The organism is Cohnella soli, from assembly GCF_042655525.1.
Classification (GTDB): domain Bacteria; phylum Bacillota; class Bacilli; order Paenibacillales; family Paenibacillaceae; genus Cohnella; species Cohnella soli.
Window position 1 is genome coordinate 57672 of sequence record NZ_JBHSMI010000003.1, and the last position, 57671, is coordinate 115342.

47 protein-coding genes and 1 pseudogene (2 of these 48 cut by a window edge) are annotated in these 57671 nt (G+C 53.2%); 46 read left to right on the plus strand and 2 right to left on the minus strand.

Going from position 1 to position 57671, the window contains the following annotated elements:
* From ACFPOF_RS02140 to ACFPOF_RS02330, 39 genes and pseudogenes are all read left to right on the plus strand, one after another.
* Positions 1-205, plus strand: partial view of a glycoside hydrolase domain-containing protein gene (locus ACFPOF_RS02140; RefSeq protein ID WP_378129158.1) — the final stretch only. It extends 1487 nt beyond the left edge of the window; 205 of the gene's 1692 nt are visible here — the last part of the coding sequence; its start codon lies off the left edge, out of view; the stop codon is at positions 203-205.
* Between the two features lie 180 nt (positions 206-385).
* Complete coding sequence (locus ACFPOF_RS02145) at positions 386-1315, plus strand: aldo/keto reductase (RefSeq protein ID WP_378129160.1); 930 nt, start codon at positions 386-388, stop codon at positions 1313-1315.
* A complete protein-coding gene (locus ACFPOF_RS02150) occupies positions 1312-2076 on the plus strand; it encodes a sugar phosphate isomerase/epimerase family protein (protein WP_378129162.1) in 765 nt (254 codons plus the stop codon). The genes ACFPOF_RS02145 and ACFPOF_RS02150 overlap by 4 nt, the downstream gene beginning before the upstream one ends.
* 5 nt (positions 2077-2081) lie before the next feature.
* Positions 2082-2810 carry an MgtC/SapB family protein gene (locus ACFPOF_RS02155; RefSeq protein WP_378129164.1) on the plus strand — a complete coding sequence of 243 codons (729 nt, stop codon included), beginning with the start codon at positions 2082-2084 and terminating at the stop codon, positions 2808-2810.
* Between the two features lie 17 nt (positions 2811-2827).
* Positions 2828-5974 carry an alpha-mannosidase gene (locus ACFPOF_RS02160; protein ID WP_378129166.1) on the plus strand — a complete coding sequence of 1049 codons (3147 nt, stop codon included), beginning with the start codon at positions 2828-2830 and terminating at the stop codon, positions 5972-5974.
* A complete protein-coding gene (locus ACFPOF_RS02165; RefSeq protein ID WP_378129168.1) occupies positions 5971-7266 on the plus strand; it encodes a glycoside hydrolase family 125 protein in 1296 nt (431 codons plus the stop codon). The genes ACFPOF_RS02160 and ACFPOF_RS02165 overlap by 4 nt, the downstream gene beginning before the upstream one ends.
* 26 nt (positions 7267-7292) lie before the next feature.
* Complete coding sequence (locus ACFPOF_RS02170; protein ID WP_378129170.1) at positions 7293-8006, plus strand: glycerophosphodiester phosphodiesterase; 714 nt, start codon at positions 7293-7295, stop codon at positions 8004-8006.
* 199 nt (positions 8007-8205) lie between these two features.
* Entirely contained in the window at positions 8206-9156 is a 951-nt protein-coding gene (locus ACFPOF_RS02175) for an ABC transporter permease (RefSeq protein ID WP_378129172.1), read from the plus strand.
* A gap of 94 nt (positions 9157-9250) precedes the next feature.
* The gene (locus tag ACFPOF_RS02180) at positions 9251-10993 is read left to right on the plus strand and encodes an extracellular solute-binding protein (protein ID WP_378129174.1); all 1743 of its coding nucleotides are present in this window, start codon (positions 9251-9253) and stop codon (positions 10991-10993) included.
* 82 nt (positions 10994-11075) lie between these two features.
* Entirely contained in the window at positions 11076-11978 is a 903-nt protein-coding gene (locus tag ACFPOF_RS02185; protein ID WP_378129176.1) for a carbohydrate ABC transporter permease, read from the plus strand.
* Between the two features lie 24 nt (positions 11979-12002).
* Positions 12003-12893 carry a CehA/McbA family metallohydrolase domain-containing protein gene (locus tag ACFPOF_RS02190; RefSeq protein ID WP_378129178.1) on the plus strand — a complete coding sequence of 297 codons (891 nt, stop codon included), beginning with the start codon at positions 12003-12005 and terminating at the stop codon, positions 12891-12893.
* A gap of 77 nt (positions 12894-12970) precedes the next feature.
* A complete protein-coding gene (locus ACFPOF_RS02195; protein ID WP_378129180.1) occupies positions 12971-14017 on the plus strand; it encodes a LacI family DNA-binding transcriptional regulator in 1047 nt (348 codons plus the stop codon).
* A 43-nt stretch (positions 14018-14060) separates the two neighbouring features.
* Positions 14061-15017 (plus strand): carbohydrate kinase family protein, encoded by a 957-nt coding sequence (locus ACFPOF_RS02200; protein WP_378129182.1) that lies wholly within the window; start codon positions 14061-14063, stop codon positions 15015-15017.
* Between the two features lie 55 nt (positions 15018-15072).
* Positions 15073-15978: a metallophosphoesterase family protein gene (locus ACFPOF_RS02205; protein WP_378129184.1), complete on the plus strand. Its 906-nt coding sequence runs from the start codon at positions 15073-15075 to the stop codon at positions 15976-15978.
* Positions 15975-17426 (plus strand): leucyl aminopeptidase family protein, encoded by a 1452-nt coding sequence (locus ACFPOF_RS02210; RefSeq protein ID WP_378129186.1) that lies wholly within the window; start codon positions 15975-15977, stop codon positions 17424-17426. Before ACFPOF_RS02205 ends, ACFPOF_RS02210 begins: the two co-directional genes overlap by 4 nt.
* 25 nt (positions 17427-17451) lie before the next feature.
* Positions 17452-19317: a 3D-(3,5/4)-trihydroxycyclohexane-1,2-dione acylhydrolase (decyclizing) gene (iolD, locus tag ACFPOF_RS02215; RefSeq protein ID WP_378129188.1), complete on the plus strand. Its 1866-nt coding sequence runs from the start codon at positions 17452-17454 to the stop codon at positions 19315-19317.
* An 83-nt stretch (positions 19318-19400) separates the two neighbouring features.
* Positions 19401-20411: a 5-dehydro-2-deoxygluconokinase gene (iolC, locus tag ACFPOF_RS02220; protein WP_378129190.1), complete on the plus strand. Its 1011-nt coding sequence runs from the start codon at positions 19401-19403 to the stop codon at positions 20409-20411.
* A 50-nt stretch (positions 20412-20461) separates the two neighbouring features.
* Positions 20462-21931 (plus strand): CoA-acylating methylmalonate-semialdehyde dehydrogenase, encoded by a 1470-nt coding sequence (locus tag ACFPOF_RS02225; protein ID WP_378129192.1) that lies wholly within the window; start codon positions 20462-20464, stop codon positions 21929-21931.
* A gap of 58 nt (positions 21932-21989) precedes the next feature.
* Positions 21990-22802 carry a 5-deoxy-glucuronate isomerase gene (gene iolB, locus ACFPOF_RS02230; protein ID WP_378129194.1) on the plus strand — a complete coding sequence of 271 codons (813 nt, stop codon included), beginning with the start codon at positions 21990-21992 and terminating at the stop codon, positions 22800-22802.
* A 1584-nt stretch (positions 22803-24386) separates the two neighbouring features.
* A complete protein-coding gene (locus tag ACFPOF_RS02235) occupies positions 24387-25736 on the plus strand; it encodes a glucose-6-phosphate isomerase (RefSeq protein ID WP_378129196.1) in 1350 nt (449 codons plus the stop codon).
* Positions 25737-26462: 726 nt separating this feature from the next.
* Positions 26463-27248, plus strand: coding sequence for a tyrosine-protein phosphatase (locus tag ACFPOF_RS02240; protein ID WP_378129198.1), 786 nt, complete (start codon positions 26463-26465; stop codon positions 27246-27248).
* A gap of 13 nt (positions 27249-27261) precedes the next feature.
* Positions 27262-28005 carry a YveK family protein gene (locus tag ACFPOF_RS02245; RefSeq protein ID WP_378129200.1) on the plus strand — a complete coding sequence of 248 codons (744 nt, stop codon included), beginning with the start codon at positions 27262-27264 and terminating at the stop codon, positions 28003-28005.
* On the plus strand, positions 27989-28669 hold the full coding sequence (locus ACFPOF_RS02250) for a CpsD/CapB family tyrosine-protein kinase (protein WP_378129202.1): 681 nt from the start codon (positions 27989-27991) through the stop codon (positions 28667-28669). Before ACFPOF_RS02245 ends, ACFPOF_RS02250 begins: the two co-directional genes overlap by 17 nt.
* Positions 28670-28687: 18 nt before the next feature.
* Positions 28688-30526, plus strand: a complete 1839-nt coding sequence (locus tag ACFPOF_RS02255; RefSeq protein ID WP_378129204.1) for a polysaccharide biosynthesis protein — start codon at positions 28688-28690, stop codon at positions 30524-30526.
* A gap of 38 nt (positions 30527-30564) precedes the next feature.
* Positions 30565-31923, plus strand: a complete 1359-nt coding sequence (locus ACFPOF_RS02260) for a flippase (protein ID WP_378129206.1) — start codon at positions 30565-30567, stop codon at positions 31921-31923.
* Positions 31920-33044: a glycosyltransferase family 1 protein gene (locus tag ACFPOF_RS02265; RefSeq protein WP_378129208.1), complete on the plus strand. Its 1125-nt coding sequence runs from the start codon at positions 31920-31922 to the stop codon at positions 33042-33044. Before ACFPOF_RS02260 ends, ACFPOF_RS02265 begins: the two co-directional genes overlap by 4 nt.
* Positions 33034-34353, plus strand: a complete 1320-nt coding sequence (locus ACFPOF_RS02270) for a hypothetical protein (protein WP_378129210.1) — start codon at positions 33034-33036, stop codon at positions 34351-34353. The genes ACFPOF_RS02265 and ACFPOF_RS02270 overlap by 11 nt, the downstream gene beginning before the upstream one ends.
* Positions 34290-34892 carry an acyltransferase gene (locus ACFPOF_RS02275; protein ID WP_378129212.1) on the plus strand — a complete coding sequence of 201 codons (603 nt, stop codon included), beginning with the start codon at positions 34290-34292 and terminating at the stop codon, positions 34890-34892. Before ACFPOF_RS02270 ends, ACFPOF_RS02275 begins: the two co-directional genes overlap by 64 nt.
* On the plus strand, positions 34870-36120 hold the full coding sequence (locus tag ACFPOF_RS02280; protein ID WP_378129214.1) for a glycosyltransferase family 4 protein: 1251 nt from the start codon (positions 34870-34872) through the stop codon (positions 36118-36120). The genes ACFPOF_RS02275 and ACFPOF_RS02280 overlap by 23 nt, the downstream gene beginning before the upstream one ends.
* Positions 36117-37160: an NAD-dependent epimerase gene (locus tag ACFPOF_RS02285; RefSeq protein WP_378129216.1), complete on the plus strand. Its 1044-nt coding sequence runs from the start codon at positions 36117-36119 to the stop codon at positions 37158-37160. The genes ACFPOF_RS02280 and ACFPOF_RS02285 overlap by 4 nt, the downstream gene beginning before the upstream one ends.
* A 46-nt stretch (positions 37161-37206) precedes the next feature.
* Positions 37207-38256, plus strand: a pseudogene (locus ACFPOF_RS02290) (glycosyltransferase family 4 protein); the annotation flags it as partial.
* A 132-nt stretch (positions 38257-38388) separates the two neighbouring features.
* Positions 38389-38997: a sugar transferase gene (locus ACFPOF_RS02295; RefSeq protein ID WP_378129315.1), complete on the plus strand. Its 609-nt coding sequence runs from the start codon at positions 38389-38391 to the stop codon at positions 38995-38997.
* Entirely contained in the window at positions 38994-39671 is a 678-nt protein-coding gene (locus ACFPOF_RS02300; protein WP_378129218.1) for an acetyltransferase, read from the plus strand. Before ACFPOF_RS02295 ends, ACFPOF_RS02300 begins: the two co-directional genes overlap by 4 nt.
* A gap of 28 nt (positions 39672-39699) precedes the next feature.
* On the plus strand, positions 39700-40878 hold the full coding sequence (locus ACFPOF_RS02305; RefSeq protein ID WP_378129220.1) for a DegT/DnrJ/EryC1/StrS family aminotransferase: 1179 nt from the start codon (positions 39700-39702) through the stop codon (positions 40876-40878).
* On the plus strand, positions 40865-41767 hold the full coding sequence (gene galU / locus ACFPOF_RS02310) for a UTP--glucose-1-phosphate uridylyltransferase GalU (protein ID WP_378129222.1): 903 nt from the start codon (positions 40865-40867) through the stop codon (positions 41765-41767). The genes ACFPOF_RS02305 and galU overlap by 14 nt, the downstream gene beginning before the upstream one ends.
* 1 nt (position 41768) lies before the next feature.
* A complete protein-coding gene (gene tuaD / locus ACFPOF_RS02315) occupies positions 41769-43112 on the plus strand; it encodes a UDP-glucose 6-dehydrogenase TuaD (protein ID WP_378129224.1) in 1344 nt (447 codons plus the stop codon).
* Positions 43075-43620 (plus strand): VanZ family protein, encoded by a 546-nt coding sequence (locus tag ACFPOF_RS02320; RefSeq protein WP_378129226.1) that lies wholly within the window; start codon positions 43075-43077, stop codon positions 43618-43620. Before tuaD ends, ACFPOF_RS02320 begins: the two co-directional genes overlap by 38 nt.
* Before the next feature lie 19 nt (positions 43621-43639).
* Entirely contained in the window at positions 43640-44662 is a 1023-nt protein-coding gene (locus ACFPOF_RS02325) for a hypothetical protein (protein WP_378129228.1), read from the plus strand.
* 1029 nt (positions 44663-45691) lie between these two features.
* Complete coding sequence (locus ACFPOF_RS02330) at positions 45692-46324, plus strand: YigZ family protein (RefSeq protein ID WP_378129230.1); 633 nt, start codon at positions 45692-45694, stop codon at positions 46322-46324.
* A 21-nt stretch (positions 46325-46345) separates the two neighbouring features.
* Here ACFPOF_RS02330 and ACFPOF_RS02335 read toward each other — a convergent pair whose 3' ends face one another.
* Positions 46346-47005, minus strand: coding sequence for a GntR family transcriptional regulator (locus ACFPOF_RS02335; protein WP_378129232.1), 660 nt, complete (start codon positions 47003-47005; stop codon positions 46346-46348).
* A 169-nt stretch (positions 47006-47174) separates the two neighbouring features.
* On the opposite strand from ACFPOF_RS02335, the gene ACFPOF_RS02340 reads away from it, so the two are divergent.
* Genes ACFPOF_RS02340 through ACFPOF_RS02350 form a run of 3 tightly spaced genes read left to right on the plus strand, consistent with a single transcriptional unit; the run spans position 47175 to position 50084 of the window.
* On the plus strand, positions 47175-48314 hold the full coding sequence (locus ACFPOF_RS02340; RefSeq protein WP_378129234.1) for a mandelate racemase/muconate lactonizing enzyme family protein: 1140 nt from the start codon (positions 47175-47177) through the stop codon (positions 48312-48314).
* Between the two features lie 35 nt (positions 48315-48349).
* Complete coding sequence (locus ACFPOF_RS02345) at positions 48350-49366, plus strand: zinc-dependent alcohol dehydrogenase (RefSeq protein ID WP_378129236.1); 1017 nt, start codon at positions 48350-48352, stop codon at positions 49364-49366.
* Positions 49367-49382: 16 nt separating this feature from the next.
* Positions 49383-50084: a PIG-L deacetylase family protein gene (locus ACFPOF_RS02350; protein WP_378129238.1), complete on the plus strand. Its 702-nt coding sequence runs from the start codon at positions 49383-49385 to the stop codon at positions 50082-50084.
* Between the two features lie 94 nt (positions 50085-50178).
* On the opposite strand, the gene ACFPOF_RS02355 is transcribed toward ACFPOF_RS02350, so the two are convergent.
* On the minus strand, positions 50179-52230 hold the full coding sequence (locus ACFPOF_RS02355) for a histidine phosphatase family protein (RefSeq protein WP_378129240.1): 2052 nt from the start codon (positions 52228-52230) through the stop codon (positions 50179-50181).
* Between the two features lie 316 nt (positions 52231-52546).
* On the opposite strand from ACFPOF_RS02355, the gene ACFPOF_RS02360 reads away from it, so the two are divergent.
* The 4 genes from ACFPOF_RS02360 to ACFPOF_RS02375 form a co-directional block, all read left to right on the plus strand.
* Complete coding sequence (locus ACFPOF_RS02360; RefSeq protein ID WP_378129242.1) at positions 52547-54163, plus strand: type 2 periplasmic-binding domain-containing protein; 1617 nt, start codon at positions 52547-52549, stop codon at positions 54161-54163.
* A gap of 86 nt (positions 54164-54249) precedes the next feature.
* Positions 54250-56538, plus strand: a complete 2289-nt coding sequence (locus tag ACFPOF_RS02365) for an AraC family transcriptional regulator (RefSeq protein ID WP_378129244.1) — start codon at positions 54250-54252, stop codon at positions 56536-56538.
* A 69-nt stretch (positions 56539-56607) separates the two neighbouring features.
* Positions 56608-57513: an ABC transporter permease gene (locus ACFPOF_RS02370; protein ID WP_378129317.1), complete on the plus strand. Its 906-nt coding sequence runs from the start codon at positions 56608-56610 to the stop codon at positions 57511-57513.
* Positions 57514-57537: 24 nt separating this feature from the next.
* A protein-coding gene (locus ACFPOF_RS02375; protein ID WP_378129246.1) for a carbohydrate ABC transporter permease crosses the window boundary here: on the plus strand, positions 57538-57671 show its 5' portion. 760 nt of this gene lie beyond the right edge of the window; 134 of the gene's 894 nt are visible here — the first part of the coding sequence; its start codon is at positions 57538-57540; its stop codon lies off the right edge, out of view.

A 57671-nucleotide genomic window follows, 5' to 3' on the forward strand; every position in this document is an offset into this window, starting at 1 on the left:
CTCCATTCGGTGGGAAGTGTTCCGCGAGGCGCTTCAAGATCTCCGGGCATGCGAACTGCTGGAATCGCGGATCGGGCGCGAACAAGTTGTGGAACTGCTTGACGCCGGCTTGGAGACGCCGCTTACGTTCCGCAACTATCCGCGGGATGCGGATTGGTTGCTGTCGAAACGTCAAGAGATTAACGAGAGAATCGCAAATAGCTAGTTAACGATCATCGGATTCGCGGAAGACGGGAAAATGTTCTTGTCATCTGCGAATCCGATGGACTATAATACGGATTGTAGTTATGAAAGCGTTTATTCTGAAATCGATACCAGATTGATCGGGTATCGATAAAAATATGGATATGGAATCGATACCATATCAGGCATTGGAGGGATCCGCATGAAGTTCATCGATGTGAACGGGGTTCAATTATCCCGTCTCATGATTGGAACGGGCGACATCAAGAAATGGAACGGAACAGAGATGTTGGATCAGTTTATTGCTGCCGGCGGAACAACGATCGATACGGCGCATCAGTATCGTGAAGCTGAAAAAATTATCGGACAATGGCTGCGGGAAACAGGAAACCGCGATCGCGTCGTTATTTTGACGAAGGGAGCCCACCACGACGACGGCAGCCCGGGTGCGAGAGTCACTCCTGAAGCGATCGCTAAAGACTTGTCGGAAAGCTTGGAACGATTTGGCACAGATCGAATCGATTTGTATGCGCTTCATCGCGACGATCCTGCCGTAGCGGTCGGTCCGATTATCGAGGAATTGAATCGCCATCTTGAAGCGGGAACCGTGCGAGCGATCGGAGCGTCCAACTGGACTTACAGCCGAATTCAGGAAGCGAATGAATATGCGGCAAACAACGGGCTAAAAGGCTTTATGTTCGACAGTGTCAACTTGAGCCTCGCGCTGGCGAAAGAACCGCGCTGGGAAGGGTGCGTATCGGCGGACGAAGCGACCTCGGACTGGCACAAACGCAATCAAATGCCGCTGTTGTCCTGGTCGGCTCAAGCGGGCGGATTTTTCTCCGGTCTGTTTTCCCCGGAGGATCGTTCTAATGCCGAGATGGTCAGAGTCTACTATAGCGATGACAACTGGGAGCGATACCGGCGCACGGTCAAGTTGGCTGAAGAGAAAGGCGTGTCGCCGACACAGATTGCGCTTTCGTTCGTGCTGAACCGTCCGTTCCCGACTGCCGCCATTATCGGCCCTCGGAGTGCATCTGAACTGGACGACTCGCTCAAGGCGATGAACATCGAACTGACTCGCGAGCAGTTGGAGTGGCTTAACCTGGAAAGAGGGGAGATCGCGGAATGAGAGAGAAACTGGCTGCACAACTGTTCACGCTCCGAAACGAACTCAAGAAAGATTTTGTCGGAACGTTGAAAGAGGTTAAGAAGATGGGTTGGTCGGCCGTGCAGATCGACGGACTGCACGGGAACGATCCGAAGGAAATTTCGGTCGTTATGCGGGAGATCGGGCTACGCGCTGCTGGAATGCACGTCGGACTGGAGCGGATGAAGCACGATCTGGAAGCCGTTCTGGAAGAAGGCCGGCTGTTCGATACGAAGGACATCATCTGCCACTCTTTGCCGGATAGTCTTCAGAATGAAGAAGGTTACCGGAGCGTGCGGAGCGATCTGCTCGCAGTCTCGGAGAAAGTCACATCGCTCGGTTATCGGGTCGGCTATCATAATCATGATTTTGAATTCCATACCGAACTCGACGGGCGTTATGCGCTCGATTACGTGCTTGAGCTCGATCCGCAGCGCCCGATCTATGCGGAGATCGATACGTATTGGGTCAAGAAGGCGGACTTGGACCCGCTGACATACATTCAGAAATATGCTAATCGGATGCCGATCCTTCACTTGAAGGATATGACAAGCGATGGTCGGAAATATTTCGCGGAGATCGGCAGCGGCATCATTGATTTCGCACCGATTGTACGTTGGGGCGAAGCGAACGGTGTGGAATGGTACGCAGTTGAGCAGGATTATTGCCCTGGTAGCCCGATGGACAGCTTGGCAAGCAGTCTGGAATATCTAACGAAGAGGATGCCGTTGATCGAAGGGTGATCGATATGGGACTTGTATTCGATCCGCAAGTGTGGCATATCAGCGCATGGGAAATGACGCTGAGAATTTTGCTGGCGCTCGCTTTGGGCGGGCTAATCGGACTGGAGAGAGAGTTAGGCGGGCATTCCGCAGGCTTCAGGACACACATTCTTGTGACGATGGGTTCGGCGGTTATTGTCCTGCTATCGGCCTATGGATTCTCGGAATTCGCATCGGAGCCTAATGTACGTTTGGACCCCTCCCGCCTCGCTGCGCAAGTGGTCAGCGGAATCGGTTTCCTCGGAGCAGGGACGATTATGCGAACCGGGTTAACCGTATCGGGGCTTACGACGGCGGCATCTTTGTGGGTATCTGCAGCGATCGGCCTGTCGGCCGGTGCGGGATTTTACTATTGCGCAATCATATCTACCGTTCTGGTGGTGATCAGCTTGTTCGGTCTTAACAAAGCGGAGAAGCGGTTCTCCCGTACGAAAAAAGTGCGGGAAGTGCAGATTAAGATGGAGAAGAAATCGTCAGGTTTGGGCGGAGTACTGTCGTATCTCCATCAGAGCGGGCTGCAAATTAACAAGCTGACCGTAGACAGCGAGGATCGGCCCGGCAGCGAGGGCGGCAGTTGCTTGCTCCTTCATATTCAGGTCAAGCTGAAGAAAGTGAAAAAGTACGAGGAAGTCCTTGCTTCATTGGTCGTTATGGAAGGTGTCCTCAGTCTTGAAACGTTGGATGTCACAGCATGAAGAGGGGAGACTGAAGGATGCTGCTAACGGAATCGAAAATGAAAGAGCGTCTGGAAGAGCTGGAAAAGGTCAGATATCGGGATGCCATCAACATCGACGCTTTCCGATGGACGGAAGATGAGAGCGGAGAAGTAGCGCCTCTGCCGCCGCAAAATGTCGGTGACTCGACGATTCGCCTCGGCGATACGTGGGTAGGCCGCGACAGATATGCCTGGTTGACCTATACCGCTGCACTTCCTAAGGAATGGATCGGTCGCAAAGTGTTAGGCCGATTCGATTTCGGAGAGACGGGCGGAGGCAACAACTCGGGATTCGAATCGCTGTTCTATCTGAATTGCGCTCCTTACCAAGGCGTCGACTCTAACCATAAAGAAGTGTTTTTCCCCCAAGAAACGATTGGGACCGACATTCAGATCGACATCCGGCTCTGGTCGGGGCTTGAAGGCGGAGGCAAACCGGAACCGCGCAAGCATACGATCCAGGTTGCGGAAATCTGTTGGCTGGACGAAGCGGCAGACGACTACTATTACACAGCTAGAGCCGCATACGAGACGATTCAGACGCTGGACGCCAATCATCCGGATCGCGTTCAACTGATCAGTGCGCTTGACCGTTCGTTGCTCAAGATCGAATGGTCGTATCCGCGTTCGGAAGCGTTCTATGCTTCCGTGGAAGAGGCACGCGATTCGCTCCGTGCACAGATTGCAAAGATCGAGAAGCATTCCCGTGTAACGGTTACTTGTATCGGCCACACGCATATCGATGTCGCATGGCTATGGAGATTGAAACACACGCGCGAGAAGTGCGCCCGCTCGTTCTCAACCGTACTGCGGCTGATGGAGCTGTTCCCGGACTATGTGTTTTTGCAAACGCAGCCTCAGCTTTACGAATATGTGAAGAACGATTTTCCGGAAATCTACGAGAAAATCAAGGAGCGCGTCCAGGAAGGCCGATGGGAAGCAGGCGGCGGCATGTGGTTGGAGGCCGATTGCAACTTGACGTCGGGCGAATCTCTTGTGCGCCAATTGCTGTTCGGAACTCGGCTATTCCGCGAGGAGTTCGGCGCAGAATGCCGTTATTTGTGGCTCCCCGACGTATTTGGATATAGCTGGGCTCTGCCGCAGATTTTGAAGAAGTCGGGCATCGACACGTTCATGACGACGAAAATCAGCTGGAGCCAGTTCAACCGGATGCCGCATGATACGTTCCGCTGGCGCGGCATCGACGGTTCCGAGGTGCTCACCCACTTCATTACGACGCCGGACGAGCACGACAGCCCATACTATACTTACAACGGCGTCGTCGAAGCGCAGATGGTCAAAGGCATCTGGGACAACTATCGCGACAAAAACTTGAACGAAGAGCTGCTACTGTCTTACGGCTATGGCGACGGCGGAGGCGGCGTCAACCGCGAGATGTTGGAAATGCGCCGACGGCTGGACGAGATGCCGGGTCTGCCGAACGTGAAAACCGGCACGGCGGATGCGTATTTCCAAGGACTGCAAGAGCGCATTGCCGAAACCGATCAATACGTTCACACGTGGGACGGGGAGCTTTATTTGGAGTTCCACCGCGGAACGTATACGAGCCAGGCGTACAATAAGCGCATGAACCGCAAGTTGGAACTGGCCTACCGGGAAGCCGAATGGCTTGGTGCGTTCGCGAGCTTGCTCGAGGGAGACTGGTCGGCCTATCGGCAAGCTGAGCTCAACGAGGGCTGGAAGATTATTTTGCGCAACCAGTTCCACGACATCATCCCGGGCTCCTCAATCAAAGAAGTGTACGAGGATAGCACCGTAGAGTACGCTGAGGCGGAGAAGACGGTTGTTGCGGCTTGGACGCATGCGGCGGGCGCCGTCGTTGCTTCGAAGGATGGCAGCGTGACGGTGTGGAACTCCTCGCCGTGGTCGCGTCGCGATTTGGCGGAGATTGCTCTGCCCGAGGGGACGGGGAACGGTTCTTGGACTGACGCTGAAGGCCGGATTCTTGCTGCGCAACGTACGGGAGACCAATGGTCGGTTCAGGTGGATGTGCCTGCAATGGGTTATACGACGATCGCTTTCCAGCCTGCTGGGCAACATGCGAATGCCGAAGCTCAGTTTGTTTTCACCTCTTCCTCTATCGACACGCCGCACTACCGGATTGATTGGAATGCAGCCGGCCAATTGATCGGACTGCGGGACAAGGCTGCCGGCAGACAAGTGCTTGCGAACGGAGAACGGGGCAATGTGCTTCAGGTGTTCGAAGACAAACCGCTGATGTTCGACGCGTGGGACATCGATATTTATTATAAGCAGAAAATGCGCGAAGTGACCGATCTGCAGTCAGTGGAATTGATCGAAGCGGGGACGCTCTCGGCCTCGGTTCGCTTCGTCTGGAAGTATATGAACTCGACGATTGCGCAAGTCATGAAAGTATACGCAGATTCGAGACGCATCGACTTTGTAACCGAAGTCGACTGGCAAGAGCGCCAGCAGTTGCTGAAAGCATCGTTCCCGGTGTCCATTCGTTCTACGGAAGCAACCTACGACATTCAATTCGGCAACGTCAAACGACCGACGCACTGGAACACGAGCTGGGATTGGGCGCGGTTCGAGTCGGTCGGCCATCAATGGGCAGACTTGTCGGAGCGCGGTTATGGCGTCAGCTTGCTTAACGATTGCAAATACGGCTACGATATCAAGAGACACATCATGCGTCTCAGCTTGATCAAGTCGGCTACTTATCCGGACCCGGAGGCGGACAAAGGCAATCATCTGTTCACCTACGCTCTTCTTCCTCACGAAGGAGATTGGTACGAAGGCCGCACGGCGCAGGAAGCATGGGCGCTCAACAACCCGCTGCGCTCCGACGTTGGTGCGATGCCGGCATCGTCATCTTCGCTGCTGCGCGCCTCTTCGGACAGCGTCATGATCGACGCGGTCAAGAAGGCCGAAGATTCCGACAGGCTCGTTGTCAGACTGCACGATTATTCGGGCAAACGCGAGAAGATATCGCTGTCCAGCGACTTAAACGTCGTCTCCTGGCAGGAATGCGATCTGATGGAGCGGCCGATCGGAGAGTTGCAAGCCGGCGGCAATTGCGAATTCCAATTGATGCCTTACGAGATCAAGACATTTCTGCTTGATATTCGGGCTGAACAGGAGGGGCGACAGACAATATGAATATGGATTACACCCAGCTCCCTCAGGCGTTGCAACGGCTGTTCGCGGAAGCGGATGAGAAACTTGCCGGTCGACCGAAACTGCTGGCCATGTTCAAGCGTTGCTTCGCGAACACGCTCGAAACGACCACGAAAAGAATGGGTGACGGCTCTACGTTCGTCATTACCGGAGATATTCCCGCCATGTGGCTGCGCGACTCCAGCGCCCAAGTGAGACATTATGTCCCGCTTGCGGCGCAGGACGCCGAGCTTCAGCGGATGATCGAAGGGGTCGTTCGACGGCAGATGATGTATATCGGGATCGACCCGTATGCGAACGCTTTTAACGAGTCGGCCAATGATCAGCGGCTCGACGAGGATCTGACCGAGCTTAACCCTTGGGTATGGGAACGCAAATACGAAATCGATTCGCTCTGCTATCCGATTCAGCTCAGCTACCTGTATTGGAAGGCGACGGAACGGACTGAGCTGTTCGATGAGCAGTTCCGTTCGGCGCTTCGCCGGATTTTACAGCTATGGGAGACGGAACAGCGGCACGGAGAGATGTCTCTCTACCGCTTCCAGCGGTTCGACTGCCCGCCGACCGATACGCTGCGCAACGAGGGCAAGGGAATGCCGGTGAATTACACCGGCATGACCTGGTCGGGTTTCCGACCAAGCGACGATGCTTGCGTGTTCGGCTATTTGATTCCTGCCAACATGTTTGCTTCCGTAGCACTCGGATATATGGCCGAAATCGCGGACGTCGTCTACAAGGACGCCCGATTGCACCAGGCGGCGTTGAAGTTGAAGGAAGAGATCGATTTCGGCATCGAAACTTATGGTACGATCCTGCACCCGAAATACGGGAAAATGTACGCTTACGAGACGGACGGCTTCGGCAACTATCATCTGATGGACGACGCCAACGTGCCCAGCCTGCTGTCCATTCCGTATCTCGGCTACACCTCTACCGACAATCAGACTTATCGCAACACGAGACATTTCATTTTAAGCACGGACAATCCGTATTATTATGAAGGAAAAGCGGCGAGCGGAATCGGTAGCCCGCATACGCCGGATCGCTATATTTGGCATATTGCGCTTTCTATGCAAGGGCTGACGGCGGAAGAACCGCAGGAATCGTTGCAACTGCTGGATACGTTGCTTGCGACCGACGCGGACACCGGATTTATGCATGAAGGCTTTCATGCAGACGATCCGAAGCAATTCACCAGACCGTGGTTTGCTTGGTCGAACAGTTTGTTCGCCGAGTTCGTGCACGGGCTGATGAAGCAAGGCGCATTTGACTGACTGACGCAGGAGCGGGAGGGAAAGAGATGAATCGGACAATGGTGGCTGCCCATACGGGGTGCGGCGTCCATCCGGATAATACGATGGCTTCATTTCTTGAAGGTATGGAGCTGGGCGCGGATATCGTTGAAGTCGATGTCCGTGCGACACGAGATGGCACCGCAATTTTGCTGCACGACGATTCGCCGTATTTGCTGACGCATGATTTCAATCAGCTTAACGAGCCTGACGTCCGCAAGCGACTCGATCCGCTCTATGCGGATTATGAAATTGCAACATTGGAGCAAGCGTTGAAGGCTTCGGCTTCGCGCGGCACGAAGCTGAATCTGGATTTGAAGTCGGCAGCCGCCATTGTACCTACCGTTCGCCTCATCCGCCAATATGAAGCCCAGAACCGCGCTTATATTACGGGCTGCTCGGATCGCATGACCGAGCTGTACCCGGATATTCAAGTGATGATGAATACGCCCGACGAACTATCTCCGCAGCAATTGCTGGAGTACGAGCAGTTTGCGGAGTCCGTTTGCCTCCATGCGCAGAAGCAAGGTTATGTCGGGTTGAATATGGATGCCAGAACCTGCCGAAAGACGATGGTGGAACGGGCACATTTCTTTGGGTTGAAAGTATGGGTGTATACGGTGAATCGCCGGCAGGATATGGAGCTATGTCTGGAAGCGGGAGTAGACGCGATTACTACTCGAAAACCGGAAATCTTGCTTGAATTGCTAAGGGAATGTTAACTTTATTAAAATCATAAAAAAGGGTAGCAACGGGAAAAGAAAGTTGCTATACTCAAGGTGAAGTTGGAACGGTAAGCGTTTTATTGGGGATAACAGTTAGTTGCTATATTTTTTTAGCTCAATATGGAATCGTTATCAGAAAACGTTTACAGAACTTCATTTTTCCACAACTCAGAAAGAAGAAGGTGATTCCGGACTTATGAAAACGGCTTCAGCCATCTCGCTAGAGCAAACAAAAAGAAAAAGCACACTGTGGAAACGTATTATCGCGCATCGTTACTTGTACTTCATGCTGTTGCCTTGCGTCGCATTCTTCATTGTTTTTAACTACATTCCGATGAGTGGATTGCTGCTCGCTTTCAAGGAGTACAAATTCAACAAAGGAATACTCGGAAGTCCTTGGGTCGGTCTTCAATATTTCGAAACGTTCTTTAATTCTTATCAGAGCGCTGAATTAATCAAAAATACGCTCATTATCAGTTGTATGAAAATGTTTCTATACTTACCGTTTCCGATTATTATGGCGCTCATGTTTAATGAGGTACGGAACAAATGGTTCAGAAACATATCGCAAAGCATTCTTTACTTGCCGCATTTCCTTTCCTGGGTTATCGTCGTCGGCCTGATTCAGCGGATTCTTGCTCCGGATGACGGATTGCTGAATCAAGCGATCTCGAACATGGGCGGAGACGGCAGCACCTTTTTCATGATGGACTCCAAATATTTCTACTCGATCATGTTTGGGAGTCACTTATGGAAATCGATCGGCTGGGATTCCATCATTTATTTAGCGGCAATCTCGGGTATTAACCCGGATATGTACGAAGCAGCCAAGATCGATGGAGCGGGCAAATTGCGAGAAATCTGGAGTATTACGATTCCCTCCATCATGCCAACGATCGTTATTCTATTCATCTTATCGTTAGGGAACATCTTATCGGCCGGATTCGATCAGATCTATCTGCTCCGGACTCCAGGCAACATGGACCTTGCTGATATTTTGGACACCTACATTATTCGAATAGGCTTGCAAAGCGGACAATACGGATACGCTACTGCAGTCGGTATGCTGCAAGGTTTGATCGGATTGATATTGGTCGTAATCGCCAATCGCATCGCTCGCAAGGTTTCTGACACCTCATTATGGTAACGATTCCATGATAGGCTTAACGACTGGGCGGTTACAACGTTGTCAAACGTCAATTGGCGTTTTTCATAAAAACATGTTGAAAAGGGGAAATCACATGAACAGAAACTGGTTTAAGCTGTTAGCAATTTCGCTTCTCGTGGTTGCACTGATTTCAGGTTGTTCAAGCAACAATTCGAACAAAGGTAACTCGAGTTCTCAGCCAGCGGCATCAGACGGCAAGGGGACTTCTGTCCCTGAAGGTAAGCCGGCCACTTGGATTGCCGATCGCAAGATTAAAGGACTTGTGTTCATGGGTACCGACGATTACACCGAAGATATGAACCCGGAGATAAAAGCTAAAGTTAAAGAACTGACGGGTATCGATTTTGAAATTCAAATCATGAAAGCCGATCACTCTATTGATGGCTTGATTGCTGGACTTGCGTCCGGAGACTTGCCTGACTTTATTGCCTTCTATTTGAATAACAGTGGTCGCCCTGAAATGCCGGTCATCCTGAAAGCTGCTCGCGAAGGCATGTTCACGGACCTGACTCCGTTCATGAAAGAGTCTAAAGTTTACAGTAAATATTTGGAAAAAGGATACTTGCCGATCGATACGGAGTATGGCGTTATGTTCCGTCCGGAATTCAATGGATCGACATACTTCGCCCACATGAACATTAACCGCGAAGGCGGTTACACGACCAATATTGTCGGAGGACCGTTCATTCGCAAAGATATCGCTGAAGCTTTGAATGTTGATCCGCGTACGATCACGACTACGGAGCAAGTCTATGAGCTGGCTAAGAAAATCAAGGCAGGGAACTTCAAAGACAGCAACGGCAAAGATGTAACTCCGATCGGTCCTGAATACTGGGGCGGCTTGTCGGCCGGTAGCGCGGAGAACGGTAAGCTCTTCAATGACCTTGAGTGGGGGGCACCTGACCAACGCATCAAACAAGATAAAGACGGCAATATCGTTCATGAAGCAGAAACGCCGTATGCGATGAAGAAAGTCGAATTCATTAGTAAGCTGTTAAAAGAAAAATTAATGCAGCCGGAATTCTTCACGATGGATGAGAGCCGTGCTACAGAAGGCGCAGTAAACGGTTCATGGGCAATCATCGCCAACATGCACAGCATGCAGGACTTTAATCAAGACGTGCATTACCTGCCGCTCGGTCCAATCAAAGACGTCGACGGTTCTACGCAAATGAAGCTTGCATTCAAATCGGGTTATTCCGGATGGGCAATTCCATCGACGACCAAAAACCCGCAAGATATTGTGAAATTCGCTGATTTTCTGGCTAGCACTCAAGGCAAGCTGCTCTGGAAATACGGTCTTGAAGGCCGTGACTATACGATGGGTGCGGACGGCAAACCGGTCGTTAAACAAGAAGTCATCGATTTGAAAGCGAAAGACCCTAACGAAGCCAAAAAGCTTGGGTTCGACGGTGTAGGCAATTCATGGGGCAACATTCTCGGCAGCACGGATAATGACAACATCGCCGACTTCGGCGAAGAAAATTGGGCAGATAAGCTGAATGCGGGTAAAAGCAAAGGCGCGGATATCGTCGCCGAATACGTGAATTGGAAGGAACAACGGAAAAATGCGTTGGTTCGTGACGCGTACACGCCGACCGCATTCCTCGGCGAGTTCGATAGAGGAACGGAACTGAAAGCAGCACTGAACAACTACAACGATAGTCTGATCAAAGCTTACTACAGCAAGAGCAAGGAAGACGCGCAAAAAATACTGGATAATGCTTTGAAACAAATGAAAGCAGCCGGATTGGACGATTACCTGAAGTTGATCACCGAGAAGAATAAAGATCCGAAAACTGTATTGGGATTCTAAGGGTCGACAAAAGGCAAGGTGAGTCTATCTTCAGATCGGATAGACCGCCTTGCTTTCTTAGAAGGAGGGAGGTACCTACACCATGGATTTTCATAAGCTGAGTGCCGGAGAAAAAGCGTTTAAAGTCGTTAACTACGTTATTATTATCGTTTTGTGTCTGTCCATCATTCTTCCCTTCCTCAACATTATCGCCTTAGCGTTCAACCCAGGTAAAGATGCTGAAAGAGGCGGCATATTCTTCTGGCCAAGAATATGGTCATTAGATAACTTTAATCATGCCTTTCAGACAGCTAGCATCGGCAGCGCATTCACGATTTCAATCTTCCGTACTGTCGTGGGTACGCTTCTAAGCGTATTTCTAACGGCAATGGCTGCATATGCGCTTAAGAGCAAGACGTTGCCTGGCGGAAAGTTCTTCATGATGATGATTTTTTTCACGATGTTGTTCGGTGGGGGCACAATTCCTTACTATATGCTGTTGAAATCAATCCATTTGACGGATACCATATGGGTGTATATTATCCCAAGCTTGTACAGTGCATGGAATTTAATTATATTCCGAACGTTCTTTCAACAGCTTCACGCGAGCTTGGAAGAATCGGCGCGTATTGACGGGTATAACGATTTTTCGATTTTTATGCGTATCATTATGCCTCTCAGCAAACCGGTCATCGCGGTTATCGCTTTATTCAGCGCCGTTGGGCACTGGAATGATTGGTTCACGGGCGCGTTCTACGTTCGTACAGAAAGCTTACGTCCGCTGTCTACGCTGCTTCAAGAAATGCTGATGAGCGCGGAAGCGATGAGGGATACGTTGAATCAGGCGGCGGGCACGAGAGTCGATCTGCTGCTGAAAATTCAAATTACGAGCAACTCGCTTAAGATGGCCACGATTGTTATCGTAGTCACGCCTATTATTCTCATTTATCCATTCGTACAAAGGTTTTTCGCCAAGGGTGTTATGATCGGTTCTATCAAAGAGTAGCTTCTTAGGGAAGGATGATCAGCGATGGGAATTATGAATCCTTATACGGGCAAGGGGACTTGGCTGAAAGGCAGCTTCCACAACCACACGACGAACAGCGACGGATGGTTTCCGCTGGAGACGGTTTACAAAATGTATGGCGGATACGATTTTCTAGGCATCTCCGACCACGACAAAATTACGAAGCACCAAGGTGAGCGGGAAATTCCGACCGTCTTCGAAGCGATCGAGGTTAGCAGTCGTCAGACGCACATGCTTCTTGTTCAGCCCCCGCACCTGATCACGGACAATTACAGCAACGAGTTTACGATCGAGAACTACCAGCGATTCGTCGACCTGACGACGGACAACGGCGGCTTTGCGGTGCTGGTGCATCCGAACCGGTACTTCTCGAACTATTGGAAGCTGGAAGACATGCTGGCGATGGATCGTTATCTGGGCGTTGAGGTCTATAACGGAGACGGCAATCCCGAATACGACATCGCTTTCGACAAATGGGACGCGGTGTTGTCCGCCGGTCGTCGAGTATGGGGCTTCGGCAATGATGATTCGCATGTGTACGGTCAGGAGAAGCGTGCGTGGAACGTTGTGATGGCAGAAGAAAATACAACCGAAGCGATCATACGCTCTATCAAGTCCGGCAACTTCTATGTTTCGACAGGATACGGCTTCGAAAGCATTCGGGTAGAGGGCAACACGATCGTGGCCGATCTGCGTTCGAATGAACTTCTGGACAAAATGTACAAATACGTGACGTTCTTCGGGAAGGACGGCAAGGTGCTTCAAGAAGTGACCGGCAGAATTTCGCAAGCGAAGTACGAATGCCAGGGCGACGAAGGTTATGTTCGCATCGCCGTTTATTTGGAAGGCGGGTACTCCGCGTTCTCTCAACCATTATTCGTGGAAAATGATTAAGTCGGTAGGAATTAGGGACTAGTTAGGCGAATTGATAGTGTTGGATGTTTTTCTCAGTTTTCAGAGAGGTGAGCCAGATGCAGGTGAAGATCAAAGACGTGGCGAAAATGGCAGGCGTCTCTGTGACGACGGTTTCCAGAGTATTAAACGGGGAGAAGTACGTCAAAGACGATCTGAAGGAGAAAGTGAACAAGGTCATCGAAGAATTGGGCTACGCTCCGAGTCAAATCGCCCGTAGTTTGGTACGCAAAAAAACGAACCTCATCGGCGTCATCGTGCCTGATCTGACGTCCAGCTTCTATTCGACAATTCTTAGCAGCATCGAAGACAGAGCCAGCGTCAACGGGTACAATCTGCTCGTCTGCAACATCAGCGAAGATATCGACAAGGAATATAAATACTTGAACGTGTTCCAAGAAATGCGCGTCGAAGGCATTATTATTATGCACGAGAAGATCAATGAGCAAATTCGCGCATTTATCCATAAAATCAATACGCCCGTCATCTTCTCCAGCGTTAAGCCGATGGACCAGAAGTTCGTGTCGGTTATCATCGACGATTACGAGGCAGCTTACGAGGCGACCCGCTACTTGATCGAGCTCGGACACGAGGCGATCGGATTTATCGGGGGGGACATGAGAGATATCACGTCGGGCCAGAATCGTTACAGCGGTTACCGCAATGCGATGTCCGATAGGGGAAAGAAGCTCGTGTTCGAGCATATCCGCTTTGGGGATTACAAGGTGCAGAGCGGCTATGATCAGATGAAAGAAATGCTGAGCGCCGGCAATCGTCCTTCCGCAGTATTTGCCGTAAGCGACGATATGGCGGTTGGAGCGATGAACTGCATTCGGGATCATCATCTGCGCGTGCCGGAAGACATTGCGGTTATCGGTTTCGACGGAAGCCAATTGACCGAGCTTGTACGGCCAACGCTGACTTCAATGGAACAGCCGATCCATGAGATGGGTCGCGTGACGATGGATGTGCTTCTCAAGCTGATCGGCGGGGAAACTCTTCCGGATGGCGACGTCATTCTGAAGCACCGCTTGATGATTCGCGAAAGCTCCCAAAGCCGATCGGAGCAAACAAATGAAGCTGAGGAAACAAACAAAAACACGTAAAACATAAACCGGAAAAACGTAAGCAACGAGGAAGTGACCAACTTTGAAATTATTCGACGCAATCGTAATCGGCGACGCCAACATTGACTTGGTCGTGGCGGGATGCGAAAAGATCCCTGAGCCTGGGCAAGAAGTATTCGTACCCAGCATGACATTGCACGTAGGAGGGGGAGCGGCTTTATTCAGCCTGGCGCTTGCCAAACTGGGACTTAAGGTCGCTTTTAACGGGGTGTTGGGAGAGGATGGTTTCGGGCAATATGTCCGGGATCAATTTGCGCATTATGGAATCGATACCAGATATATACGCACAAGCAACCACAACAGAACGGGCATCTCGATTGCCATCAACCCTGAGAAGGACCGTTCTTTTATTACTTACGCAGGCACGAATTCGGAATTGAGTTTGCTGGAGCTGGATATGAATAGCGTCGCCCTGGCGCGGCACGTTCATCTTACAGGCTATCGAGGGCGAGAGAACCATGCGGATTACGTGGGAATCGCCCGGAAGCTTAAATCACTCGGGCTCACGACTTCGCTCGATGTCGGTTGGGATGACACGGGAGAATGGTACGAAGGCATTTTCGAACTGATGAAGGAAGTGGACGTGTTCTTCATGAACGAGGTGGAGGCCGCGAACTACACAGGACACGCGACTGCGGAAGAGTGTCTGAGAGAATTGACACGGCACAGTCGGCATATCGTGCTTAAGCTTGGCCCAAAGGGAGCGGTCGCCGCGGTGAATGGCGTGACCGTGTATCGCTCGAGCTTTAATGTATCCGTCAAAGATACGACAGGTGCCGGTGATTCGTTTAATGCCGGTTACATTTACGGATTTCTGTCCGGAGCGACTCCGGAGCAATGTTTGCTATACGCGAATGCATGCGGCGCGATGTCGGTCAGCCAACTAGGCGGCAATACGGGCACGCCGAACAGCTCGGACCTGGAGAGATTCGTTGCGGATAAAGCCGAGCAGACGACAGGCAACTGGAAATTGGCTTAATGAATCTAGCGGAATGGTCGAGGCTGGCTGTATGCGATAAGAGGGGGAGACCATAATGGGAGTCGACTTGAAATTCAACGAAGACAAAACGTTTACGATCATGCAGTTGACGGATATGCACTACGGTCCTGACAAAGAGGACAGCAAAGGCAACGATACGAAAACGAAAGCGCTCGTCGAACGTATCATCGCCTCGGTGAAGCCCGATCTGATCGTGCTTACCGGCGATATGATCTGGAGCAACAACGTGCCCGATCCAAAGGAATCGTTCCGTAGAGCGATTGCGCCGATCGTCGCGTCGGGTATTCCTTGGGCGGCCGTATTCGGCAATCACGATGCGGAAGCGGGCGTCTCGCGGGAAGAACTGATGGCGATTCAACAGGAACACGATCTTTGTTTGTCCGAAGCCGGTCCGGAGGACATTAACGGAATCGGCAACTACGTGTTGACGGTGAAAGGGGCGGGCGGAAGCACGGAAGCGGCGGCTTTGTACTTCTTCGATTCCGGAATCGAAGCGCCGGAACCGATCGGCGGCTACGCCTGGATTCATCCGGATCAAGTGTACTGGTATACGAAACAATCCGCACAAATCGCGGAACGTAACGGCGCTTCGCTACCTGCGCTTGCCTTCTTCCACATTCCATTCCCGGAATATAATGACGCTTGGAAAGACGAGCATGTGAAAGGCGTTAAAGAAGAGAACGTCGAATGCCCGAAAGTAAATACAGGTTTGTTCGGAGCAATGGTTCATAGGGGGGATGTGGTCGGCACTTTCGTCGGTCACGATCACGACAACGATTACGTCGGCACGGTTCATGGCATTCGCCTGTGCTATGGTCGCGTAACGGGCTACAACACGTATGGCAAATTAAAAAGAGGCGCGCGCGTCATCCGTCTGCATGAAGGCCGGCGCGATTTCGATACGTGGATCGTCGAAGAGGACGGGAGCGTCGTTCGATGAAATTTATTATCGGGCAAGAATTGCAGGCGCAAACGCTGGTTGTTCCGGCGTTCAAGGAAACGCTATCCCAAATACCGAACATTCTGCCATCGTTAAGAGTCGAAGCGCTGCTTCCCCATATGGGCGCAAGGCATGCGGTCACTTGGTTTTACGGCCATCATGGACAGCCTGACCTGCTCATAGTCGGCATGGGTGAGGCGGCCAAGTATCAGCCGTCTTGCCTGCGAGAAGCGGCGGGCAATGCGGGGCGCGCGATCGTCAAAGAACAACGCCGGAAGGCCGCCGTTTCATTCGAAGCGCTCGGCTCGGAAGGCGTTTTCGCCGGTTGTACGCCCGAGACCATTGCGGCATGGGTAGAAGGCTCGCTGCTCGGAACGTATGCTTTCGATAAATATAAACAAAACAAGACGGCGCGACCGGATGTGGAAATGCAGTTTATCGGCGACAACACGCCGGAAGCGAATGAAGCGGTCAGGCTAGGGCAAGTGCGTGCGGAAAGCACGATGTGGGCCCGCGATTTGACGAACGAGCCGCCGAATTGCTTGCGTCCGCTCACGCTGGCGGAAAGAACGATTGAACGGTTCGCAGACACGCAAATGAATGTGACGGTTCATCAGGGCGCCGATCTGGAACGTCTCGGATTTGCCGGAGTGGCGGCCGTAGGCAGAGGCAGCATCCACCCGCCGGTATTCATTGAAGCGCGCTACTGCTCGGACGAAACAAAGCCGTTAATCGCTTTGATCGGCAAAGGCATCACTTTCGATACGGGCGGCATCAGCTTGAAACGCGACAACGACATCAGCGATATGCGGATGGATATGGCCGGAGCGGCAGCGGTTCTCGGAGCGCTGGATATGCTGGCGAGAAGCGGGGCGGCGGTGAATGTGGCGGTACTGGTGCCATCGGCTGAAAACAGTCCATCGGACCGCGCGTTGCTGCCAGGCGAAATCATTCGTTATGCGAACGGATTGACGGTTCAAGTCGGTAATACGGATTCGGAAGGCCGGCTTGTTCTAGCGGATGCGCTGATCTATGCGCATAAGATCGGCGCGACACAGGCGGTCGATATTGCGACGTTGACGTATTCCGTTGTTGGCGCACTCGGCTCCAAGCTCGCCGGCGTATTGGGAGACGACGGACTGGCTGCGGAGCTTCAGGCGGCAGGAGAGCCGTTCGGCGAGCGCTTGTGGCAGCTTCCGCTTGTCGACGAGTACGAATCCTACTTGGACAGCGATTACGCCGATACGAGCAACATCAGCAGAGTGGGCGAAGCAAGTGCCATTACGGCTTCATTATTTTTACGCAAATTTGTTCATCCTTCGCTGAAGTGGGCGCACATCGATATGAGCGGGACGAAAGAATCCTCATCCGCTAAAGGGGAATTGGCGTTAGGCGCGACTGGTTACGGAGCACGATTGCTGGCTTCTTATGTAACGGCACAGCGTTAAGAGCAAGAGCGAAAGGAAGAGAGCGATGAAAACGATACGTTTGTCCATGGCGCAAGCGCTGCTCAAGTTTCTGGATAATCAGTTTATCTCAATTAACGGCCGAGAAACGAAATTCGTGAAAGGCGTTATGGGGATATTCGGACACGGCAACGTCACAGGCCTTGGCGAAGCGCTGGAGCGCTCCCCGGGCGGGCTCGAATTTATTCAAGGCAAAAACGAGCAAGGCATGGTTCATGCGGCGACTGCTTTCGCCAAGCAACGCAACCGCACGCAAATTTATGCCTGCACCTCGTCCATCGGTCCAGGCGCGCTCAATATGGTCACGGCAGCGGCTACGGCTACGGTCAACCGGATTCCGGTGCTGTTGCTGCCCGGCGACAATTTCGCCACACGGCAGCCGGACCCCGTGCTGCAGCAATTGGAGGTCGCTTCGGACTACACGATTGCGGCGACTGACGCCTTTAAACCAGTCAGCCGGTATTGGGACCGCATCGTTCGGCCCGAGCAGTTGATGACGGCGGCGCTGCAAGCGATGCGAATATTGACCGATCCGGCAGAGACGGGAGCGGTTACGCTGGCGCTGCCGCAGGATGTGCAGGCGGAGGCGTATGACTATCCTTTGGAGTTTTTCTCGAGGCGGGTACACGTCATTGATCGCAGACCGCCTTCCAAAGCTGCGATCGAGAGAGCGGCTTCGTTGTTCGCCGAGGCGAAACGACCGCTGATCATCGCGGGTGGCGGCGTACTGTATTCCGGCGCGGAGCAAGCGCTGGCGGCATTTTCCGAGAAGTTCGGCATCCCGGTGGCGGAGACGCAAGCCGGTAAAAGCGCACTTCCGTGGAACCATCCGTTGAACATGGGCGGCCTTGGCGTTACAGGAACGTTGGCGGCGAATGTGCTCGCTCGCGATGCGGATTTCATCATCGGAGTCGGCACGCGTTATTCCGATTTCACGACGGCTTCGAAATCGGCGTTCCGCAACCCGGACGTCAAAGTGCTGAACATTAACGTCAATGCCGCAGATGCCGCGAAGTTGAACGGAACGGCGCTGACCGCCGATGCCTGCGAGGCGATTGCGGCTTTGCAAGCGGCACTCGCTGCGCAAAGTTATCAAACCGGTTATGCGGAGGGCGAGCTTGAGGGGCATAAGACGGCATGGGATCGGGAGGTCGACCGTCTGTATGCGGACGTATGTCCGGAAGGCTTTTCCCAAACGCGGGCGCTTGGCGTGATCAACCAAACGATCGATCCTTCGTCTGTGATCGTATGCGCGGCAGGCAGCTTACCGGGCGACTTGCACAGGCTGTGGCGGCCGGCCGCTCCGAAGACGTACCATCTGGAGTACGGCTTCTCTTGTATGGGGTACGAAGTCAGCGGCGCGTTCGGAGCCGCGCTCGCTGAGCCGGATCGCGAAGTATATGCTGTCGTCGGTGACGGCAGCTATTTAATGATGCATTCCGAACTGGTAACGAGCTTGCAGGAGAAATGCAAGATTACCGTTCTGTTATTCGATAATCACGGATTCCAATGCATTCACAACTTGCAGAGGGGCCATGGAAGCGACGGTTTCGGCAACGAATTCCGCTACCGTTCCGAGGGAACTGGCCGTTTGACCGGCAGCTATATGTCGATCGACTTTGCCGCGCATGCCCGTAGCCTCGGCGCGAAGGCGTACACCGCCAGAACGCCGGAGGAGCTTCGCGAGGCGCTGGAGCGCGCGAAATCGGAGACGGTGACGACGCTAATCGAAATTCCGGTCGTGCCGGGGACGAATACGCAAGGATACGAATCGTGGTGGCACGTAGGCGTGCCTGAAGTTTCCGTATCCGGCAAAGTGACGGATGCCCATCAAGAAATGAGGGCGCGCGTCGGGGAAGCGAATCCGTACTAAAAGACAGCTCAGCGGCAACCAGCGGTCGGTAGTTAGACTAATCCTCATCCTTTTCCATTTGTTGTGAAAGAAGGTGTTTAGCAATGGCATATGTCTCATTCGATTCAGCGAAAAAAACGGATTTCGTCGCCGTCGGCCGGTTGTGCATCGATTTGAACGCGAACGAAATCAACCGTCCGATGGAAGAGACGACTACGTTTACGAAATATGTGGGCGGCTCTCCGGCCAACATTTGTATCGGAATGTCCCGCCTGGGACTTCAAACCGGATTTATCGGCAAAGTGGCGGACGATCAGATGGGGCGTTTTATTACCCGCTATCTGGAAGCGAACGGCATTGAAACGTCCAATGTGACGACGGATCGTACAGGTGCGGTTACGGGGCTCGCGTTCACGGAAATTAAGAGCCCGACGGATTGCAGCATTTTGATGTACCGCGACAATGTCGCCGATCTGAAGCTCGAGCCGACAGAAGTATCGGAGGAATTGATCTCCAGAACGAAAATGCTGCTGATTTCCGGTACGGCACTCGCCCAGAGCCCGTCTCGGGAGGCGGTGTTCCAGGCACTCGATTACGCGAAGAAGCACGGCGCGGTGATCGCCTTCGATCTGGATTATCGTCCGTACACGTGGGTATCGGATGCGGAAACCGCCGTGTATTACAATCTGGCGGCGGAGAAATGCGACATCATCATCGGCACTCGCGAAGAGTTCGACATGATGGAGCAGTTCGAGCGCAACCCGGAACGCGACGACCGGATTACGGCGGCGAAATGGTTCGATTATTCGGCTGAGATCGTCGTCATCAAGCACGGCAAAGAAGGCTCCATCGCGTACACGAAAGATGGAGCTTCTCATCGGGCGGACAGCTATCCGGCCAAAGTGATCAAGACGTTTGGCGCAGGCGATTCTTATGCGGCAGGGTTCTTGTACGGATTGATGCAAGGCTGGGATATTTCTCGGTGCATGTCGTTCGGCAGCGCCGCTGCGTGCATTGTAATTTCCAGCCACAGCTGCTCCGATGCCATGCCGACGTCCGAGCAAGTGAATGATTATATCGCCCGGTGCGAACGAGGCGAAATTACCGCTTCCTGAAGCGAATTGTCCGCATAGACGGTTTAGAAGTTTGAAAGGGGATATAAGCGATGACCAATCCAAGCGAACAACAACAGCCCCAAACGCTGAACAATTATATCGGCGGCCAGTGGGTGCCATCCGCTTCTGGCATAACGGAGCCGGTATTCAACCCGGCGACGGGAGAAATAATCGCACACGTGCAGATCTCTTCGAAGGAAGAACTGGATGCTGCCGTGCGTACGGCGAAAGCGGCTTTCGTTACATGGAGCCGCACGCCGGTGCCGCGCCGCGCTCGCGTTTTGTTCAAGTATCAGCAACTGCTCGTAGACAACTGGGAGGATCTCGCCCGGATCATTACGCTGGAGAACGGCAAGAGCTACACCGAGGCTCACGGGGAAGTACAGCGCGGCATCGAATGCGTCGAATTCGCGGCGGGAGCGCCTACGCTGATGATGGGCAAGCAATTGCCCGATATTGCCTCGAACCTCGAGTCGGGCATGTATCGCTATCCGATTGGCGTTATCGGCGGCATTACGCCGTTTAACTTCCCGATGATGGTGCCATGCTGGATGTTCCCGCTCGCGATTGCTTGCGGCAATACGTTTGTACTGAAGCCGTCGGAAAGAACACCTTTGCTGGCGCAACGGCTTGCCGAGCTGTTCGCGGAAGCCGGACTCCCGGATGGCGTCTTAAATCTTGTGCATGGTGCGAAGGATGTCGTAAACGGCTTATTGGAGAATCCGGATATCGCAGCCGTCTCCTTCGTCGGTTCGCAGCCGGTTGCGGAATATGTCTACAAGACGGCGACTGCGCACGGCAAACGGGTTCAGGCGCTTGCAGGGGCCAAAAATCACTCGATCGTTATGCCTGACGCCGACCTCGATGCAGCGGTTACGCAAATCGTCAGCGCCGCGTTCGGCTCCGCCGGCGAGCGCTGCATGGCGTGCGCGGTTGTCGTTGCGGTAGGCGATATCGGGGATGTTCTTGTCGACAAGCTGAAAGCGGCGGCCGATGCGCTCACGATCGGCAACGGCATGGATCAAGGCGTTTTCCTCGGCCCGGTTATCCGGGATTCGCATAAAGAACGTACGCTTGGTTATATCGCGGCCGGCGAGCAAGAGGGCGCGCAGTTGCTGCGCGACGGACGCGCCGACGCTGCATCGGATGGGGAAGGCTATTTTGTCGGCCCGACGATTTTCGACGGCGTTCAATGCGAGATGAGCATCTGGAAGGACGAAATTTTTGCTCCGGTGCTGTCGATCATGCGCGCGGATACGTTGGAAGAGGCGATCGATATCGCCAACCGTTCGGAATTCGCTAACGGGGCGTGCCTGTTTACGACGAACGGAAGCTCTGTGCGGCAGTTCCGCGAGACGATCGACGCCGGCATGCTGGGCATTAACCTGGGCGTTCCTGCGCCGATGGCGTTTTTCCCGTTCTCTGGCTGGAAGAAGTCGTTTTATGGTGATATGCACGCTAATGGCCCTGACGGGGTGGAATTTTATACGCGCAAAAAGATGGTGACCGCCCGGTGGTAAGCCGGATTATATGCAACAATGTGTGCAAAGTCGTATGCCAGATGGGAGGAACGCGCTGATGAGCAATTTGATCGTATCGCCGGAGCGGAAGCCGGGTGAAGATGGCCGCGTGTTGGCCGTCTCCCCCGCTTCCGCCGGCTGGAAATATGTCGGCTTCGAAGTGTTCCGCTTACAGCCGGGTCAGACGCTGAGCCGGAATACGGAAGGCAACGAAGCGTGCCTCGTGCTGCTGAGCGGGAAGGCCGACGTGCGGACGAACGACGCTGCGTGGACTGACATTGGGCAGCGCATGAGCGTGTTCGAGAAAACGCCGCCGTACTCCGTCTATGTGCCAGGCCAGAATCTTTATGAAGTTACGGCGCAGACGGAATTGGAACTGGCCGTCTGCCTCGCTCCAGGCTCGAATAATCTGCCGTCGCGCCTTATAGCGCCGTCCGATGTGGGCGTCGAGCTGCGCGGCAGCGGTTCGACCGAGAGGCTGATTCACAATATTTTGCCGGAATCGCAGCCTGCAGACAGTCTGCTCGTCGTGGAAGTGTTCACGCCGGAGGGCCATTGGTCGAGCTACCCTCCGCATAAGCACGACCGGGACGCGTTGCCCGAAGAGTCGCTGTTGGAGGAAACTTATTATTATCACGTTCAGCCGGAGCAAGGTTTCGCTATCCAGAGGGTGTACACCGACGATCTGTCGCTGAACGAGACACTTGCCGTCCGCGACGGCGAAGTCGTTCTTGTGCCGAAAGGATACCATCCGGTGTCGGCGCCTCCCGGCTATGACGTGTATTATTTGAACGTAATGGCTGGGCCTGTGCGGACGTGGAAGTTCCATAACGACCCGGCCCACGCTTGGCTGATGCCTCCGCGCAAATGAGAATTGAAATGTTTGTTCTAAGCATCCGGACATTACGGTAAAAGCGTATTTGCTGTACGGCTCAACGGTTTCTGATTCCGTGCGACCGTTCAAGGTTCATCTGTTCCAAAGCGGAGGCAACGGCCTCTTGCTGGCGAAAGCCCACACTTCCGGAGGCTAAAGCGCCGACGTGAATCCCCGCTTCTCGGAGCGGTTCGCGTTATGCGTCTCATGGCTGCGGGAAGTGGTGGGCTATTTTGCGTCCGAAGGGATGCGTTTCGCCGAAATAACGTCGCCCCGCCCCGCAGCCTAACATGTGCCCTCTTTGTACGAAGTTTCGTATTAACTCCTGCCGACGGATTACCACGCGACTCGCTTTGTACGATATTTCGTACAAACGTCCTCAGACGGACTACTACGCTCGCGTTTCGCCGAAATAACTGCCCCACGCCGCTAATCGCTCGCAGCTTCGCTTTTCGCCGAAACAACGTCGCCACGCGCCGCTAATTGCTCGCAGCTTCGCTTTTCGCCGAAACAACGTCGCCACGCGCCGTTAATTGCTCGCAGCTTCGCTTTTCGCCGAAATAACGTCGCCACGCGCCGCTAATCGCTCGGATTTCCGTGTTTCGCCGAAATAACGTCGCCACGCGCCGCAGCCTAACATGTGCCCTCTTTGTACGAAGTTTCGTATAAACTCCTGCCGACGGATTACCACGCGACTCGCTTTGTACGATATTTCGTACAAACGTCCTCAGAGAGACTTCCACGTACCCTGCTTTGTACGATATTTCGTACAAACGTCCTCAGAGAGACTACCACGTACCCCGCTTTGTACGATATTTCGTACAAACGTCCTCAGAGAGACTTCCACGTACCCCGCTTTGTACGATATTTCGTACAAACGTCCTCAGACGGACTACTACGCTCGCGTTTCACCGAAATAACGTCGCCCCACGCTGCCACGCCGCTAATCGCTCGCAGCTTCGCTTTTCGCCGAAACAACGTCGCCTCGCGCCGCTAATTGCTCACAGCTTCGCTTTTCGCCGAAACAACGTCGCCTCGCGCCGCTAATTGCTCGCAGCTTCGCTTTTCGCCGAAATAACGTCGCCCCGCGTCGCTAATCACTCGCAGCTTCGCTTTTCGCCGAAATAACGTCGCCCCGCGCAGTTAATTACTCGAACCTTCGCTTTCCGCTTTCCGAATTTCACCGAAATAACGTCGCCCTACGCCGCTAATCGCTCGAACGCTCGCGTTTCGCCGAAATAACGTCGCCCCGCGCCGCTAATCGCTCGAACACCCGCGTTTCGCCGAAATAACGTCGCCCCGCGCCGCTAATTGATCGAACCTTCGCTTTTCGCCAAAATAACGTCGCCCCGCGCCGCTAATCGCTCGAACACCCGCGTTTCGCCGAAATAACGTCGCTCCGCGCCATTCTGCCCGCCCCTATTACCGCCCATTCCTGCAAACAAACTGAATCAGAGTACAGAGAAGTCGCATCTTCATCAAACCTTCATCGAACCCGGCTTGTATGAACCCGGCATATTCAGTATTCTATATCTAATGTTTATACGACCGTTGACGGTCAAGAGAGAAAGGGAGATGGCAATGAGTAAAACGATACAGTTCGACTATTCCAAAGCATTGCAATTTGTTGGCCAGCACGAGATCGATAACCTGGCGCCGGCCGTCAAGCTGGCTCACGAGCAATTACATAACGGAACCGGAGCCGGTTCCGACTACTTGGGCTGGATTAACCTGCCGTTCGACTACGACAAGGAAGAGTTCGCCCGTATCCAAAAAGCAGCGAAGAAAATCCAGTCCGATTCCGACGCCCTCGTCGTGATCGGCATCGGCGGTTCTTATCTTGGCGCCCGCGCCGCGATCGAGATGCTGCAACATTCCTTCTACAACACCCTGTCGAAGGAGCAACGCAAGACGCCGCAAATTTTCTATGCCGGCAACAACATCAGCTCCACCTATGTGACGCATCTGCTTCAAGCGCTCGAAGGCAAAGAGTGGTCGATCAACGTCATTTCCAAGTCCGGCACGACAACCGAGCCGGCGATCGCATTCCGTATTTTCCGCGATGCGCTCGAGAAGAAATACGGCAAAGACGAAGCTCGCAAACGCATTTACGCCACAACGGACAAAGCTCGCGGAGCGCTGAAAGTGCTTGCGACCGAAGAAGGCTACGAGTCGTTCGTTATCCCCGACGACGTCGGCGGCCGTTACTCCGTGCTTACGGCGGTTGGTTTGCTGCCGATCGCGTCGGCCGGCATCGACATTGAAGCGATGATGAAAGGCGCGCAAGACGCAGCGACCCGCTTCAACAATCCGAACTTAAGCGAGAACCATGCGTACCAATATGCAGTCGTTCGCAACGCCCTGTACCGCAAAGGCAAAGCGGTTGAAATTCTCGTCAACTACGAACCGGGCTTGCACTTCGTATCGGAGTGGTGGAAACAACTGTACGGCGAAAGCGAAGGCAAGGACTACAAAGGGATTTACCCGGCTTCCGTCGACTTCTCCACGGATCTGCACTCGATGGGGCAATTCGTGCAGGAAGGCAACCGGATTATTTTCGAAACGGTGCTGCAGGTCGGCGAAGTGGCTGATCAAATTACGATCGAGAAAAACGAAGACGATCTTGACGGCTTAAACTTCCTGGCCGGCGAGACGCTTGACTTCGTTAACAAGAAAGCTTTCCTTGGAACGCTGCTTGCGCATACGGACGGCAATGTGCCGAACTTGATCGTTAACTTGCCGGACATGAGCCCGTATACGTTCGGCTACATGGTTTACTTCTTCGAGATCGCGTGCGGCGTGAGCGGCTACTTGCTCGGCGTTAATCCGTTCGACCAACCCGGCGTCGAAGCGTACAAGAAAAACATGTTCGCGCTGCTCGGCAAACCGGGCTTCGAAGAGCAGAAGAAAGAGCTGGAAGCGCGGCTTTAAATCTTGTTTAGTTGTTAACAGTAACCGCTCCGCTCGTCATCGCGACGAGACGGAGCGGTTTTTTTGCGGGACGGGAGATGAAATTCACCTTCGAGCACTAGGTCTAATCTCCGGGATCGACGCCATGTCGTTCGTATCCTCGATAAAGACAACTTGAGCATGCCGCCTTCTATGAGAGTATTTTAACGCAGCGATTGCATTCGTCGTACATCAGGATGACAGGGAGGCCGTTACGCGGCCTTTTTTTGCTGTCATTTTTGCGAGTCATCTTAAATCTACCTAAAGTTTTCTCATCCCGAACGCTATTCCGCAACGCCTCCCCTGCTTTTTGTATCCGCCGGAAGAACCACATCTCAGAGCATATGTGACGCAAGTCCCTGTGCAAGGCATGCTAATACGACGGGCTAGACGGAGTCTAAGAGCGACAATCCAATATCCGCCGGGCAAATGAAGCATTTATGTATCATTCCGAAGTCACTCTTTCTCGCTTTTTATTTTTAACATATTTAACCATTTGACATATGATTTTCAAAACTGCCCCGTGTTGGTGTTGCCGAACGAAAGCCAATACAAGGTGAAATAGCGTTCGGGTTTGGGCAAATTTTCCTCGAGCGAATTTTCTGAAAATAAGGTTCAGGGTCTATTTTGACTACGCCTTTCAACTCTCTATTTGCCGGGAGCTTGTGTGACATAATGTTGGCAATAGTGTTGGAAGGAGAGTGACGCTTGGTCGATCTGCACTGTCATATACTGCCCGGTCTTGACGACGGGCCTGTCACGCTGGAGGAATCGCTTGCGATGGCACAAGCCGCAGCGAAGGAGGGAATTCGCATTTTGTATGCGACGCCGCATCATCTCCGAGCCCCTTACGAGAATGGGAGGGAGAAGGTGGTCGAGGCCGTCGCCAGACTTAACGAAACGTTGAGAGAAGCCGCGATCCCGGTCGAAATCCGTTTTGGCCAAGAAGCGAGAGTGTGCTCCGAATTTGTCAGGGAAGCGTGGGAGAACCGGCTGCTTCCGCTGGAAGGAACGTCCGCCGTTCTCGTGGAGCTCCCCTCGTTCGGTATTCCGCCAGAATGGGACGATGTGTTGCATGAGTTGGCATTGCTAGGGTTAACGCCGATATTGGCTCACCCGGAGAGGAACCGGGCAATTGCAGAAGATCCGGAGCTTCTGAGGCCATACGTCGATGCGGGATTGTTGTGCCAGATTACGTCGCATTCGCTTACCGGCGAATTGGGGGCCCGTCCAGAAGCCGCGGCGTTAAGCTTGTGTGGAATGGGGCTTGCGCACTTCATCGCTTCCGATGCACACGATTCGGTGAAAAGACCGTACAAGCTGAAAGCCGCATTCGACAAAATCGAAGGCAGGTACGGAGACACGATGGCGCGGAGAATGGAAGACAATGCCCGCCGCCTTGCAGCCGGAGAGCGGATCGATAGCCGGCAGCCCGCCGTGAAACCTGTGCCGGCAGTTAAGTTATTCGGCTGGCTAGGAAGAAAGGGGTCTTGAGGTGGAACTGGATTTGAAACAAGTGATGTCCGTCCTTCGCAAAAAATGGTGGGTCGTTGCGGCGATCACGATCGTCGGTACGCTGGCGGTCGGCACCTACTCTTCCAAGTTCGTGCAGCCTGTCTACAAGGCATCGACGAAACTGATCGTGAACTCCGCCTCCGATATCGGCGGTTTTAAGTTGGACTTGAATCTGATCAACTCGAACATCAGCTTGATCAGCACGTACAAAGAGATTATTCGTACGCCGGCCATCATGGATATTGTCGCAGAGCAGTCCGAATTGCAGGTGACATCCGACGAATTGATGGGCAATATCGGCTTCAGTTCGGTGAACGGCACCCAGGTCGTTACGCTCACTTACGCTGATCACGACTACAGGAAAGCCGCCAAAATCGTGAACGAGGTTTCGGTCGTTTTCCAGCAAGAAATCTCGAAGATCATGAAAGTCGACAACGTCTATTTGCTTAACGAAGCGGACGTGAACAAGCAGCCCGCACCGTTCGCGCCTAACGTCAAGTTTCAAGTCGCGGTCGCTTTCATTTTGTTCTTGCTTTGCGGAATCGGTACGGCGCTCCTCCTCGATTATTTCGACGATACGTTAAAGAGTGCGGCTGATGTGTCCGACGTGCTCGGCTTGCCGACGCTGATCGTCATTCCGACGATCAAATCGTCTAGCGCAGAGGAAAGCTCGGATACGCGGACTTCCAGCGATAAGCGAAAGGCGGGTGAGTCGTACCATGCCACGGCCAACTGATGACCGCAAAAAGCTGATCACCGCCGCGCAGCCGAAGTCTCCTGCTGCGGAAGCTTACCGGACGTTACGCACGAACTTGCAGTATTCCGGCTTGGACGATCCGATACGTTCGATGATGATTACGTCTGCAGTGCCAACGGAAGGCAAGTCAACGACGATCAATAATCTCGCGATCGCGTATGCGCAGTCCGACCGCCAAGTCGTGCTAATAGACGCAGACCTTCGCAAGCCGACAGCGCATCATGCGTTTGGCGTATCCAACCGCTTCGGCTTAACCGGACTCTTAACGGGTCGCTGTTCACTTGAGGAAGCGGTGATTTCGACACACGTCAAAGGATTGTCTGTCATAACGGCCGGCGTAGTGCCGCCGAATCCGGCGGAAATGCTCGCTTCCCGCAAAATGGATGAGTTGCTTGAGGAGCTCAGGGAGCGATTCGATCTCGTGTTGATCGACACTCCGCCGGTGCTTGCGGTGAGCGACGCGCAAATCATTTCCACCAAATGCGACGGCGTACTCCTCGTCGTGAAAGCCGGAAAATTAAAACGCGCGGAAGCGCTCAGAGCGAAAGAACAGCTGACGTTCGTTCAGGCGCGATTGCTCGGTGTCGTTCTGAACCAGGCAAAAAGCGCTGACGGCGGCTCGTATTACTATTACGGAAGTTGACTATCGGGAGGAATTCAGATGAACCTATCCAGACGATTCTCGGCTTGGGCCGCGATCGATATCGCGTTTCTATGGTTAAGCGTCTATGCGGCGTTCGTCATCCATGAAGGAGCGGGGCTTTCGGCGGCGCAGTCGTCGCTCGCCGCAGCTTATGGAGCGATTAGCGCGCTTGTCGGAGTCGGAGCCATGTTCGTGTTCGGACTGTATCGCCGCTTGTGGCAATACGCGAGCATCGGCGAACTGCTCTCGCTCGTCCGTTCATCGGTCGTCGCGACGGTCGCGGCATACGCGATCGCCGCCGTAGCTTTGGGAGAGCGGATTCCGCTTTATGCGCCGGTGCAAAGCTTCATGACGGCGTTGCTGCTCGTCGGCGGCAGCCGCTTTCTATGGCGGCTTGCCTGCGACCGTTTCGGAGCGGACAGAGGCCGTAAAGGCAAGAACGAGCCGCATAAGAAGGCGCTTATCGTCGGAGCGGGCAACTGCGGAACGCTTTTCGCCAAAGAATTGCTGCAGAATGATTCTTATTTGGCCAAACCGGTCGCTTTCGTGGACGACGACCCTTACAAGCACGGCTTGGAGGTGCTGGGCATTCCGGTGCTAGGCGGGAGAAAAAACATTCCGGATTTCGTAGAGGCGAAAGGCATCGAAGAGATCATCATCGCCATGCCGACCGCCTCGAAGACGCAAATTTCCGAGATCGTGAACATTTGCAAGAACACGAAAGCGAAGTTGCGGATCATTCCGCACTTGCAGGACTTGATTCAAGGCAAGGCGGCAGCACAGCAAATCCGCGACGTCTCCGTCGAAGATTTGCTCGGCAGGGAGCCGATTCGCACGGACTTGAAAGGGATCGCCGAGTATGTGCAAGGCAAGACGGTGCTCGTGACAGGCGCAGGCGGATCGATCGGTTCCGAACTGTGCCGCCAGATCGCTCCTTTTCATCCGACAAGACTGCTGCTGCTCGGCCATGGGGAGAACAGCATCTACTCGATCGAGATGGAGATGCGCACTTCTTTTCCGGAGCTTGAACTCGTGACCGTGATCGCCGACGTACAAGACCGTACAAGACTCGAAGATGTATTCCGCGGCTGGCGGCCCCAAGTCGTGTTCCACGCCGCCGCCCACAAGCACGTTCCTCTGATGGAACGGAATCCGTCCGAAGCGATCAAAAACAACGTGCTCGGGACGAAAAACGTTGCCGATTGCGCGGATGCGTTCGGAGCGGAGCGATTCGTCCTCATTTCCTCCGACAAAGCGGTTAATCCGACAAGCGTGATGGGAACGACGAAACGGATCGCCGAGATGTATATCCAAGGCTTGGACAAGACGAGCCGTACGAAATTCGTCGCTGTTCGCTTCGGCAACGTGCTTGGTAGCCGGGGCAGCGTCATCCCGCGCTTTAAGCAACAGATCGCGAGCGGCGGACCGGTTACCGTTACGCATCCGGAAATGGTTCGTTACTTCATGACGATCCCCGAAGCGGTTCAACTGGTCATCCAAGCGGGCTCTTTCGCCAAAGGCGGGGAAATTTTCATTCTGGATATGGGCAACCCTGTCAAAATTTACGACCTCGCCGTCGATCTGATTCGTCTGTCCGGGTTCGAGCCCGGCATCGGTATGGACATTACGTTCAGCGGCATCCGCGAAGGCGAGAAGCTGTATGAGGAACTGTTAACGAAAGAGGAGGGCCTCACCTCGACGATGCATGATCGCATCTTCGTCGGAAAGCCGTCCCCGATCAACCGGGCGGAGCTGGAGTTCGAGATCCGTTTGCTCGAGCGCGTGCTCGGCAAAGAGCCTGAGGAAATTCGCAATACACTGCAACAGCTCGTTCCGACCTATCGCAATGTCTCTTAACCAAGTTTACCAATTAGTTAAAGGGGAGAAATCATACATTGAAAGCCGCGCCTATAACCGCTTCGTCGCGGCCTTCGCATAACGTAGCGCGCATTCTGGCCCGCAAAGGCGGAACGGCGTTTCTCCTTAACGCTTCGGGCATGGTCATCGCTTTCTTGCTCCAAGTGCTGCTGGCGCGGGAACTCGGCGTCGATGGTTACGGGCACTACGCTTACGTTATGACTGTTCTAACGTTCCTGGTGTTTCCGGCGAAGCTGGGCTTCGATACGACGATCGTGCGTTACGTTGCAGCTTATCGTTCGCGAGAACAATGGGGCGAAGTGAAAGGGCTGCTCCGCTATTCGAACCGCTGGTCCGTAGGGCTGTCGCTTGCGGTTGTCGGCGTCGGGTTCGTGGCGTTATGGCTTTACAGCGACCGGGTGGAGCGAGAACTGTACGATACATTCGTGATCGGACTAACATTCGTTCCATTCCTGGCGCTAGCGACGCTAAGACAGAGCGCACTGCAAGCATTAAATGAAGTGCTGTATGCGCAAATGCCTGAGAAGATCATCCGTCCCGTCCTGCTCGCGGGATGTCTCTATGCGGCTGTTCACCTTGGAACGGTTTCGTCGAATGCACCGACAGCGATGTCTCTGTTCGGCTTCTCCTTGCTCGCGACATATGCGCTCGGTGCATGGGTTCTGCGTCGGAAGACGGCAAATCAACTCAAAGATGTGCAGCCGGCGTTCCAGCGCAAGGAATGGATGAGAACGTCGCTGTCGCTCATGGCCAATGCGGGTATTTATTTGATCCTCGGCCAGATGGGCGTTCTGATGATGGGCATGTACCTCGGCACTGACGATTCAGGCATCTTGTCCGCCGCAGTGCGCGTAGCGTCGCTCGTCACGTTCGCGATGACGGCGATCAACATGACAGCGGCGCCGCTGATGTCGGCTGCTTATGCCGAGAACGACATGAAACGGCTGCAGAGAGTATGCACCGCCTCAGGGATCGCCTCGCTTGCGTTTGCGGGAGCGGTATTACTCGTATTCCTGATCTTCGGCCGAGAGGTGATGGCGGTATTCGGAGCCGATTTCCGTGCAGGGTACATCCCGCTTCTGATCATGTCGGCAGGTCAATTCGTTAGCGCGCTGTGCGGGCAGACGGGGATGGTCATGACGATGACAGGGCACCAGGGCATTTTGACAAAAGCGCTTATCGTCTCCGCATTGCTGAACGTGGGATTAAACGCGGTCCTTATCCCGGCTTACGGTATGAACGGGGCTGCCGCCGCGATGTGCGTCGCGGGTTCGTTCTGGCCGATCGCCATGGTATTCGTCGTCAAGCGCAAGCTCGGAATCGAGACTAGCGTGCTTCAAGCGATATTTAACCGCAAGCGAGGTGGTCGCCAATGAACGGCAAAATCAAAGTGTTGCACATGGTCGGCAAAATGCATCCGGGCGGCATTGAAACGTTGCTCATGAACGTGTACCGACATATCGACCGGTCGCGCTTCGAGTTCCATTTCGGGGTTCAGACGGAGGAAAAAGCTTTCTACGACGACGAGATTGTCGCGCTCGGCGGCAAAATCGTCAGGCATCCCCATCCGAAAAACGGACTTTGGCGGTTTCGCCGCGCACTTGCTGCCAATATCCGGGAGAACGGGCCTTACAGCGCGGTTCATAGCCACATATACGGATTCAGCGGCTACGTGCTTAAGGTGGCGAAGGAGCTCGGCGTTCCGGTTCGGATCAGCCATAGTCACAACACGAACGACAGTCGAAAGACGTCGTGGCACAGGGCGCTCTATCGGGCGCATATGAGAAGGTTGATCCGATCGCATGCGACGGGAATGCTCGGTTGCTCGAACGAAGCGTGCGAAGCGTTGTTCGGCCCGGGCTGTTGGGAGGATCAGCGGGTGGCGGTATTTCCGAACGCCATCGACCCGTCCGTCTACGCCAATCTGCCTGTGAACGGAATGAGCGTCAGGGAAATGCTTGGCATTCCCCGCAATCGATTCGTCATCGGGCATATCGGCAGGTTCAGTCCGCAGAAAAACCAAACCTTCCTGCTCGAACGGTTCGCAGAGTTTCTTAACGTCAGGCCCGACGCTTATTTGCTCCTGATCGGGGACGGGCCGCAGCGGGCGGAGATGGAAGCGAAAGCCGAAGCGCTTGGGCTAACGCCTTATATTTCATTTCTCGGCGTACGCAAGGATGTTCCCGAGCTGATGAACGCGATCGATTTGTTCATGTTGCCATCCTTGTACGAAGGGCTCGGCATTGTGCTTATTGAGGCGCAGGCGGCGGGCGTTCCGTGTCTGACGTCGGACCGGGTTCCGGCAGCTGCAGACCTTGGCCTCGGACTCGTCGAGAAGCTGCCGCTAGAACGGACGGAATCATGGGTCGGGCGTATGGTGCAGCTTGCGGTTCCGGACTTGATTCCGTCATGGGCGAATCGGTATGAGGCGATCCGCGATCGGGGCTACGATATCGGACAAAGCGTTCTCCGGTTGGAGCGGATGTATGGAGGTTAGCCGTTCGAAAAGGCTGTATGGCCGTCCATTGCTTACGGCCATTTACCTGATTGTTGGTCTCGTCGTTTCCGGCTACGTTTTGCGCTGGGATGCGAACGCTGGAATCGTATGGTTCCTCGCCATGCTTGTCCCGCTTCTCGGATTGCTGAGATGGCCGAACACGCCGAAGCTGCTATTGTTCGGTTTCGCGGCCATGGTCATTGGCAAGCTTATTTACGCCATGTCGCTCGATCCGCTGAGAGGCCCGGACGAGAAGCATTATTACGAGCAAGTCGTTGCCTTTCAAGATCTCGGTTCGTTCATGAACTTTGCTTGGGACAACATTTCCGCGAATTGGGCGAACGCATCGGCTTACCCCGTGTACGGGCTGCTGTACATGCCTTTCTTTAAGCTCATGCAGCTAGAAGATCCGCTTGTGATCGTCGCCTTCAACTGCGTGCTGTTGCTTGCCGTTATTCAGCAGACTTACCGGCTGTGCAGCGATTATTTCCAGTATCCGCTGCCGGATCGAACGGATACGGCGTTCAGGGGATGGATCGTGTTCGGACTGTTTGTCAGCCCATCGTTTATGTTTATGTCCTCGTTGTTCGCGAAGGACGTTGCGTGTGCCTTACTCGGAATTTTCGGGGCGATATTGCTGCTCCGCAGGAAATACGTGTGGTTTGTCATTGTGATTTTGTACGCTACCGGCCTTCGGGATTATGCGTTTGTCTACACGGTTGGGATCTATTTGCTGTTCAAGGGCCACCTCAAGACAGCATTGGCGATGACGGCCGGATCGATCGGTATCGTGTTCCTGTTTACGGGGGTTTCAGGCGTCGTTAATTCGGCGATGCTCACCATGTATTTGTTTATCAGCCCGAATCCGATCAACTTTGGCAACTGGCAGTCGGAGACGATGGCACGGACCGCAGAGGCTCTTTTGATGTGTTTATCTCTGCTCGGGGCCGCGGTCGTCTATGTAAAAGCGCCGCAGACGAGGCGTTTTTACGGAATATGTTTGCTCGTGCTGTTTACTTACGCTTGCACGCTTGTGCTTGTCGGTTACGTCACGATCGTTACCAGGGAACTCGATTACGGGGTAGGCACGATCGGCGACAACATGGTCCGCAAGAAGCTGCCGATTCTGCCGCTGCTGTACGTCTTCAGCGTGTATACGATGACATGGCTCGGCAAGCTGACGAGACCGTCGGTACGATCGACATCGTCCGTGGCACGAAACGACTCTCGAAAGGAGGAAATTCCGTGCGAGGAAGGGACAAATTCAGGAAGGCAAAAGTCGTTTTCCGTGTCTTCGGCGTCATCCTGAAGCCATTGCCGAGACCGTTGCTGCGCTGGTTATGGACTTTAAGCGACGGGCTTCCCGACGTTCTCGGCGTCGCGGCAAGGTATATGTTGCTTCGCAGGCTGGCGCATAGGTGCGGAGACAATGTCATGATCGGGCGCGGCGTGGAGCTCCGTTATCCGGAAAGGCTTACCGTCGGGCACAACGTCAGCATCCACAAAGGCTGCTACGTGGACGCCTACGGCGGAATCGAAATCGGCGACGACGTTTCTATCGCGCACCAGAGCTCGCTCATTTCGTTCGAGCATACGTGGAACGACGAAACGCTTCCGATTCGCGACAATCCGCTGCTGATCGGACGAATCCGCATTCAGAGCGACGTTTGGATCGGCTGCGGCTGCCGGATTCTGTCCGGCGTTGAGCTGTCGGGCAGGTCCGTCGTCGCTGCGGGTTCGGTCGTGACGAAGTCGGTGGCAGCGGGCATGCTGGTCGGCGGCGTGCCGGCCAAACCGCTCAAAACGATTAAAGGAGGCGAAAGCCATGAACGTTCTGTGGGCTCATGACCATATGTTCTATTACAACGAATCCGGCAAATTTTATTCGGGCGGCAAGCTTCCTTATAAGGTGTGGCAGCGCTACTTATCGGTATTCGAACGTTTGACCGTCGTCGGCAGGGGAAGGAAGCTTCCTGCTGATGCCGACCCTGGGGGCAAAACGCTATCCGGCGGACCGAACGTCGATTTTCTCGTCTTGCCGTCGCTAAGCAATCCGATGAACCGGCTGACGAAAAAAGGATACGTCGACCGTATGCTTGGCGAAGCAATTTCGCGAGCTGACGCGGTCATCGCCAGAATGCCGAGCGAGCTTGGAGCGGAAGCGATTCGCATCGCCAAGCGGCAAGGCAAGCCCTATGCCGTTGAGGTCGTCGCGTGCGCCTGGGACGGATTATGGAATTACGGCAGCTTGCAAGGCAAGCTATACGCGCCATTCGCCTATTGGAAAACGCGCGCTTTGGTCGCTCAAGCGCCGTTCGCGATGTATGTTACCGACGCGTTCCTGCAACGCAGGTATCCAAGCCGCGGTGGAAGGACGGGCGTGTGCTCGAACGTGGAAATTCCCGGAACGGAAGCGGAGGTGCTGGAGCGACGTCTCGCGCGAATTCGGGAAAGGGGCACGGGAGACAAGCTGGTTATCGGCTTGATCGGTTCCTTGAACGGTAACGCCAAAGGGATCGATGTCGCGCTTAAAGCGCTTGCCCGAGTGAAAGACAAGCTGCCGCCTTTCGAATTCCGCATTCTCGGAGATGGCTCGCAGACAAGGTGGCTTCGGATGGCTCAGCGGCTATCCCTGGAAAATGCGGTCAAATTCGATGGCGTGTTACCGAGCGGAAGCGCGGTATGGGAATGGCTAGACAACATCGATCTATACGTACAGCCGAGTTTCCAGGAGGGACTGCCTAGGGCAACGATCGAGGCGATGAGCCGGGGATGTCCGGTCGTCGGCTCGACAGCAGGGGGGATCCCCGAGCTGCTGGAAAGTTCTTGCCTGCACCAGCCGGGCAACGACCGTCTGCTTGCCGAGCAACTGGCAGCTTACGGACGCAATCGGGCTTGGATGGAAAGGCAGGCGGAGCGCAACCATGCGCGGGCTGCGGATTACGCGAAAGAGAAGCTCGATGCGGAACGCCACAGTTTCTGGCAAGCGTTCCGGGAATATGCCGCAACGGAAGTCGAAGCGTTCGCCGGCGCGGCTGCGCTTGAGCTTGAAGGAGAAGGGAGAGGGTTGGCATGACTGTAATCGTGACAGGAGCTGCCGGTTTCATCGGCTATCATCTGGCGCATCGCTTGTTATCGGAAGGTCGGCGCGTCATCGGCATCGACAATATGAACGATTATTACGACGTGAAGCTCAAGGAGGACAGGCTTGCGAGAATCGCCATCCACCCGAATTTCACTTTTTATCGGGCGGATATTTGCGACTCTGCTGCCCTTGAAGCGGCGGCCAAAGACGAGCCGATCGAAGCGGTCGTACATTTGGCCGCGCAAGCGGGCGTTCGCTACAGCCTGGACAATCCGCGTGCGTATATCGATTCCAACCTCGTTGGTTTCGGCAACGTGCTGGAACTGTGCAGGCGGCTGAAAGTCCCTCATTTGGTTTACGCCTCTTCCAGTTCAGTGTACGGAATGAACGAGACGATGCCTTTCTCGGTTCACGACAACGTGGATCACCCGGTCAGTCTGTATGCCGCGACGAAAAAGGCGAATGAACTCATGGCTCATTCGTACAGCCATCTATACGGATTGCCGACGACCGGCCTGCGTTTCTTCACCGTGTACGGCCCTTGGGGGCGTCCGGATATGGCCTACTTTTCTTTTACTCGGAAAATCAAGGAAGGAAAGCCGATCCAGGTGTTCAACGAAGGAAAAATGCGCCGCGATTTCACGTACATCAACGATATCGTGGAGGGCATCGTACGCCTCATCCCTCTAGCGCCGCGAAGCAACCCGAACTGGGATCGCAAAGCGGCCGATCCGGGAACGAGCAGCGCGCCGTACAAGGTGTACAACATTGGCAACCATAAGCCGGTTCCGCTCATGGCGATGATCCGCACGCTCGAACTGGCGATCGGAAAACCTGCCGAGATCGAATATTTGCCGATGCAGCCAGGGGACGTCACGGATACGTACGCCAATATAGACGACTTGCGCGAGGATACCGGCTTCTATCCGTCGACCCCGCTTGAGGAAGGGCTGCGAAGGTTCGTCGACTGGTTAAAAGAGTACGAGGAGGACAACGAACCGGTGGCGACTTCCGCTACCCGAGCGATATGAAAGTAAAAAGCTATAATTTCGATTTTGAGCCGACAGGAGGGAGTTCGTGAGTAAAATCGCCCATGTCTGTACGTCGGCAACAAGCCACAAAATATTGGCTGACAAATTGGAGTTGCTTCGAAGCGCCGGCTACGACGTGCATCTCGTCTCTTCGCGCGAAGGTTATGACGAGAGCGTAGCGGGAAAAACCGGGCTCAAGCTTCGCTTTGTCCCTATGAACAGGCAAATTCGGTTATGGGAAGATTGGAAATCGATTCGGCGGCTTCGGCGGCTTTTCCGCGAAGAGAAGTACGATATCGTCCATACGCATACGGCCAAAGCCGGGGTGCTCGGCCGAATCGCGGCGAAGCTTGCCGGGGTGCCGCTGATCGTGCATACGAGCCACGGGCTGCCTTTCTTCGAAGGACAATCCCGTGGAACGTATCGGTTATATCGGACGCTGGAACGAATCGGGGCGATGTTCTGCCATGGACTTTCGTCTCAGAATCGTGAGGACGTGCCAAGATTGCGCGAGCTTGCGCCGTACAAGCCGGTGACGTGGGAAGGCAATGGCGTCGACTTGGAGAAGCTGGATCGCGAACGGGCGGCCATTCCGGACATGTCTCTTGCTATGCTTCGCACGGCGTACGGCATTCCGGAGGGGCGCGGCGTGCTGTTGATGGGAGCCAGATTCGAGCCGGTCAAAAATCACGGCATGCTGCTGGAGGCGCTTGATCTTCTTAAGAATTCCGGACGGCTGCAATTTACGACGTTGCTTGCGGGCAATGGGCCTCTTGAAACCTCCGTCCGCGAACGAATCGGCGAACTGGGGCTGGCCGAAGACGTCCTGCTCGTCGGGTATCAATCGCCGTTGTATTCGCACATGGCGCTGGCGGATGCGATCGTCCTCACGTCGGACAAGGAGGGCATTCCGCGAATTGTCATGGAGGCAATGGCGTTCGCCAAACCCGTAGTCGCCACTGACGCGCTTGGCACGAGGGAGCTCGTCCGTCATGGCCTATCCGGGGAACTCGTGCCGCTCGGAAGAGCGGATCTGCTGGCCGAGTCGCTGGCGAGAGTGATGGAGGACGCAGAATTGCGGCGGAAAATGGGTGAGAAGGCACGCGAGGTGATTCGGAACGAATTCACCGAACATCTTGTCGTCGATCGATTAAGCCGCATGTACCGGGAGCTTGCTCCTCGAGGTCCGGCCCGGGCAACTTGGCGGGAACAACGGAGAAAAGCATTCGTGAAGCGGGCGTTGGATTTGGCGATCGCCGTGCCTGCGGTCGTCGCATTGTCTCCGGTGCTGCTGATCGTAGCCGCGCTGGTGAGGCTAAAGCTCGGCTCTCCGGTGCTGTTTCGTCAGACAAGGCCCGGCAGGTTCGGCAAACCGTTCCACGTGCTGAAATTCCGGACGATGACGGACCGGAGGGACTCGGAGGGGCAATTGCTGCCGGATGAAGCAAGATTGACTCCATTCGGCAAGATGCTCCGGCGCTTAAGTCTGGATGAGCTGCCTCAACTGCTGAACGTCGTTAAAGGCGACATGAGCCTTGTCGGGCCAAGACCATTGCTCATGGAATATTTAAGCTTGTACACGCCGGAACAAGCGCGACGCCACGACGTGCGCCCCGGGATTACGGGCTGGGCGCAGGTGAACGGCCGCAATGCAATTTCCTGGGAAGACAAATTCCGTCTGGATTGTTGGTATGTCGGCAATCAATCGCTTGCACTCGATTTGAAAATCATGGCGCTTACGGCGCTCAAAGTCGTCCGGCGCGAAGGGATCGCCCAAGACGGGCACGCTACGGTCGGCAAATTCACCGGCACTCGCCAAGCGGAGGGGACTTTATGATGAAGTTGACCGGAGACATGAAGTGGCTCATCGTCGTCGGAGCGGGAGGACACGGCAAAGTTGCGGCAGAGGCGGCGACGGCGTCCGGCAAGTACCGAATCGCCGCGTTCGTAGACGACAAATATGTGGACGAACGAATCAAAGGGGGAGTTCTGCACGCCCCGATGTATTCCATCGAATCGCTGCTTAATCAAATTCGGGATGCACGCGTCATCATCGCGGTTGGCGCCAATGCGACTCGACAGCAGCTTGTTTCTCGGCTCGACTTGCCCGACGAGAAATATGCAACCGTCGTTCATCCTGCGGCGACGGTGAGCCCGAGCGCGGAAATCGGTATCGGAAGCGTCGTGTTCGCCGGCTCGGTACTGAACGCCGATGCAATCGTCGGGCGACACGCCATCGTGAACACGAGAGCGGTCGTCGAGCACGATTGTTTGGTTGGCGATTATGCCCATCTGTCTCCAGGCGCAGTCATTTCGGGAGGCGTTCATGTCGCTGTAGGCGCTCATCTAGGCGTCGGAGCGAGTGTCATTCCCGGTGTGACAGTCGGAGAATGGAGCACGCTTGGAGCCGGGGCGGTCGCCATCCGCGACGTGCCTGCGCGTTGCACGGCTGTCGGCGTCCCGGCTTCGCACATTCGAAACAAAGAAAGCGTGAATCATGCGCTCATCTAGTCATTTTGGAAGGGGAGAGAAAGAAAGCATGCAGGAGAAACAGCAATCCCGAATTCACTTGTCGCCTCCGCACATCGGCGAGAAGGAGCAGTTGTACGTACGCGAAGCGTTTACTACGAACTGGGTTGCGCCGCTCGGCCCGAACGTTGAAGCATTCGAGCGGGAAACGGCGGCTCACGTCGGCTCCAAAGGCGCGCTTGCTCTCAACTCAGGCACGTCCGCGATCCATCTTGCTCTGCGGCTTGCCGGCGTCGGTTCCGGTGACACGGTGTTCGTTTCGTCGCTCACCTTCGTGGCCAGCGTCAACCCGGCGTTATATCTGGGAGCGGAGCCTGTGCTCATCGATTCCGACCCGGCGACATGGAATATGTCCGTTCCGGCGCTGGAGCGGGCATTCACCCGTGCGGCCAGAGCTGGCAAGCTGCCGAAAGCGATCATTGTCGTGAACTTGTACGGCCAGAGCGCGGATATGGATCCGATTATGGCGCTTTCCGCTCGATATGGCGTTCCGGTCATCGAAGACGCCGCGGAATCGCTTGGGGCGACTTATAAAGGAAGAGCGAGCGGTACGATTGGCCATTACGGCATCTATTCGTTTAACGGAAACAAAATCATTACGACGTCAGGCGGGGGCATGCTGGTGGCGCACGACGAGTCTGCGCTCGAGCGGGCAAGGTATTGGGCAACCCAAGCTAGGGAACCCGAAGCCCATTACGAGCACACTCAGCTCGGCTACAATTACCGGCTTAGCAATGTACTGGCTGGTGTAGGAAGAGGCCAACTGGAGCTGCTCGGTCAAAGAGTCGAAGCAAGGCGCGCCATCTACCAGCGTTACGAAGAGGCGTTTGCCGGTTATCCGGGAATCGCGTTCATGCCCGAAGCGGATTACGGTCAAGCGACAAGGTGGCTGACTGCGCTAACGGTCGATCCTGAAACGGCGGGAGTGACCGCGCGAGAGCTGATCGAGGCGTTAGCGGAGCGAAATATCGAGGCCCGTCCGGTATGGAAGCCGATGCACCTTCAGCCTCTTATGCAAGGATGCGCGTATTATCCGCACGAAGAAGGCGAGAGCGTCTCCGACCGCTTGTTCGCGCAAGGATTATGCCTGCCTTCCGGCTCGAGCATGACCGAAAAAGAACAGAATCGCGTGATCGATTGTTTGCTGGATAAGATGAAAGGATGGGGATTGCGACATGAAAGTGCGTAAAGCGATTATTCCGGCGGCTGGCCTCGGTACGAGGTTCTTGCCCGCGACAAAAGCACAGCCGAAGGAAATGCTCCCGATCGTCGATAAGCCGACGATTCAATATATCGTAGAGGAAGCGATCGCTTCCGGCATCGAGGACATTCTGATCGTCAGCGGCCGCGGCAAGCGGGCGATCGAAGACCACTTCGACAAGTCGTTCGAACTCGAAGAGACGCTCGGCAAGAAAGGCAAGAACAAGGAATTGGAACAAATCCGTTCCATATCGGATATGGCCAACATTCACTACATTCGTCAGAAGGAGCCAAAAGGACTCGGCCACGCAATCTGGTGCGCTCGCAGCTTCGTTGGAAACGAGCCGTTCGCCGTTCTGCTCGGCGACGATATCGTCCAATCGTCGGAGCCGTGCTTGAAACAGCTTATGAGAGTGTTTTCCCGTTACAATTCGTCGGTCGTCGGGGTGCAGCGTGTCCCGGACGAAGATGTGTCCAAGTACGGCATTATCGCGCCTAGCGGATCGTCGGTCGAGCCGTCCGTGTTTTTCCTCGAGTCGCTCGTTGAGAAGCCGTCGCGCAAGGCGGCTCCATCTAATTACGCGATAATGGGTCGTTACGTGCTGACGCCTGAAATTTTCGGAATTCTGGAAACGCAGGAGGCGGGCGCCGGAGGAGAGATCCAATTAACCGACGCCATCAAGAAGCTGAATGAGATGAAGACGGTCGTCGCCTATCATTTCGATGGCGTCAGGCACGATGTCGGGGACAAGTTCGGGTTCATTCGAGCAACGCTTGACTTCGCGCTTGAGCGGGGGGACTTGAGGAACGACGTGCTGGCTTACATTCAAGCGACTTATGAGCGCGAGCTCGCATTCTTGAACAAGGTGGCGAAATAACATGCAGAAAATCGCGGTCATCGGAACGGGATACGTCGGGCTTGTGTCGGGAACTTGTTTTGCCGAGATCGGCAACCGAATTATTTGCTGCGATATCGACGAAACGAAGATCGCCTCCCTGAGAAGGGGGATCGTGCCGATCTACGAGCCGGGACTTAAAGAGCTAATCGATAAAAACACGGCAGCAGGGAGGCTGCTTTTCACGTCCGACGTCGGGGCGGCGATCGAAGCATCCGATATCGTGTACATCGCCGTCGGCACGCCAATGTCGGAGACGGGCGAGGCGGACATGAAATATGTGAAGGACGTTGCGCGGAAAATCGGCGAACATCTGAACGGATACAAAATTATCGTAAACAAGAGCACCGTTCCGGTCGGGACGGGAGAGCTTGTGCGGCAAATTGTGTCCAACCACCGCAAGTACCCGTCCGTTCATTTTGACGTCGTGTCCAATCCGGAGTTTCTGCGCGAAGGCTCGGCGATTTCCGATTGCATGAACATGGATCGTGCCGTTATCGGATCTTCCAGCGACAAAGCGAGCAAAGCGATCGCCGACTTGCACGCGCCGTTCGGCACCCGCATTTATTTAACCGATCTCGAGAGCGCGGAGATGATCAAGTATGCGGCGAACGCTTTTCTCGCTACGAAAATATCGTTCATCAACGCCATCGCCAACATCTGCGAACGTGTAGGTGCGGACGTGGTTCAGGTGTCCGAAGGCATGGGGCTTGATTCGCGAATCGGCGGTAAATTCCTGCAGGCGGGCATCGGTTACGGCGGCTCCTGCTTTCCGAAGGACACGTTTGCGCTGGCTCATATCGCAGATCAGTCGGGCTACGATTTCGAACTGCTGAAGGCAGTTATCCGAACGAACGACAAACAGCGGCTCATCGTAACGGACAAGCTCAAGCAAGCGATCGGAACGATCGAAGGGAAACGAATCGCCGTGCTGGGGCTGGCATTTAAGCCGCATACGGACGACATGCGTTATGCGCCATCGCTGACAATCGTTCCGGAAATCGTACAGCTTGGTGCGAGCGTGAGCGCCTTTGATCCGATCGCGACGGAAACGGCCAAGCCTCTGCTGCCCGAATCGGTTCGTTATTGCGGCACGGTGGAGGAAGCGTTGGAAGGATGCGATGCGTGCGTCATTCTGACCGAGTGGCCGGAGATCGTGGGCATGGACCTAACCCGAGCGAAAAGGCTTATGAATGCGACGGTGTTGATTGACGGGCGAAACTGCATCTCGCCTCTTTCGGTGCAGCAGCATGGTTTTACTTATCATTCCGTCGGACGCAGGCCGGTGAATGTCGTGGGAAGTGGTCTTCATACGGCGAATTTCTAAGCTTGTTGTCGTTATACCTGCCTTGCTGTGGTTGTTGCTCATTGTAGTTTTGTCCCGGCAGCCGTATGCGGATCAAAGCATTCAGTCCTTCTTGCATGATGTTGCGCCTAAGGAGGTGATGACGAGCGCGGTGCCCGACGTGACGGTCCATTATAATGGCGCAACGATCGTAGCTAAGAAGGAACCTTACCGGTTCGTCGAGTTTCTGTTTCGCAAAAGCGCCCATTTGGGCGTCTACGCTGTGCTGGCCTGCGTGACCGCCTTCGCGTTGCGCAAGATTCCCGGTCTACGGGGAAAAGAATGGGTCGCGTGGTGCGGAGGCATAGCCTCGACAATGTTTGTCGGCATGCTGGACGAGACGCTGCAGTCCGAAGCGGCTCTTCGAACGCCGGCGGTCCAGGATGTCCTTGTTGATATGACGGGAGGGACCATCGGCGTGCTCGCGGCGTATGCGGGATGGAGATGGCGCACCAGGGAAGGAAGGTTGGACAATCGCAAACGTGAATGATCGGAAAGGAAGGATGAGAATGAAGCTGAAAGTTATAAGCGGCTTGCTGGCCGTCGTGCTCGTTGCGTCGACGATTGGGGCTGGTATCGGTAGCCAGACTGCGGAAGCGGCAGCCAATGCCAAACCTGCGGCTAAACCCGTTGTGACGAACGGGATTGTGGGAGGTTTGGTGAACTGGATCGAGAAAGTCGTCGCTCCAGCGATCCAGCAACTGCTGAATCAAGCGGGCAAGCCTGATAAGGACAACGGCAACGGCAACAATGGTAATGGTAACAACGGTAACGGCAACAATGGTAATGGCAACGGTAATGGTAACAACGGCAATGGTAACAACGGCAACGGCAACGGAAATGGCAATAATGGCAACGGCAATGGCAATGGCAATAATGGCAACGGCAATGGTAATGGCAACAACGGCAATGGCAACAACGGTAATGGCAACAACGGCAATGGCAACAACGGTAATGGCAACAACGGCAATGGCAACAACGGTAATAATGGAAATGGAAATGGCAATGGTAACGGAAACGGCAACAACGGTAACGGAAACGGCAACAATGGTAACGGTAACGGCAACGGCAACAATGGTAACGGTAACGGTAACGGCAACAATGGTAACGGTAACGGCAACAATGGCAATGGTCATGGCAATGGGAACAACGGAAATGGCAATGGTAATGGTAACGGAAACGGTCATGGCAATGGTAACGGCAACGGTAATGAAAAACAAAAGTTGTACAAAGCGATTACGAGGGAAGCCGAACAAAAGCTGATGTCGTTGAAAATCAACGCACAGCACGAACTAACGAGTATCGCGCTCCAGTTTAAGAAGTTGGAGACCACGCACGAGAAATCGCTGTTGTACAAGCAAGGGTCGGCAGCGTTTGCGGCCAGCGAGGCGGAGTACACGAGCATTATCAACGATACGATCGCGAAGTTGAACGCGGGAGGATTCAGCTTGGATATCGTTCGCGAGTATCAGAATGAATATCAAAGCTCCATCCAATTCGGACAAACCTTGCTCAACCAACTCGTAAAGTAACAAATCTAATTTTTCCCAACTGCCGAAGGGTTTTCATTGGTCAATCATTGACTGATGAGATCCTCCGGCAGTTGTGGTTTTTAGCTTTCGTTTTAACGCAGCAATTTAACGCTCGAAGCACAGTCCGGGGAGAATTAATGTCCCATCGTAAGTAACTCGACGCTCGAAGCACTGTGCAAGGCAGAATTAATGCGCCATCGTAAGTAACTCGATGCTTGAAGCACCATGCGAGGCAGAATTAATGTCCCATAGTAAGTAACTCGACGCTCGAAGCACTGTGCGAGGCAAAATTAATGCACCATCGTAAGTAACTCGACGCTCAAAGCTCCAACCTGGCAGAATTAATCTCCCATCGTAAGTAACTCGATGCTCGAAGCTCCGTCCAGGCAGAATTAATGCACCATCGTAAGTAACTCGACGCTCAAAGCTCCAACCTGGCAGAATTAATCTCCCATCGTAAGTAACTCGATGCTCGAAGCTCCGTCCAGGCAGTAATGTCCCATCGTAAGTAACTCGATGCTCGAAGCACTGTGCGAGGCAGAATAAATGCACCATCGTAAGTAACTCGATGCTCGAAGCACTGTGCGAGGTAGAATTAATGTCCCATCGTAAGTAACTCGACGCTCGAAGCTCCGTCCAGGCAGAATTAATGTCCCATCGTAAGTAACTCGACGCTCGAAGCACCATGCGAGGCAGAATTAATGTCCCATCGTAAGTAACTCGACGCTCGAAGCACTGTGCGAGGCAAAATTAATGCACCATCGTAAGTAACTCGACGCTCGAAACACTGTGCGAGGCAGAATTAATGCACCATCGTAAGTAACTCGACGCTCGAAGCTATGTGCGAGGCAGAATTAATGCACCATCGTAAGTAACTCGACGCTCGAAGCACTGTGCGAAGCAGAATTGATGCTTCACTGAGACTAACTAATTAAAGCGAGCATTTTTGAGGAAAGGGCTTTAAGCATTATCTACAACTTTAACAATGAAATGTGGTAATCTGGGAGTGCTCAAGAAAGGAAGAGATTCATGCTCCCACGTTACTCTACCGTTCGTCGGTACGGCTCGCAGGAAATTGTCATCAAGAAATCCCGCTTCATAGGTCACGCGAAGCCAGTAGCGACCGAGGAAGAAGCGGTTGCTTTTATTGAAGAGTTGAAGAAGAAATATTGGGATGCCACGCATAACTGCTCGGCATATGTCGTCGGCGAACGCGACCAATTCCAGAAAGCGCTCGACGATGGGGAACCTAGCGGAACTGCGGGCAAGCCGATTCTCGAAGTCATTAAACATCGCGGATTAAAAAATGTCGCCGTTGTCGTTACTCGTTATTTCGGCGGCATTATGCTCGGGGCGGGTGGGCTCGTGCGTGCCTACACGGATGGGGCGGTTGCCGGCATCGACGCGGCGGAGCCGATCGTGAACGTGCTGCATCGCGAGGTGATCGTCGATGTCGACTACACGTGGTACGGCAAACTAGAGAATGAAGTACGAGGTCGTGGTTACCGCGTAGGCGAAGTAGCGTTCACGGACCGCGTGCGCGTCGTATGCCTTCCCGAAGCAGAAGAAGCGGAGCGTTTTCACGAATGGCTCATAGATTTGACACAAGGTCAAGGGATCATCGAGCCCGGGGAAGAAAAATACTTTATCGAAGGAGAGTAGGCCACCTACTCTTCTTTTCTTTTACAAATACAGCAAACAACTTTCATCGCGAATGTGTTTCTCCCAAGCCTCTTTAATGCGGGCGAAATCCTGGGTCCGAAGCGCTTCGATAAGCTGTTTGTGCTCGGCGGACATTTGGGCGAGATCGGAGTATTGGCTCGTATTTTTCATGAAATGCAACCTCATCCGATTAACGATGCCATTCCATATTTGCGAAGCGTACGAAGAGTCTTGGGACAGAAAAAGGATGTGTTCATGAAACTGAATATCTTCTTCCACCAGCCCCGCGATATCCCCGCTAGCGGCCAGTTGCTCCATCCGTTCGGTGATGTCCTCCAGCCTACCGTATATCTCATCGTTAAGCTCGGCAAGATTATATTTGAGAGCGTAAAGTTCCAACTGCAGGCGGGTCGGCAGCAATAGATCGACGATTTCTTCCTTCCGGACATCGGCGACCACAGTTTCCTTATACGGCAAACTCACCACAAGCCCCATTGCCTCCAAGTCGCGCAAAGCTTCTCTTATCGGCCCCCGGCTTATTCCCATCTGTGCGGCTATTTCTTGTTCCTTCAGTTTTTCCCCTGGTTTAAGCGCGCCTTGAATAATGGCGTTACGGATATCCGTCGCAATTTTCTGGCGAAGCGGGATCGTTTCCTGGCTTTTAAACTGGAATTTGGTCATGGGCATCTCCTCGAGTGTCGGCTCTATTTTCAAATCATACCCGATTTCAAACGGAATGTACACTCCAAACAATCTACAGTCTATTGTTGACAATATAACAAAAATTCATTTATATTGGTTTTGTATGTTGAACCTAGTTTTTTAAAAATCCGCCTCAGGAGGCTATCCCATGAAAATTACGAAGGTCGAAGCGATTCCTGTTCGTCAGAAGGAAAATGTTCAGTTAAATAACGATAGTGCGCAGGACGGTATTATCATTAAAGTTCATACGGATGAAGGTATTGTCGGCTATGGTGAGGTGGATTCGGCACCATGGGTCGTGAAATCTATCATCGAGTCGCCATCTTCCCATCGCATATGCCGCGGTCTTGGCGAGATGATCATCGGGGAAGATCCATTTGAAATGGAACGCATTTGGGAGAAAATGTACGTCGGCAGTCAGTTCTATGGCAGACGCGGCGTTGTTATTCATGCGATGAGCGGAATCGATATTGCGCTATGGGATATCGTCGGCAAAGCGCTGAACAAGCCGATCTATAAGCTGCTTGGCGGCGCACAACGGGGGAAAGTGCGGGCCTACGCGAGCACGCTCATGCCGTATACGCCAGAGGAAGCATTCGACGAAACGAAGAAGTGGGTCGAGCAAGGTTATACCGCGATTAAGCTTGGCTGGGGAGGATTCGAGCAAGGCAATCGTGAAATTATTGAGTTGGTCAGAGCTTCTCGCGAGGCGGCGGGACCTAACGTTGATCTGTTGTTCGATCTTGGTTTTATTCCATCCGACGATCACCCGATCGATGCCGCTTCCCGCATGCCGCTTATTAAAGAGCTGGAACAATATAAACCGTATTGGATCGAAGAGCCGTTGTTTGCCGACGACTACGACGGTTATCGGAAGCTGGCTGAGACGACGACGATCCGTATTGCCGGCGGCGAGAACGAGACGACGCGTTACGGGTTCAGGCAGTTGATCGAACAAGGCGGAGTCGACATTATTCAGCCCGATGTTACCCGTTGCGGTGGCTTGAGCGAAGCGAAGAAGATTGCCCAGCTGGCTCATGCCCATCACCTGACTTGCGTTCCGCATGCATGGAGCAGCGGCATTGTTATCGCGGCATCGTTGCATCTGATTACGGCGATCCCGAACGGCAGCCTGCTGGAATACTGTGTCGCCGAAACGCCGATTCGCCAGGAAATGCTGCAAAGCGATATTGTCGTCAAGGACGGCTACGCGCAAATTACCGACAAACCGGGACTTGGAATTGAGATTAACGAAGAAGCGCTTGAGAAGTACCGCTGCGACAGATAAGATCATCGTAGATGAAATTCGAGGAGGTGCGCCGGGTGGAAACGAGAGCATGGATATGGAACGGATCGCTCGTACCCGAGATGACGTCGCTGCCGTTGCCGGAACTTCGCGAGCATGATGTGCTTGTAAAAATCCGATCGATCGGCATTTGCGCGACGGATTTACACATCATGAAACGGAACGTTTCTTTCGCAGAGCCGCCGTATGCCCTCGGACACGAAGCGGCCGGAGAGGTCATGAAGGTCGGTGCAGGCGTTACAAGGGTTGGAATAGGAGATCGTTGTACGCTGGATCCAAGCATTGGATGCGGTCGTTGTAATGCATGCCTTACGGGCGATAAGCACCAATGCGCGCAAAATCGAGAGTATGGACTGAATCGGTCGGGTTTCTGGCAGGAATATGTCGTTATCTCGGAAAATAATCTGTATCCCCTGCCCGAATCCGTCGGCTACGATGTCGCGTCCCAATGCGAGACGATCCATGTGTGCTTGGGCGGAATGGATAAAGTTCAGCTTCGTGCCGGAGAAAGAGCCATTATCGTCGGCGACGGCCCGACGGGACTGTTTTTCGCCAGGCTCTGCAAGCTTCAAGGCGCTGCACACGTTACAGTGGCCGGATCAAGAAAGAAACGGCTCGAGCTGGCGCTCGCTTATGGAGCGGATGAAGTCGTGAACATCAGGGAACGTGACTTGTTATCCGTCGTGGATGAGCAAAGTTACGATGTCGTCATCGAAGCCGTCGGCAAGACGGAGACGATTCAGCTTGCTCAGAAACTGGTGGCGAATCGTGGGCGTATCCTGCTATTCGGCTTGCCCGAGCATAAAGTGGAAATCGACGTGATGGATCTCATTTTACGGGAAATCACTTGCATCGGCAGTGCCAATGCCCCTCGGGTATGGCCGCGTGTCGTCGAATTGCTTGCCGCCAACAGGATTAACGTCGAACCGATGATTACCGATCGATACTCTTACGAGCAATTGGATCAAGCGATTGCTTGCGCGTTCGCCGGCGGCCAGGATCGGATCAAGGTTGTCGTTGAAAACAACGAATAGTCGGAAGGGGATTGTTATGCGAGTATTGGCAGTCGGGGCGCATCCTGACGATGTCGAAATTTTGTGCGGCGGCACGTTGGCCAAATATGCGGCAAGAGGCGACCAGGTAACGATTATGGTCGCCACAAACGGCAACGTCGGTTCGCCGACGCATACGAAGGAAGAAATCGCCGCCATTCGCCGGAGCGAAGCGGAGAAGTCTGCTGCGATCATTGGAGCTGACTTGATATGGCTCGGGTTCGACGACGAGTTTCTGTTCCATGAGAGAGAGACCCGGATGGCGTTCATCAATGCCATTCGCCAAGCGAATCCGGACGTGATGTTCGTGCACGGCGCCAGCGATTATCATCCGGATCATCGGATTTCCGGCGAGATTGCCAGCGATTGCCGCATTCCCGTCACCGTTCGGCTGATCGAGACTGAGTATCCGCACATGGACAAGGTCCCCCATGTGTTTATCATGGATAATATCGGCTCGATCGGCTTTGAGCCTGAGGCTTACGTCGACATCACCGACACGTTCGAGACGAAATGCCAGATGCTGCGCTGCCATGAAAGCCAAGATACATGGCTGCAGCACTTATACGGTATGGAATACGTCGAGTTCATGGCGAAAGCGTCATCGCTGCGAGGCATGGCGATCGGCGTGAAATACGCCGAGGCGTTCCGCAGCTTGCCGATGTACCCGGTAAGCGGCGGACCACATTTGCTGCCTTAAAAATTGGGAATAAATTGACAATGGATGAAACAAGAGACCGCTGCCTTTATCAGGCTGGCGGTCTCTTGTTCGTACGGACGTCATCTATCTTTCATCAATTTGAAAACCGGAACACCAAAGGTCTTAACGTGGAGCAGGACTTGGCTATCGATAATCGATAGCGTTCGTCATCGTTTCTCTCCCAGCTAACGTTGCAAACCGCTTGCCATATGCCATGATCATCAAGGAACTCGATGTTCTGCGAGTACCAGGCTCGATCGGTCACAAGCTGGACGCCGGCGGTCTCGTCGAGACTCAAGTTAAATAACGCGGTCATTTTCATTCCGTTGTCGGGATGCTCCAGCGCCACGACGAATAGGCTTGGTTGCTCGGAATAGACCGGGAGAGATCGGCTGCCCAACCATTCCGCGATGCCTCTGAACTGCTCTTTGCGTTTGTAGTTCAGAATGGACTCGTTGCGATTGGCTTGCAAATTAAAGGCCAATACTGCGATGCGCCCCTGCAGCCGATTGGTGAATGACACAACCGAAGGCGAGACGACTTCCCGGTTTTCACTCACAAACTGCGACAGGATCACCGCATCGGCCAGCGGCTTCAGGCGGAAAGCGCCCGATTCTTCCCGAGGGCCTGCCTGATCCGAAAAATACATGCGCGTGCCTTCCGTATTATCGCGCCATACATTCGCCGGTGTGACACGCTCGTGACCGATATCCCGCAATTCATTCGGCCCCATCTCGCTCACTTCCGCCCCGATCAGTTCCCCGTAACCCATTCGGCATAAATAGTAAGCCGCAAGTCCGTCAAGGAAAACGCTCCCGCTCAGCATGGACATGATTTCTTCCGGCGAAAGCTCCAGCACGTTCTCGCCATTTACGAACAGGGGAAGGGAACCTGCAGCATCGGAGGGAGTATACGGCACGCAAGGGATGCCGAATTTCCCTAGCACTTGCGCCCAAGCAGGCGTCGTGCGATAACTGCCCCGGTGTACATGCGCGAGCGGCCGATAAAGCACGCGCGGACCGGTCAGGCGGAACCCCTCGACGGAATGCCGCAAGCCAGTGAAGAAATCATGGCTTTCTTTGATCATTGCCGTGTAGCCCTTCTCCTCAAGCGGACCGTCCGTATATTGGGTAAGATACGACAAAGAGCCGTCGAATCCGTACACCATGGACAGGGCAATCAATGCCCGAAGCTTGGTCGCGGAGAAGAAAAAGCGTGAATGAGGGTAAGTATCGGACTCATGAATGATTTCGAAGTCCTCTGGCAAAGCAAGCTTCGAGTAAAGCATATGAAACGTAATCTCCGGCAAGGAATCCGCATTGTCGCTTCTGTATGATGTTCCCCAGAGGCGCACGAGCGGTTTTGTCGTTCCGGCGAAAGCCCGAGCGACAGGACCGGTCATGTCGCCATCGAAATCGGACATGCCGGGCTGACAGAGCGCCATCCGCGTGTCGGGTGCGATTTCGTTTACCGTCGAACGCAACCGGGTCGCCAGCTCGACTAAGGAATCGCGCATCAGTTCCGCCCATAACCTGCGGTATTCGACAGCTTGTTCTCCCCCGGTGGAGAACAACGCCTCGAGTTCCTCCCTTGAGGTCTGCCTCCCAATCCTAGATGAGAACTGCTCCAAATGCCGAGGGCAGAAGCACCCGAAATCGACACCGTAATTGCAGCTTAGACGGTAATCGTCCTCAAACAAGATGATGGAAGGGCGAGCTTTTTTTGTGATCGTCCGAACATAAGAACTGAATAAAAGCTGGTAGTCTGGATCGATCGGGCAACATGCGGATTGGGAAACGGTTCCGTCAATTCCTACAAGATGTTGGATACGGGGGGAATCCGCTTCCATTCGGTCTGCATCCGGCCCTAGCGTTAGCGAAGGCGCGCACCACCAGCCAATCTCCATACCGTCGGCTGCCAGTTGCTGTTTGACATCGCACAGCAAGTCGCCAAATTTCTCATATGCCAGCTCGGCATTTGGTCCTTTGGTATCCCCATTCCATACGGGGAAAACAAGCAATACTCTTCTAATACCGGTTTCATACCGCAATTTGCGCAGCGCCGCCATCATGTTCTCCTTCTCCTCCTCAATAAACAAGAAGGGGACAATAGGGTCAAATTCGAAGCTTTTGCGGTTGTTTTCCATTTTCACGCTTCCTTCCTTCGTAGTTGAACTTGTTATCGCCCACATCGTACTGAAGCGCCAAAGAGAAGTAAATGATCATTATTTAACGGGTTTGCTTTTCTTGACCTTCAAAAGTCTTGTCCGTATACTGTGTATCAATCTGTTTATTTGTTGTATTACGAGCTTACTGTTTAAGCCGCTTGCTTAAACAGTAAGCGCAAATCAAAAAGAACAAAGTGTGCAAAAATGAATGCGTTTACAGAAGTCGCCGGCTCTCCCTATCATGAGGAAGTCACCATGACCAAGACAAACAAAATATTAGGGAGGAATGCGCAAGATGAGCAGTAAAGTCAGATGGTATACGGGGTTGGTCGCAACAGCAGTAGGGTTGGCGGCGATAACAGGATGTGCTGCCAATTCAAACAACGAAGGGAAGAATGTAAATACGGGGGCAACAAGCACCGCTTCCGCGAGTCAAAATGTAAACGATTCCAATTTCAATGACAGCGGTTTTCCAATCGTCAACGACAAAATTACAATCAAGATGGTTGGGTTGCAAGGCGCAGGAAATCCTCCGCTGGATCAGATGCCGGTCTATCAAGAATACGAGAAGATGACCAATATTCATATCGATTGGACGTCTATCCCGGCGGAGAACGCCGAAGAGAAGAAATCGCTCATCTTTGCGTCCAACAATCTTCCGGATGCGTTCACAGTGGGTCTGTCCGACCAGGAGGTGCTGGCGAACGGAAACAACGGGACCTTGATCCCCTTGGAAGGCTTGATCGACAAATATGCGCCTAATTTAAAGAAGCTGTTCGAAGAGCATCCCGAATACCGCAAGCAGTTGGTAACTCCGGAGGGGCATATTTACACCTTGCCCCATATCAACGAATTTTCAAGCGCGGAAACGGTGCTGATGTGGATCAATCAAGACTGGCTGGATAAGCTTCATCTGAAAGCGCCGCAAAACAAAGACGAGCTGTACGCGGCGTTGAAAGCGTTCAAAGAGGGCGATCCGAACGGAAACGGCAAGCCCGACGAGATTCCATTTTCCCTCACGAAAGATGACATGGATCTGTTTATCGCCAACGTGTTCGGACTGTTGAAATATAAGAATATCGTAATCGGGGACGACGGCAAAATTATTCCTGCGGCGATGGATCCCCGGTACAAAGAAGCCCTGCAATACCTGAACAAGTTATATACGGAAAAACTGATCGATCCTGAAATGTTCAGCTTAACCTCATCCCAGCAAAATGCCAAAGGAGCCAACGGGCAATTGGGCGCGTATTTCCATTGGAGCATCATTACGGCCGGGGCTGAGCTGGAAAAACAATACGTCGCTTTCGCTCCGATGGAGTACAACGGCAAACGGGCGACCTATTTGTATTCTCCGCTGGACAGAGGGCATTTCGCAATAACGAAAGAAGCTAAACATCCGGAAGCGCTAATTCGTTGGGCCGATTATTTCTTCTCGGCGGAAGGAACGAAAATGGCGGAATTCGGTCCCAAAGGAACCGGTTATATCGACAATGAGGATGGCACCTGGGAGCAAGCGTCCGTACCGGATGGCATGACATCCGTAGATTTCCGCCTATCTATGACGCCGTCTGCCGGGGGCTCGATGCCTTATTACTATTCCAGCAGCCTGCTAGATACATCCAAACTGAACGATTACGACAAGAAGGTTGTCAAGTCGGCTACCGATTATAACATGCCTTACGCGAAGCCTGCATTCCCCAATGCGTACATGACGGAAGACGAGCAGAAGAAAGTGGCTGCGATTCAGACCGATATCGCCAATTATGTGACGCAGATGGAAGTCAAATTTATTATGGGAGCCGCTTCCTTCGATCAATGGGACAAATTTGTGGATACATTGAAGAAAATGCAAATTGATGAACTGGTGAACGTATACCAAACGGTATACGATCGTTACCAAAACAGTTAATGTCTTTGAGTTCCGCGCTGCGGCTGCTTTCCCGCAACGCAGTGCGGAATTTAAGAATCGATCGGACAGAATCGGGGGTAAGCGGATTGAAGGAGCTGCTGGCGAGAAACAAAACCTTCTTCAAATATCTTTTATCGTACTTGCTCCTGCTCATTTTGCCGTTGGCGGCTATGTCTTATTTGATTTTCAAAAATATCGTGGTGGAAATGGAACGTCAAATCGTAACGTCCAACATGCAGATGCTAACGCAGGTTCGCGATACGGTAGACAAGAAGTTGGCCAATCTCGATCGAATTGCGGTGGAGCTTTCGTTAAACCCGCAGTTGACGCCCTATCAAGTATCCCAATCCAGCTACAGCCAATATCAGACGTACCTGGAACTGAAGAAATATGCTAATAGCGACGGGTTTATTTATCAGTTAGTACTTTGCATGGATAAGGCCCCAGCCATTTTTTCGTCGACCGGCAACTACGCTGCGGACGATTTTCTGTCCCAGGCATTCACTTTTTCGCGTCCTGTTCAGGAGAAGCTTGCACAGACGCTTCAATCTCCCGGAAGCCGCTGGGTGATGCCCGCGCAGAACGTTAGGATTAACGGATCGCATGCCCGTAAGAACTTTATTCTGTTCGCCTATCCGCTTCCGCCGGATAAGAAGTATGTCTACGGGACCGCGCTATTTTTTGTCGATGAATCGGAAATGAAGACGATGATTCTCGACATATTGGCCGATTACGGAGGCACTACGGTAATCCTGAATCAGCAAGGCGAGATGATCGCTTCATCCAGGGAAATCGAAGGGGATGAATGGGCTTCCATTCGCAATTTGTCCATCGTACAACCGGATCATTCAAGCGATACGGCCAACTTGATTCTCGACAACAAGACCTATATCGCCAATGCTGTCCAATCCCGTTACAATGATTGGTCGTATCTTACCGTTGTGCCGAAGGAAAAGTATCTTCAGGAAGTGCTGCGCGTCAAACAGTCGGTCTATGTAGGCATCGCGATCGTCGTTATAGCCGGAATCGTGGCTGCCATCTCTTTTCTATTATTGAACTATGTGCCGATTCGCAAATTGAGGAATACGCTGGAGGGCAATCGCGATTCGCTCTCTTACGATCACAAAGACGACATATCTTTTATTCACCATGCGATTCAAAATGTCGCACAAACGAATCAAGAGCTCGTGGATCGGATCGGGCAGCATAAACAGTACGTTCGAAGTCATTTGCTCCTCATGCTTCTGCGGGGGCATATCGCTGACGAACACGAGTGGAGATTCCTTTTGAAAGAAAGCGATTTGCACTTCACGCTTCCTTATTTTCTTGTCGTCATTATTGCCGCAGATTCTTCTAATAAAGCGCTTTTGGGCTTGTCGAACGCAAAGGAAAAATGGTCCAAGCCCGGGAAACTGGACCTCTATCGTGTTGAAGGATTTGACGACAGCAAAGTTGTCTATATTTTTAATATCGTCGCGGATACGAGCCATATATCGTTCGTTGAATCGGATATAGCGGAAATCAAGTCGAATATGGAAGCACAGTTGGGGCTGAAACTGAATGTCGGCGTGGGGAACGTATATGGCAGTTGGCAAGATATATCTAAGTCTATGGTCGAAGCTTCCTCGGCACTGGATTACCGCCTATTGCGCGGAGGCGGGCAAATCATCCACTATGCGGATATCGCCGACACTGCAACGTCGAACTGGCAACCTTACGAGAAACTTCAGATGATGAGCGTTAGCATTGAATCAGGGAATATTCAGCAAATGGAATGCATTCTTGCAGAGATTACCGAACAATTGGGCCAGCAAAATATTCCGTTGTATATGGCGCGCTACTATTGTTTCGAAATCATCAACACTTTGATGAAAGTTGTACGCGATTTGAACATTAAGTGGGAGCAATTGCCCGGAGGAATGCCGGATTTAACCAAGCTCGCTCAATTCGAGACAGTGGAGCAGTTAAAAAAGAATGTTTATGAAATCGGTATTAATATTTGCTCTTACACGAACAAGAGGATCGGAAATACGGACAGAAACTTATTGGAAGAGATCAAGGCGCATATCGAGTCTAATTTCAAAGACCAGAATTTCAATTTCAGCGACATGGCGGATTCAATCGGAATGTCCTCGCCTTATTTGAGCCGGCATTTCCGAGATAAAACCGGATTAACGATGATGGATTATTTGACAGAGCTGCGGATGAAGGAAGTGTGCGATCAGTTGGTGCACAGTGACAAGCTGATTAAAGATGTCATTCATGAGTCGGGTTATTTTGACATTGCAAGCTTTAATAAAAAATTCAAGAAACTATACGGCACCTCTCCTAGCAACTACAGAAAATTAAGGAGAGCCATCAATAATGAATCATGATCGGCCGAGAAGGAGGGGATTCAGTTGAAAGCAGCCAAGACGGAACTTACCGCTCCACCATTGTTGTGGATGCACAAATTATGGCTCAACATGCGAGAGCACTACCAACTCTATATTCTGATAGCGCCTGCGCTCATCTATTATATTATCTTCCAATACATCCCTATGTATGGCGTACAAATTGCGTTTAAGGATTTCGTACCCACGCTAGGGATTTGGGGAAGCAAGTGGGTAGGGCTTGAACATGTCATCCAATTTTTCCACTCTTATCAATTTTGGGACGTGATCAAGAACACGCTGGGGATCAGTCTGTACGGGTTGATCGTCTCGTTTCCGATCCCGATTTTGCTAGCTTTGATGCTTAACGAGGTGCGTCATAAGAAATTTAAAGCTTTCGTCCAAACTTTGACCTATGCGCCGCACTTTATTTCAACAGTGGTTATGGTTGGTATGATGATGATCCTTCTTTCTCCATCGACAGGGGTTGTTAATCAGATCATCGTCGCGCTAGGCGGAAATCCGGTCTATTTCATGGGAAGCGAAGGGCTATTTAAGACGATATATGTTTTCTCGGGCGTATGGCAAGGAATGGGTTGGGGTTCGATTATTTATTTGGCTGCATTGTCTTCCGTCGATCCGCATCTATACGAAGCAGCTTACATGGACGGCGCCTCGAAACTGAAAAAAATCATTCATATCGACTTGCCCGCCATACTGCCCACGGCAGCCATTCTGCTTATCTTGAATGTCGGAAGCGTCATGTCCGTTGGATTCGAGAAAGTATTTCTCATGCAAAATCCGATTAATTTAGGATCCTCCGAGGTCATTTCGACTTATGTCTATAAAATAGGTTTGCTTCAAAACAATTACAGCTATGGCTCGGCTATCGGCTTATTTAATGCGGTAATTAATTTTATCCTGCTGGTCTCTGTGAATACGGTCTCCAAGCGCACGAACGGGTCTAGCTTATGGTAGGAAAATGGATGGAGGGTTGCCATCATGTTCAAACGACAATCGCTCCACGATAAATGGTTCGATGTGTTCAATTATGCAGGTCTTATCGGCATTGCCATTATTGTGTTGTATCCGTTAGTCATCATCTTCAGCGCATCATTCAGCAGCCCGGAAGCGGT

Bases quoted from the DNA above. Each gene is read 5' to 3' on its own strand.
- ACFPOF_RS02160 (WP_378129166.1), top strand. From the start codon at position 2,828: ATGCTGCTAACGGAATCGAAAATGAAAGAGCGTCTGGAAGAGCTGGAA.
- iolC (WP_378129190.1), top strand. From the start codon at position 19,401: ATGGCATATGTCTCATTCGATTCAGCGAAAAAAACGGATTTCGTCGCC.
- ACFPOF_RS02205 (WP_378129184.1), top strand. From the start codon at position 15,073: ATGGGAGTCGACTTGAAATTCAACGAAGACAAAACGTTTACGATCATG.
- ACFPOF_RS02145 (WP_378129160.1), top strand. From the start codon at position 386: ATGAAGTTCATCGATGTGAACGGGGTTCAATTATCCCGTCTCATGATT.
- ACFPOF_RS02195 (WP_378129180.1), top strand. From the start codon at position 12,971: ATGCAGGTGAAGATCAAAGACGTGGCGAAAATGGCAGGCGTCTCTGTG.
- ACFPOF_RS02265 (WP_378129208.1), top strand. From the start codon at position 31,920: ATGAACGGCAAAATCAAAGTGTTGCACATGGTCGGCAAAATGCATCCG.
- ACFPOF_RS02255 (WP_378129204.1), top strand. From the start codon at position 28,688: ATGAACCTATCCAGACGATTCTCGGCTTGGGCCGCGATCGATATCGCG.
- ACFPOF_RS02280 (WP_378129214.1), top strand. From the start codon at position 34,870: ATGAACGTTCTGTGGGCTCATGACCATATGTTCTATTACAACGAATCC.
- ACFPOF_RS02335 (WP_378129232.1), bottom strand. From the start codon at position 47,005: ATGACCAAATTCCAGTTTAAAAGCCAGGAAACGATCCCGCTTCGCCAG.
- iolD (WP_378129188.1), top strand. From the start codon at position 17,452: ATGAAAACGATACGTTTGTCCATGGCGCAAGCGCTGCTCAAGTTTCTG.
- ACFPOF_RS02250 (WP_378129202.1), top strand. From the start codon at position 27,989: ATGCCACGGCCAACTGATGACCGCAAAAAGCTGATCACCGCCGCGCAG.
- ACFPOF_RS02185 (WP_378129176.1), top strand. From the start codon at position 11,076: ATGGATTTTCATAAGCTGAGTGCCGGAGAAAAAGCGTTTAAAGTCGTT.
- ACFPOF_RS02270 (WP_378129210.1), top strand. From the start codon at position 33,034: ATGGAGGTTAGCCGTTCGAAAAGGCTGTATGGCCGTCCATTGCTTACG.
- ACFPOF_RS02210 (WP_378129186.1), top strand. From the start codon at position 15,975: ATGAAATTTATTATCGGGCAAGAATTGCAGGCGCAAACGCTGGTTGTT.
- ACFPOF_RS02350 (WP_378129238.1), top strand. From the start codon at position 49,383: ATGCGAGTATTGGCAGTCGGGGCGCATCCTGACGATGTCGAAATTTTG.
- ACFPOF_RS02225 (WP_378129192.1), top strand. From the start codon at position 20,462: ATGACCAATCCAAGCGAACAACAACAGCCCCAAACGCTGAACAATTAT.
- ACFPOF_RS02300 (WP_378129218.1), top strand. From the start codon at position 38,994: ATGATGAAGTTGACCGGAGACATGAAGTGGCTCATCGTCGTCGGAGCG.
- ACFPOF_RS02370 (WP_378129317.1), top strand. From the start codon at position 56,608: ATGCACAAATTATGGCTCAACATGCGAGAGCACTACCAACTCTATATT.
- ACFPOF_RS02165 (WP_378129168.1), top strand. From the start codon at position 5,971: ATGAATATGGATTACACCCAGCTCCCTCAGGCGTTGCAACGGCTGTTC.
- ACFPOF_RS02150 (WP_378129162.1), top strand. From the start codon at position 1,312: ATGAGAGAGAAACTGGCTGCACAACTGTTCACGCTCCGAAACGAACTC.
- ACFPOF_RS02155 (WP_378129164.1), top strand. From the start codon at position 2,082: ATGGGACTTGTATTCGATCCGCAAGTGTGGCATATCAGCGCATGGGAA.
- ACFPOF_RS02285 (WP_378129216.1), top strand. From the start codon at position 36,117: ATGACTGTAATCGTGACAGGAGCTGCCGGTTTCATCGGCTATCATCTG.
- galU (WP_378129222.1), top strand. From the start codon at position 40,865: ATGAAAGTGCGTAAAGCGATTATTCCGGCGGCTGGCCTCGGTACGAGG.
- ACFPOF_RS02180 (WP_378129174.1), top strand. From the start codon at position 9,251: ATGAACAGAAACTGGTTTAAGCTGTTAGCAATTTCGCTTCTCGTGGTT.
- ACFPOF_RS02170 (WP_378129170.1), top strand. From the start codon at position 7,293: ATGAATCGGACAATGGTGGCTGCCCATACGGGGTGCGGCGTCCATCCG.
- ACFPOF_RS02235 (WP_378129196.1), top strand. From the start codon at position 24,387: ATGAGTAAAACGATACAGTTCGACTATTCCAAAGCATTGCAATTTGTT.
- iolB (WP_378129194.1), top strand. From the start codon at position 21,990: ATGAGCAATTTGATCGTATCGCCGGAGCGGAAGCCGGGTGAAGATGGC.
- ACFPOF_RS02190 (WP_378129178.1), top strand. From the start codon at position 12,003: ATGGGAATTATGAATCCTTATACGGGCAAGGGGACTTGGCTGAAAGGC.
- ACFPOF_RS02305 (WP_378129220.1), top strand. From the start codon at position 39,700: ATGCAGGAGAAACAGCAATCCCGAATTCACTTGTCGCCTCCGCACATC.
- ACFPOF_RS02325 (WP_378129228.1), top strand. From the start codon at position 43,640: ATGAAGCTGAAAGTTATAAGCGGCTTGCTGGCCGTCGTGCTCGTTGCG.
- ACFPOF_RS02320 (WP_378129226.1), top strand. From the start codon at position 43,075: ATGTCGTGGGAAGTGGTCTTCATACGGCGAATTTCTAAGCTTGTTGTC.
- ACFPOF_RS02360 (WP_378129242.1), top strand. From the start codon at position 52,547: ATGAGCAGTAAAGTCAGATGGTATACGGGGTTGGTCGCAACAGCAGTA.
- ACFPOF_RS02175 (WP_378129172.1), top strand. From the start codon at position 8,206: ATGAAAACGGCTTCAGCCATCTCGCTAGAGCAAACAAAAAGAAAAAGC.
- ACFPOF_RS02340 (WP_378129234.1), top strand. From the start codon at position 47,175: ATGAAAATTACGAAGGTCGAAGCGATTCCTGTTCGTCAGAAGGAAAAT.
- ACFPOF_RS02330 (WP_378129230.1), top strand. From the start codon at position 45,692: ATGCTCCCACGTTACTCTACCGTTCGTCGGTACGGCTCGCAGGAAATT.
- ACFPOF_RS02355 (WP_378129240.1), bottom strand. From the start codon at position 52,230: ATGGAAAACAACCGCAAAAGCTTCGAATTTGACCCTATTGTCCCCTTC.
- tuaD (WP_378129224.1), top strand. From the start codon at position 41,769: ATGCAGAAAATCGCGGTCATCGGAACGGGATACGTCGGGCTTGTGTCG.